This window comes from Acidithiobacillus sulfurivorans (assembly GCF_018853815.1).
Lineage (GTDB): Bacteria > Pseudomonadota > Gammaproteobacteria > Acidithiobacillales > Acidithiobacillaceae > Acidithiobacillus > Acidithiobacillus sulfurivorans.
The window spans coordinates 1-56,985 of sequence record NZ_JAAOMP010000031.1 but is presented as its reverse complement, the minus strand read 5'-3'; the positions used below and the strand labels follow the sequence as shown (position 1 = coordinate 56,985).

The window sequence follows — 56,985 nt, the reverse complement described above, 5'->3', positions numbered from 1 at the left end:
AGTATCGGCGCTCAGCACAAATATCAGGGCATCAGCACTACGCGCTGCCTCTAGGCCCAAATCCGCCTCGCTGCCCAAAGAGTTAAGACCCGGTGTGTCCAATATGACCAATCCGGCCTCTAGTACCGGATGTGGCCATTGCAACAATGCGTAACGCCACCGAGAAATTTTCACCATCCCTTCCCCACAGGAAGCACAGTGCGTTGTTGCAATGTTCGAACCTAATTCTTTGACCTGCGGGCACAGTCCATAACTTCGAGCTTCTTGCACTGAAACACAAAGAGTTTCTGTCAACTGTCCCATATGCTCTGCACAATCGTTCAGGTCATCGGGATTCAATGGAGAAAAAGTCCACAGACCAGAATTTTTCTTTAATTTTTCTATTGAATCATTGAGTGTTCTACTGCGTATTGGTAACAATTGAAGTGAAGGCGGCGCCAAACCATAAGCAATTTCAACCGGACACATAGTGGTCTGCCCTGGACCAGAGGGCATCAGGCGAGCACCAAGATCTGAAAAAAACAGGGCATTAATGAGTTCGGATTTACCTCGCGCAAACTCACCAAAAAATGAAATACGCAGCTGATCACCGACAATTTCACGGGATAGATTCTGCATCCGCAACATGGTACCGCTAGGTAGAATTTCCAAATCGACAGAAAGCTTTGCTATTTGATCCACAGCATTTGCGATACGCACGCGCCACTGATGGTATGCTCGCAGGCGTTCAATCAGCAAAGGTAGGGCCATGATCATTTCTCCATCCAACAACCGGATCATCTGAAATCGTCTTGTACAATTCCGAGGAAGCTGGCCACATTATAATGTAAACAGGCGGCGTCACAACGAAAAAATCAGCGATTAATTTCTTTTAAGCAATACGATGCAAAAAACCGGCAATAATAGCAAACAGAACAATGGGAAGCAGCGTAGCCATTGATGGGCTAATCCCACCAGACACGCTGATATATCCAGACATCTCCGTCAAAAAATGAAAACCCAGCCCGAGCACCAGTCCGGCCATAACCCTGGCGGCAAGCCCTCCACCACGGGGATTGCGGGTGACAAATGGGACCGCCAACAAGATCATGATCAGGCCTACCCACGGATAACTCAAGCGTCGCCAGAACGCCAAGGCAAAACGATTCATTTTAAATGCCCCGGTTTGCAAATTCTGGTAGTTGCGCCAGAGCGTGGGCAGGGTCATGGTGCGCGTCGGATGGGCAAAGCTGCTGAGGGTAGAAGGCGGCATTTCGATGTTCCAGGGCAAGCTTTGTTCATGCTGCATCTGTAACTGTTGCGGCGAAATCGTGGCCAGATCAATATTCTGCAATACCCAATGACCCGCCGCAAAATGAGCGGAAGCTGCGCTGGTCATGGTCTTCAGTCCCACCATCCCCGGACTGAGTGAGATTATGCGCACATTCTGCAGTACCTTGCCTGAATCACCCACTGCACCAATCTGGATGAGCTGATCATCACGCCGCAACCAGAGCCCCTCATTCCCCATATTATGAAAACCGGCACCGGGCTCACTGGCGTTGGCCCACATGGCTTCAGATGCCGGAGCAGTCACAGGAATCACCCATTCTCCAAGGACGAACATCAACACCGTTCCCAGCAAGCCAACCAGCAACAAGGGCTGCTCCAGACGCCACAGAGACCAGCCGGACATCCGCAAGGCAATCACCTCAGAATGGCCACTGAGAATACTCATCCAAACCAAAGTACCGAGCAGCAAGGCCAGAGGAATAACATCATAGGCAACATCGGGCAATTGCAAAGCCGCGTACTGCATGAGTCGCGTCATATTCCAGACGCCGTGCCCCGGTCCCGAAGCTTTGGCAATTAACTGAGCAATAAAAACCAGTGCCAACAACAGCAGCAAAACAAGGCCACTGTAGGCGAGCATGCCACGAAACAGCAGCCGATCAGCGCGTTTCATTGGCACTCTGATTAAACAATACAGGCAGCAAACCCAAATCCCGACTCCGGCGTAAAAAAGTATAAAAAGCGATCAAGGCGATGCCCAGCACTACCCAGAGAAATCCTGGAAATAGCGGCATCTTGCCAGCCATCATGTGCTCTTTTATGTAGATCAAAATGTTATTTATCGCCAGCAGGAAGAGAACGCCCAGCAACATCCCGGCGGCTCTTCCACCACCGCGCGGCTCACTGTAAGCCAGTGGAATAGCCAACAATGCCAGAAGTGGCAAAGCGATAGGCCATATTAGACGCCATTGCAGCTCCGTCACCGCATAACGCCTGTCCAGGCCAGAAAAATGATCCACCAACTGGGCCAAGGAAGCATTACTCCAGCTGATTCCGCCAGCCTGGTTAGTACCATTACTAGCAGAATTGCCAAGCATCACCCGGTAACGCGCAAATGAAAGCACCTTGAAACCATTTTGTCCGGGTTGACCGAGATAGCGCTGCCCATCAATAAGCACCAGACTGAGTGCGCCATCAGCACCCGGTTTGATTTCACCATAAGCTGCGGTTGCCATATCTGATTGTGCACCTTGGGCGATGGAGAGAAAAATTTCATGGTAACGGTGTGTATTTTTTCCGATGGCAGAACCCACATAAATAACCCGTCCCCCCGATAAGGAGGTAAAACTGCCGGGCTGCAGCATCGCTTCTGCAGCGACATTGGCCAACCTTTCGGACTCCGACTGGAGCATGCGTTGAGCTGCGGGAGCCCAGGACAAAGCCAGGCCCAGCTCCAGGCAAAAAACAACTCCAGCCACTACGGTTACTGCAGGCAATAATCCTGTCAAACCGGTACCTGTACTACGAATGGCTACCATTTCATTGGAACGATACAAATTATTAAACACCAAATACACCGCGAAAAAAAACGCAAGGGGCAAAACCGTCACCAAAAGTGTTGGCACGGCCAGTCCTAACAATTGCAGGACAATAGGTAACGGCAACTGCCCCGATGCCACCTGCTTCAGCAGCTGGGTCAATTGACCAATAGCCAAAATAGCGAGAATGACTAGACAGGTCAGCAGAAAAGTGACGGAAATGTTTCGGATAATTTGCAGATGGATACGGGTCATGAACGATTCTCTTGTAATCCATCACTTGATTCACTGCGCCTTTGGGGCTTACTTTGTACGCTTTCGTTCATATTGAATTCCTCAGTCATAGATTATCAGGAGATTTAACGTGGAGATAGCCATTCATGCCCACAAGCCCAGTACCGACAAAATGGATTGTATCGTCGTTGGTGTTTATGAAGACGGAATCCTGAGCCCTGCAGCCACCTTGGTAGACTTAGCCTGTAATGGCGGCCTGCAGAAATTTTTAGCGATGGGAGACTTCAGCGGCCAGTGTGGAGAGACCCAAATTCTCTACCAACTGCCCGGATTGGCCACCCAACGCGTGATGGTGTTGGGCTTGGGCACCCATGGCAAACTCAAAGACAGCAAATTTTGTAAAGCAGTACAAAGTGTCAGCAAGGCCTTGCGACAAGCGCAAATCACTCAAGTCAGCTTTTATCTGCTGGAAACACCCGTTGCCCGCCGCTCACCCGCAGCGTTGAGCAAAATTGTGGTGCAGGCGGTCATGGATGCCGATTATCAGTTTGATCATCATAAGGAACCATCGGAAAAGCCCCGGCGCAGCCTGACCCATCTGCATTTGAATGTGGCCAGTGGCGCGGAAGAAGAAGCCGCTATTAAACAGGCTAGTGCCGAAGCGCTGGCGACCGCGCGGGCGATCGCCTGGGCGAAAGATTTGGCCAATGAACCCGGCAACATCTGTACCCCCAGCTGGCTGGCACAACAGGCCGAAGTCATGGCGCAACGTACTGGAATCAAAAGCACCATCCTCGGTCCAGACGCCATGGAAGCACTGGATATGCGCCTATTACTGGGTGTTGCTCAGGGATCCCGTCAGGAACCGCGCCTGATTATTCTGGAATACTGGGGGGGGAGCGATGAACAGGCTCCCATTGTTTTTGTAGGCAAGGGCCTGACTTTTGACGCAGGTGGCATTTCTCTGAAGCCTGCTGACAAAATGGACGAAATGAAATACGACATGTGCGGAGGTGCTGCAGCCCTTGCTGCCATCCAGGCGGCTGCCGAACTGAAACTACCCTTGAACATCATCACGGTAGTACCCGCGTCTGAAAACCTTCCGGACGGCCTGGCCACCAAACCCGGTGATATTCACAAGAGCATGAAAGGCCTGACGGTAGAGGTCATTAATACGGATGCTGAAGGTCGCCTGATTCTCGCTGATGCCCTCACCTACGTTGAGCGCTTCGAACCCGATGTAGTCATTGACATGGCCACCCTGACCGGAGCATGTGTCATTGCCCTGGGGCACCAAACCGCCGCTGTGTTAGGTAACCACGAAGGGCTGGTTCATGATCTGATCAGCGCTGGCAAGGAAAGCATGGACCGCGCCTGGGAATTACCTCTTTTTGAAGAATACCAGGAACAGCTGAAGAGCCCTTTTGCGGATCTTTCCAACGTCGGTGGTCGTCCTGCCGGAACCATTACTGCAGCCTGCTTTTTGTCTCGTTTCACGGAAAACTACCATTGGGCGCACTTGGATATTGCTGGCGTAGCCTGGAAAAGCGGCGAAAACAAGGGTGCCACGGGACGACCTGTCGCTTTGTTGGTCGAATATCTACTCAACCGATCCCGTCAAACTGCCTGAGGGGACGACGTTGCCAGATGCTTCCTTCTATGACCTGCCAGCTACCCTGTTGACGCCGCAAGAGCAATTGCGTGCCATGTGTCGGGTCATCAACAAGGTCTGGCAAGTTGTTGGGGAAGCAGATATTCTCTGTGCAGATTTGGCAACAGCTCAGAGCGTGGACGACATGCTCTGGACTTTTCAGGCAGATGCTTTTATTCCTCATGGACTAGGGGCAAAGTACTCTGTACGAATACACTACCAGCAGTCATGGCCGGATGCCTGCGTGGTTGCCGTGTTGTGCGCCTTGCAGAATCTCCCTGAGCCACTTCCGGCCTGTGAAAGACTGGTGGATTTTATTCCAGCCGAAAACATCGCTCGAGATCAGGCAAGAGAGAGATATAAAACGTTGAAGAACATCGGATACACTTTGCAGGTACATACCCTGGAAGCCTGACCGGAGATACCACAATGAATAAACAATTTGATCGCAGGGAACCCGTGCTCGAAGAAACACCGGAAGACAACGACGACGCGCCCTTGCTGCTTACCAAGATTGTACGAGAAGGTTTACCCCCGCAGCTTTGGCGCCATGAAGAATCGCCTGCCATGCCGGAACCCGATAGCGAATCCAATAAAACGCAAGCATCCCTTCATGCCGGACCGGCAGATAAATTTTCGATGCAATGGGAAGAAGCAGAGTCCGACTCTCCAGCCGCCGCTGTCACAGAACAAGCTAAAATGTACACACAGAGTGAAGCGCGTTGGCAGCCAGCAGAAACAGCCAATCCGCAGCATGACTTTGAAGACCGCGACCTGGAAGCAGCACTTAAGCGTATGCGCCAAGGACTCATGCAGTTTACCACCTCCAGATCCGAGCCTACATTTGGGGAAAAAAGTGATTCTGATTTCGCAGATCAAGCCGTTATTGGTCTGGTCAGCGAACATCTGAAGCCTGCAGCAAAAAATCCGGAACTCACTGAAACACCAATACTATCTGAAGAGGACATTGTCGAATCGCCAGTGTTTGAAGCCCTGGAACCTGAGCACATTATCAATGAAACTGCAGAGCGTAATCCTGAACCCGCTGAGGAATCTGTCGACGAAGTAATTGTGGATGCTGCCGGGTCTGAGCCGGAGACATTCATTACAGATGCGGCTGCAGATGCGGCAATTCATCCATCCGTCGAAGAACATCAAGAGTTCGTGGAAGAGCATTCAGTACAGGAACCTGAGCCATCACCTGTGCCAGACAAACCTCCTCTTGATCTGGATTTCCTGAAAGATTTTGAGCAATTACTCTTTCAGGAAATAGAAAGACGGGTCATTAACGAGATGGAAGAACAGATGACTCAGTATCTGCAGAAAGTCTGGAAAGAGCAGGTCAGCCTGACCGTAATGCGCACGCTGGCGCTGGAAGGCATTAAATTGCGCGAGAGCCTTGCCCAGGAAATGCGCGCTTCCCTACCTGAAATTCTCCAGCGCGTACTGCATAATGGCCTGGAACAAATCACCCCCACCGAACCTGACTGATGAAGGCTCATGACTGACCATTTAGACCGCCCCTTCGCCCCCGCCGAAATAGAACATACCTGTTACCAACACTGGGAGGAGCTTGGAATATTCCAGCCCCAGCCCGGGCAAAAGCCCTACTGCATCATGTTGCCGCCCCCCAATGTCACCGGCACCCTGCATATGGGGCATGCGTTTCAGGATACCCTCATGGATATTCTCGTCCGGGTTCACCGGATGCGCGGCGAAGAAACACTTTGGCAACCCGGCACCGACCACGCCGGAATTGCCACACAAATGCTGGTGGAACGCCAGATTGTTCAGGAAGGTGGCGACCGTCATCAGATGGGTCGCAGCGCCTTTCTGGAGAAAGTCTGGGAATGGCGTCATGCGTCAGGGGGGCATATTACCCGACAGATGCGCCGTCTGGGTGCCTCCTGTGACTGGACGCGAGAACGTTTCACCCTCGATAGCGGTTTGTCGCAAGCGGTCACCGAAGTATTTGTGCAACTTCACGATGAAGGCCTCATCTATCGTGGCAAACGTCTGGTCAATTGGGATCCGGTACTGCGCACCGCAGTATCCGATCTGGAAGTGCTCAGCGAGGAAGAAGACGGTTTTCTTTGGCACATCCGTTATCCACTGAGCGATGGCAGCGGTTCTCTGGTGGTGGCAACCACCCGTCCGGAAACCCTGCTGGGAGACGCCGCCGTTGCTGTGCATCCCGACGACCCACGTTATGCAGCCCTGATTGGCAAAACTCTGCGTCTGCCAATCATGGGGCGGGAAATTCCGGTCATTGCCGATCATTATGTAGATCCGGAATTTGGATCGGGATGCGTCAAAATCACCCCGGCCCATGATTTTAATGACTATCAGGTGGGTCAGCGTCACCATTTACCCTTGATCAACGTATTTACCCCCGATGCCCGTATTCGTGACAGTCTTGAGGTATTTACCAGCGCAGAATCCGTCCCGGCCGAAGAAATTCCGAGCGCATTAAGAGGACTGGACCGCTATGCTGCGCGCAAGCAGATACTGGCCCAGCTGGAAAGCGAAGGACTTTTAGTCCAGACAGACGCCCACAAGCTGATGGTGCCGCGTGGCGATCGTTCCCAGGCGGTCATTGAACCCTATTTGACGGATCAGTGGTATGTAAAAGTGGCACCACTGGCTGAACCCGCCATCAAGGCCGTAGAAGAAGGCCGGATTCGCTTTGTGCCAGAAAACTGGAACAAAACCTATTTTGACTGGATGAACCGGATTGAAGACTGGTGCATTTCCCGGCAGCTCTGGTGGGGACACCAGATTCCGGCCTGGTATGGCCCTGACGGGCACATATTTGTCGCGCGCCACGAAGAGGAAGCCCACAGTCAGGCCAGCCGCCATTACGGGATGCCCGTGACTCTGGAACGGGATCCCGATGTACTCGACACCTGGTTCAGCTCCGCCCTCTGGCCGTTTACAACCCTTGGCTGGCCGGAAAAAACACCGGATCTCGCACGCTTTTATCCGGGTAGTGTTCTCGTTACCGGATTCGACATCATTTTCTTCTGGGTCGCACGCATGATTATGATGGGTTTACGCTTCATGGATGAAGTGCCCTTCCAGGAAGTGTACATCCATGGCCTGGTCCGTGATGCCGAAGGCCAGAAAATGAGTAAATCCAAGGGTAACGTGCTGGATCCCATTGATTTGATCGATGGTATCAGCCTGGAAGATCTGGTTGCCAAACGCACCAGGGGACTCATGCAACCGCAAATGGCTGCCAAAATCGAAAAATCCACTCGCAAGGAATTTGCCGAGGGTATTCCCGCCTTCGGAACTGACGCCCTGCGCTTTACCTTTACCGCTCTGGCCACCCAGGGTCGGGACATTAAATTTGATTTGAAACGCGTGGAAGGTAACCGGAATTTCTGCAACAAACTCTGGAATGCCTCCCGTTTTGCCATGATGCAGGTTCCCGAAATCAGTTTGCTGCACGGCGAGAAAGAAATGATGGCTCCGGAACGCTGGATTATCGGACGTCTGCAGCACTGTGAAGCAGCGGTAAACGCCGCCATTGATCAGTATCGGTTTGCCGACGCCGCCCACGCACTGTATCAATTTTTCTGGAATGATTACTGCGACTGGTACATTGAACTCTGCAAACCGGTTCTGCGTGAGGACAGTCCGTTTACAGCAGTACAGCAATGCGGTACCCGCAATACCCTGTTGCGGGTACTGGAGGCGGGGTTACGTCTGCTGCATCCAGTGATGCCGTTCATTAGTGAAGAACTTTGGCAGCGCATAGCGCCCATGCTCGACAAAGGCGGTAGCAGTATTGCCGTAGCACCCTACCCCATAGCCGATCTGCACCGCGTTGATCCCGAGGCTGATGCCGATACCGTATGGCTCATCAATGCCATTCGCGCCGTACGCTCCGTCCGTGGTGAGATGGACATTCCACCCAGCAAATTACTGCCAATTTTGCTGCAAGGCGGCGATGCCCGGGATCGTACCCGCGCAGAGCATTACCAACCTTGGCTGTTTGCCCTTGCCCGTTTAAGCAGTCTGGAATGGCTGACAGACAGCGAAGAAGCCCCCCCGGCAGCTCTGCAACTACTGGGAGACCTGAAAGTCCTGGTCCCTCTGGCTGGCGTCATAGATGTCGGCGCAGAGCGGGCTCGTTTGCACAAGGAGCAGCAACGCCTGGAATCCGACCGGGGTAAGACCCTCGGTAAACTGGGCCAGGAAAGTTTTCGTAGCCGTGCTCCCGCCGAAGTCGTCGCCAAAGAAGAAGAGCGTTTGCGGGAAATTGAAGCGGCCCTGCAGCAACTGGAGGAACAGGCAGCACGACTGGAGTTGCTCTGAACATGACGGATTCCGAGTCTCGCCAAGCACGTTACTACCCCCTCGAACTGCTATTTGGCAAGGCCTTTTCGCCTTTCGAGCAGTTTTTGCGGCGGGCGACGGCAGGCGGAATTATTCTCATTGGCGCGACGCTGCTGACCCTGTTCCTCAGCAATTCCCCCTGGCATCAGCCATATCACCTGTTTTGGGAAAATCATTTCGGCATCCATTGGGGTCATTGGATGCTCGACCAGAGTCTGCACCACTGGATCAATGACGGACTGATGGTCGTGTTCTTTTTTGTGGTCGGCCTGGAATTAAAACGTGAATTTCTGGTAGGAGAATTATCTTCACTACGGGACGCAGCCCTGCCCATTATTGCCGCAGGGGGCGGGATGCTGGTTCCCGCACTGATATATCACCAAATCAATCCCAGTGGGCCTGCCGCCGAAGGCTGGGGAATTCCCATGGCAACGGACATTGCCTTTGCCATTGGCATCCTGGTTTTGCTGGCCTGGCGGATCCCGCGTAACCTGATCGTTTTTCTGACCGCTCTGGCCATTGCTGATGATCTTGGCGCGGTACTGGTCATAGCTATTTTTTACACCCCATCCCTGAATGTTTCGGCATTGATCATCGCCGGATTGATACTGCTGGGCTTGATTCTGCTTAATCAGAGTGGCGTTCGCAAAGTCCTGCCTTACCTGATTCTGGGGCTACCTTTCTGGTATTTTGTGATGCTCTCCGGCATTCATGCCACGGTCGCCGGCATTTTGCTGGCCTTCACCATCCCGGCACGGGGACGCGTTCGTCCTGACCAACTGGCGGACACCCTCAGCGCCCGCAGTGAAAACCTGCGCGATACCATCATTCACAGCAAACGTCTTGATCCGCTGGTCAACGGCAAGCTTGCGGGCATCATTCAAAGCATTGAACACAGCAGTGCCGAGGCCATTGCACCGCAACAACATCTGGAACATCGCCTCCAGCCCTGGGTGACCTTTGCCGTGATTCCCATTTTTGCGCTGGCCAATGCCGGCATCAATTTCGCCTACGTCAGCAGCGAAATGCTGCTCAGCCGGGTCACGCTGGGTATTTTTCTGGGACTGGTACTCGGGAAATTTGTCGGCATTTCCCTGTCAAGCTGGCTGGCCATCAAAGTCAAAATGGCCCGTATGCCCAATGGCGTCCGTTGGCCCCATCTTCTGGGGGCCGCCTGGCTGGCTGGAGTCGGCTTTACCATGTCTTTATTTATCAGTGACCTGGCCTTTAAAGATGCATTATTGGTAGAAGAAGCCAAGCTCGGCATTTTACTGGCGTCACTGACTGCCGCCTGCATAGGGCTGGTCTGGCTATTTTGGGTAGGTAGTAAAACCAAGGAGTTAGAATGATTCCTGAAGACCTCATAGAGGTTGTCAAACAAGCGCTTCGCGAAGATATAGGAAGCGGTGATCTGACCGCTGCACTCATTCCCGAAGCGCAGACACTCCAGGCCCGCATCATCAGTCGTGAGCCAGGGATTCTCTGTGGACAACCCTACGCCACGGCCACGTTTGCCGCACTTTCCGACCAGCTGAAGCTACACTGGGAAGTTGCAGAAGGGAGCGCCGTTGCTGCCGATCAGGTGCTGTGCCGCCTGGAAGGTCCGGCCCGAGCACTCCTCAGTGCCGAGCGTTGCGCCCTGAACTTTCTCCAAACCCTCTCGGGCACAGCAACGGTAGTACATCATTTTGTAGAATTACTGAAGGGCAGCAGGACCCGCCTGCTGGATACCCGCAAAACCATACCCGGCTTACGTCAGGCGCAAAAATATGCGGTGCGTGTGGGTGGCGGGCACAACCATCGGCTGGGACTGTTTGATGGAATTCTCATCAAGGAAAATCACATTGCCGCCTGTGGCAGCATTACAGCGGCGCTAAATGCTGCCAAGGCCCTTGCCCCGGCCCTGACCCGCACCGAAATTGAGGTGGAAAACCTGGAACAACTCGAAGAAGCTTTGGCGGCAGGGGCGGACATGATCCTGCTCGATAATTTCGGGCTGGAATCCCTGCGCCAGGCCGTGCAGAGAGTGGCCGGAAAAATCCCTCTGGAAGCTTCGGGGAATATGGGCATCCACAACATAGCCGCTGTCGCCGCTACCGGCGTCGATTTTATCTCCGTCGGTAGCCTTACCCGTAATTTACACAGCCTGGATTTATCCCTGCGCTATTTTTGAGCTCAGGCGCGGGCTTCTGCGTCCAAGCTACGCAGGGTCTCATCGGCACCCGCAGCAGCGGTCAGGTCAGCGACATTTTCCTTGGTGAAAAACCCCTGAAAACCGCCAAAACGCTGCACATATTCAATAATCAGGGAAGAGTGCTCGGAAGCACTGGAAAAAATCTGTTTTAATCCTTCCTGCTCCGAACCGATAACCTGCAACAGAAACTTCTGCCCGCAATTTCGCAGGGCATCCACCACATAATCAATGTTGATCTGATCATGTGTACGTCCGTCCTGCACGCCCACGGCAATATGATGCAGGCGGGGGCCAAAATTACGCACAAAGGCCTCGGTGGGCGAAGGCTGACCAATCAAATGATTGCAAAAATAAGGATGATTGGCGGCGGTAAACACCTTGGCAGGACTATTCAACACGTTTTCATAATGCACGCTTTTAGTAACATTGGTAGAAGAGTTCTGGTCAGGAATATCGTAAGAACCCCAGTAGTAATAACTGGATAGGGTCAGATATTCGAGAATGGCGGCTTCGCGGTTCTGGCTGTATACCCGGGTTGCCAGATGATCGATAGGCAGCAGTAATTGCTCCAGCCCCAGTTTTTCTCGTAACACTTTGGCTTGTTCAAAAGCCACTTGCATATCATCGCGGATGGAAGACAAACCCAGAGAATAAACGCGGATATCATCATCAGGCCGTTCCCAGTAACCGACAATATTGTGGGTATAGGGGGAAGGTTTGACGATGGCCATGTTACCCGGCAACTCCAGATGCCGCACCTGTTCCTGATTAAAAAAACGGACTTCGCGGTTTTTTTGTACCTCCCGAACTTCATGCAGGTTTTTGACCTGAAAGACTTCTCCCATGTAGCGCGAGTTGGGACGCTTGGCGCCCACCGGATACACTTCGTTCAGGCTGCGGAAAATACCATGAAGATTGGGATCTTTCACCTCACGAACCAACACATCGGGAGCATTCATATTAATGCGGAGAACGTGGGTGGAATGCTGATCGGTTTCGAGGGTGACCAGATAATTGTAAGGCGTCATCAAACACAACTCATGCACATAAGCGGCAGAATGTCCCGGCTCTACCGTAATCATCAACGCATCAATACGGCCAATATTTTCCGTAAGCCCCTGGCGATCGCGATCTTCCAACAGGTGCCCTAACCATTCTTCAAAAAAAGCCGAATTCTGCTTGTCACCCTGCCGCTGAAAATCCATTGATGCTTTCATCCACCCCCCCGATTCATCATCACACAGGCTGTTAGTCTAACGTGCTTCAAGCTATTTGCTCAAACCGAATACAGGTTCCGTTGCAGCAATAATTGACAATATACCGTTTGGTCGGTATCTTCCAACGCCATGATGAACATGATTCAACGCAAAACGCGCAATCCCGAACAGACCCGCAACGATCTTCTGGATGCTGCTTACCATGAAATTCTGGAATCCGGCTTTCAGGCCGCGAGTCTGGAACGTATTCTCGCCAATACTTCCGTGAGCAAGGGGGCGCTTTATCATCATTTTGGTACCAAGCGCGATCTTGGGCTCGCGGTTATTGAAGAAGTGATCGGACCGCAACTGGAAGAGCGCTGGTTTACCATGCTTGCTCAGCATGATAATCCCATCAGCGGCCTATACAATCTCATTGCAGAAAAAATTTCCCACGCCGATGAATCCGTCATTCGCTATGGTTGCCCGCTTAACAACCTGATTCAGGAAATGAGCCCTCTGGATGAATCATTTCGGCAGGGGCTGCAAAAAATCATTGAACGTTGGGTAGAAGTCGTCGCAGAGGCACTCAAGGAAGGACAATCCGCAGGCCAGGTCCGTCCGGACTCAAACCCCGAGGATATCGCCCTTTATATTGTGGCTTCCATTGAAGGCTGTGTCGGGCTGGGCAAAAATGCCCAATCCATCAACGCCTACCAACGTTGCCTCCGGCAACTGCAAGTATACATTCAGTCTTTAGCGGTCTGATCACGTAACAATCCCCCCTTCCCTTTTTTCACACGCGAATAAGGAGGTAGAGTGATGTCTGAAATTCATTCGGAATGGCTACAACTGGAAAACGGTCCCCGTGCCTGGTACGCCCGCCCCGGCATCGACGGCCCGTATCCTGGCGTTGTCATATTTATTGAAGCTTTTGGCATCAACAGCCATTTTCAGGAGGTGGCCGAACGATTTGCCAAAGCGGGATACTGTGCCATCGTCCCCGATTTGTATCATGGTAAAACGTACGAATATGCCGATTTTGAAAATGCCATCGGACATCTTAAAACTCTGAAGGACGATCTGGCCATGCAGGAAGCGGGGCTGGCCATTGCCGAACTGCAAAAACGCCCCGAAGTCATGAAGCACGCCATCGGAGCCGTCGGCTTTTGTATGGGTGGCCGCTTTGCGTTCATGGCCAATGCCGTGCATGCCGATAAACTCAGCGCTTCCGTCGCCTTTTATGGCGGTGGTATTGCCCCGGATAAGGACCCGGCCGGACGCCAACCCCTTCTGCATCTGGTCGATCAAATGCGCGCGCCCCTGCTACTTCTTTACGGGGCCGAAGATCACTCCATCACCCCGGAAGAACATGGACGCATTGCCGCAGCCCTCAGCACGGCCAAAAAGCGTTACACCCTGACTCTTTTCCCCGGTGCCCCCCATGGTTTTTTTGCTGACCCGCGTGACAGCTATCGCCCCGAAGCTGCCGCCGAAGGCTGGCGTCTCACCCTGGATCATTTCAGTCAACATCTTGGAGGGCAGGCATGAGTCACAAACTGTTCACGCCCTGGACCATGCGCAGTATCACGTTGCGCAACCGTATTGTCGTCGCACCCATGTGTCAGTACTCCACCCCGGATGGGGTAGCCAGTGATTGGCACATGGTGCACCTTGGCAGCCGTGCGGTAGGTGGCGCCGGACTGGTCATGGCCGAAGCCAGCGCGGTAAGTCCCGAGGGTCGCATTTCTCCGCGCGATCTGGGTATCTGGAATGACCCCCAAGCCGAGGCTCTGGCACCCATCGTCCGCTTCATGAAAAATCAGGGAGCCGTGACTGCCATACAAATTGCCCATGCCGGACGCAAGGCCTCTACTCAGGCCCCCTTTGCCGGTGGCGCGCCCATCGCGCCTGATGCGGAACAGGGTTGGCAACCTTATGGCCCCAGTCCGCTGCCTTTCAGTCCGGCACACACGGTACCTGAGGCAATGACTGCTCAGGATATCGAAAAGGTCCGCAAGGACTTTGTTGCTGCTGCGCAAAGAGCGCTACATGCCGGATTTGAAGTCCTCGAACTGCACATGGCCCATGGCTATCTCCTGCACAGCTTTCTTTCACCCATCAGTAATCATCGCGATGATGCCTATGGTGGCAGCCTCGAAAACCGGATGCGCCTGCCTCTGGAAATCACCGATGCCGTGCGCGCGGTCTGGCCCGACCATCTGCCACTGTGGGTCCGAATTTCGGCCACAGACTGGGTGCCCGGCGGCTGGGATCTGGAACAATCGGTCGCTCTTGCCAACCAGTTGCAGGCAAGAGGTGTGGACGTCATTGACTGCAGCAGCGGCGGGATGACCCCTGATGCCGTTATTCCGGCTGGCCCTGGATTTCAGACGCCCTTCGCGCAACAAATTCGCGAGCAAACCGGATTACCCAGTGTTGCCGTCGGATTGATTACCGAAGCCATGCAGGCCGAACATATTCTGGTTACAGAACAGGCCGACGGCATCGCCCTTGCCCGGGAATTACTCCGCAATCCCTACTGGCCCCTGCACGCTGCCCGCGAACTGGGGGTAGACTTGCCTTGGCCAGAACAATACGATCGAGCCAAATTGCGCTAAACCGTCGCTTATCTCTCCAAAGGAGGGATGAAGTGAGCTGCCGGGATGGGTTGCTATCCCGGTTTTTACATTCTGGAGCCACTGACTGATGTCTTCCCCCAAAAAACCGGTGACAATCTGGCCTTTGGCTGCACTGGCCCTGTTGTCCCTGATCTGGGGATATAACTGGGTCGTCATGAAAGTCGCCATAAGCGACTGCCCGCCCCTGCTTTTTGCCACTCTGCGCGTTTGGCTAAGTGTCATCGTCCTGATTCCCTTGATCATCTGGCTAAAAAGACCGCTGCGGATGCCCTCAGCCCGCTATATCATTCCCTTTGGCCTGCTGCAAACTACCGGTTTTATTGGTCTTGCGCTCTGGGCGCTGGAATATGGCGGGGCTGGGAAAACGGCCATTCTCGTCTACATGATGCCGCTTTGGCTGATTGTGTTTGCCTGGCCTCTGCTCGGCGAGAAATTGTACGGATTACAATGGCCGGCAGTGCTGTTGGCCCTGTTGGGTCTGATCGCCATTCTCAAGCCCTGGAGTTTTAACGGCGAGTGGACTGGCAGCGTGATTGCGCTGATTTCCGGTATTTTGTGGGCCAGTTCCGCCCTCTGGCAAAAGCGTTATGCGCCTCCCAACATGGATTTATTCAACAGCACCTTGTGGCAAACCATTTTCGGAGGACTTGGGCTGATTGTCATGACCTTGTTTATTGACCCGCTGACGGTTCACTGGACGCCCGTATTTGTCGGTGCTCTGCTTTATAACGCGATTCCTGGCACTGCCCTGGCCTATTTTCTTTGGGCCTACGCCTTGCAGAAACTTCCCTCAGGAATCGCTGGCATGGGCACCCTGGCAGCGCCGCTGATTGGCGTCGTTGCCGCATGGCTACAATTGGGAGAAACCCCGGGAGGCTGGGAAGGTGTGGGAATGGTCTGCATTTTTGTCGCACTGGCTTTGGTCAGTTGGCAACACCTGCGCCCCCGTGAGTCGGAAAATGCTATTGTGCCAACGGGTCAGGAATAAATGGAAAATTTTGGGTTTTAAAGTCCATTTTGCGGCTGCTCTTCCTCCAGCATTTTGCGCAATTGCTGACCAGTCGCACGCTTGACCGGTTTTCCATCCACAGGCGAAGCGGGGCTACGCCGATCTTCATCCAGTGCAAAAATGACCAGACGAATCTCCGTGTCTGCGTAGTCAATTTTCAGGCAGGGATAATCTTGCGCTGGGGCATCGCCAAAATGCAGGCGCTGCCAGCTTTCTTCATAAGGTGTTTTCTGGTCCATCAAAAAGAAAATGACCGTCTCAGGGGCATCCGCAAATAAATGCAGGGTAATTGCCGCATGGCACGTAGCCGTACCACTCAACACCGGGCCGGTCAGACGCGGCTGAAACGCCTCCAGCCACTGCATGGCTTTCAGCGCCCGCTCCCGCAGTTCGCGTAAATCCGCCGCATGGGCAGGTCCGTGAAAAAGCTGCAGACGGGCATGTAATTCCGATTCTATCTCACTGTTATTCGGCCAGTGGTGCTGGGCATCCCCCCCCGCACCCAAACGCCGCGCCGCTTTTTCCTTGGCTACCCGAAAATCCACGACGCCCTCCTCCGCCATGATCCGGGCCGACTCCACAGCCAGCAAACGGCGTAAACGATGGGGTTGCTGTGACTTGCTCATGCTCGGTGCTCCGATGATTGTCGTCCGGGACTATTCCGCATAAGATAGCGCGTAAGCGAGAGTGGCGGAATTGGTAGACGCACTGGATTTAGGTTCCAGCGCCGCACGGCGTGGGAGTTCGAGTCTCCCCTTTCGCACCAAACGGGATGCAGAAGCGTGGGCACGGCGGACAAAATCGCCAAACTGCACTTGTCACGAATTCGCGGCGCTGACCTCGCAGAGTATCGAGATCGGCGATTGAAGGCGGGGCTTTCTGATAGCTCCGTACGCCAGGAACTCGCCATCATCTCCAATCTGTACACGGTCGCCATGAAGGAGTGGCGTATGGAAGGGTTGCGCAATCCGGTATTGTCAGTGCGGAAACCATCGCCAGGTAAGGCACGAGATAGACGGTTGTCGCCGATTGAAGAAAAGAAGCTGTTGGGCGAATGTACTCCATCATTGAAGGCCATCATCCTCTTCGCTCTGGAAACCGGCATGCGGCGAGGGGAAATACGAAAGATGCTCTGGAAGGATGTGGACCTAAACAAATGCACTGCCCAGTTATTTGATACAAAAAACGGGGAAGATCGGACTATTCCATTGTCCAGTCGCGCGGTGAATGTCCTGAAATCGTTACCGCGTAACATCAACGGCAAGGTGTTCCCAGGCGCGGATATATCGCACACATTCGCTGCCGCCTGCAAACGCGCTGGGATAGAAGACTTGCGCTTCCACGATCTACGCCACGAGGCCACCAGCCGATTATTTGAGAAGAACCTGAACCCCATGCAGGTGGCGGCCATCACGGGGCACAAGACATTGCAGATGCTAAAACGCTATACTCACTTGAGGGCTGAGGATCTGGCGAAGTTGCTGGGGTGATGGAGTGAAGCTACGCTTTAATAAGGTGGTTCGGGTGTCCATCGCGGACGAACTGAAAAAGGCGTCCACCTATGGCGGTATTGGGTTGGGATTGTTGGGATACTCCATGAAAGCCCCGTCTGTTTTGCTGGCGGCCTTTCTCTGGTGGATCACCTGCCAGACTATCGCAAACCTGTTATTGGCAATGGAAGATGACGAGGGCTAACCAATGAGCATGGCTACGGCGGCATTTATCGGTATGGGGGCAGTGGTTCTCTATGGACTTGTGGCCTTGGGTATTGCTGCTCTGCATGGCCGCAAGGCACCTGGCGAGGACAAGTCCAAACACGCGCATTGACACAGCGGATCGGCTGCTGAACGATCCACAACGCGTCGCCGTCATACAACCCAAAGCCCAACTCCGCACTCACGATGCCAGCGGGATATATGAATGCACTCGGCAGGCTCTAATGCTTCCAATGCCGCAACACTTGCGGGTTATTCGCCAGCAAGCGCACGGTCACAAGGGAGTTATCTGCTGACAAATCATAACATCCGCGCGCGCGTGCGCGAATTGCAGGCTGAATGGCACGCGGAACAGATCGCGGCGATTCAAACGCTGGCGGAAATCGCGTCAGGACAGGCCGACGCCAAGGGTGCCCAGGCGCGTGTATTGGCCTCATGTGCCCTTCTGGACCGTGCGGCGGGCTCCCAACCTATCCAGAAGGTAGAGACGAACCAGCAAACGGCGATCATCGTTCAAATATCCCGCGATGATATGGTCCTATAAAACCTTGACGTAACCTTGGTGTTGCAGGCCCTGCAATGTGCGGGGTTTTTCTTTGGCTGGAGCGGAAAAAGTCGCAGGGTGCAACCACAAAAAAGCTGGTGCTTGGCAAAAATTAGAAAATAGCCTAATACCCCCTTGAGCTTTATCTAACCAAAGGGGTTCACAATGAATAAAATAGCTGTAGCCGTCGCTCTTACGCTGCTTCCGGTCTACGCCTTGGGCGCAACAGGCATGACCGGTTCATTCGGGCAGACGCAAAACCTGATCGGCATTTATGGCCAGGCAGTTGGTACACCCTCCTCTGTTTCCGCTTCAGATTCTAGCGGCTCCGCCTCAGCATCCGGAGGCAATACTGTTGGTGGCGTTGGTGTCTTTGCAAACGGCGTGAACAGTGATCTGTGGTTTGTACATCTGGGGTTCAACTATGCTGCTGGAGCTGCCATCTCTGGAGGATCCGGCACCGTCAACAACAATAACGCCAGCGGCTCTACTTCTGTGAATGGGCACTCTCTGCAGTTTAACGCCAGACTGGGCAAGCTGTTTGCTGTGACGCCAGTAGTGGCTATTGGTCCTTACCTGGCCTATCAATATGCCGACTTCAAGCTGGGGGTTAATGGCTTCGGTAATGCGACCTACGGTAATAATGCTCTGGGCGGCGGCGTCGAGTTTGTCACCAATACCGGAGGCCCTTTTGATGTTGATGCGCATATTGGTTATCTTGCCGGCGTAGATGCTAGCGCCAGTGCAAATACCATTGACGGGAGCAGTTCCGTCTCCAATCCGCCGTCCTCCGGTGTTCTGCAGTTGGGTGCTAAGGGTGTTTATGCCTTCACCCCGCAATTCAGCGCATTTGCTGGGGTTGCGTATGATCGTTATCACGCTTCATATAGCTATCCTCTTGAGGCTGCAAGCGCATCGGCCACAATCAACGAGGTGCGCGGCATGGTTGGATTGGCCTACAACTTCGGATAAGCCCTTGTTGCTGTCCTTGTGCCGTTGAGTGTTCCCTGGAAGGTGCCTGTAATTGTTCTGGGGCACTTACCGTGATGGTGACACACGCGAAACTGTAATCAGATACGATCCGGCAACCGCAACCCCTGCACCAGCTTGGTCAGGGGATTTTCTTTTGCAGGCGTTGTTACCGTAACGCCTGCGGAATTACAAGGAAAAGGCGAAGGAACGGTAAACCAGGAAGCCGGCTGAACCGGAAGCCAGCACCGCAACCACCGGGCAGTCGTAAAAACGCCCACTAAGGCGTCATGCTTGCCCTGTAGCGCATCCTGCGGCATTGGGTGTCCATCCTTCTCTCCTCCCTACCATCACCGCACAAAGCACCTGAGAAAGCCTGAGATTTGCCCACGCGTGAATTTTCGCAGACGTACGCGCGCGCGAGGCGCTACCAATCGGACGCCTTTTTTATAGACGGCACTTTGCCAGGTGTGCTCCCGTAAAAACCTGACAAATCCGGAAATCTTCGCGCGTAAGGCTCTGGATGCCCGTTATGGCAAAAGTGGCCGGGATAGTGGCCGGTAGCCACCCCCCAAAAAAAAGAACGCTCATGTTGACCGGGAGACGCCACCGGAAAGCACGCAAACAGGCCAGAGCCATCATTACACCAGTTTCTCCACAGGATGCAGCACGGGGCAGATACTGCGCCTACCTGCCCATTTGCAAAACACCCCATGAAAGAACCTGCAAGACTGTTACCGCGTAACGACAACCCCTGATCTTCGGATGTAGGGGCTTTTCTTTGGCTGGTGCTGTTGCGGTTTTCCTTACTGAGGTTAGCCCCGCGTTAGCCCGGAAAAATAAAGACACCCAGCAAGTTGCGCTAAGTGCCTGTTTTATTTGGTGCTGGCGAGAGGAATCGAACCCCTGACCCACTGATTACAAATCAGTAGCTCTACCGACTGAGCTACGCCAGCTCTTGGGTGCTCAATTATATCTTGATGCCACTCTCTGTGGCAACGCATCATACCGCCATGAACACGGTAATCCGTTATACTCGCAGTCAGACCATGCTTTATCGGGCCATTTAACGCATTTAATCATAGCGAGGCGGTTCAACATGCATAATCGTCGTACCTTCCTGAAATTTGCCGGGCTGAGTGGGGTAGCGCTGCCGGTTGCGGGTATCGCTTTTTACTCTCGCAACCTGATCTCTCGGGCTTTTGCAGGTTCAGAGCTGTCACCGCTGCCCGGTCAATGTTCTACCTCGTGGATTGGCAACAGCTTTGCCGGAAAGGGTCAGAACGGTTCCGGTCGCTGGGTTCAGGATGAAATTGTCGCCATGACCGTCACAAATGATGGCACCGTGCTGACCGCATCATTGTGGGATGAGGCTGGGCGTTGTACCGGCTTGTATCGGGAAAATGATACCAATGTCCAATGCCTCATGGCCGAGGGTGAAGTCCGTTCACGGGCCTGGGGTTGGGGCACAGCAGGAACCAGTGTAGCTGTAATCGGCCATCTGCTTTTTATCACCAATACGGCCGGTGACTTATTACAATTTTACTGGAACGATCCACACAATATTCAATCCGCCATTAAATACCAGGGACACAGCAAATCCGGGGTGGCGCTCGCCATGGCAGGACGCGCAGAAACCCTGGCCGTGGCACTCAAGAGCGGCGGCATTCAGATCCGCAATCCGCAGGACATGAGCATCCGTAGTACCCTTCCTCTATCCGATATCACCGGCCTCGCCATTGACTCGAAAAACACCTTGTGGGTGATACAAAAAGGGCAAATCCTGCATTATGGTATGGATGGTCAGATATTGCCCGGTCGGATTGGCAATGTGGCCAAAGCTACTGCTATTTCCATCGATAAAAATGATGTTCTGCTGATTTGCGATAATGGTCCCGATCAACAGGTGCTGAGTTATACCCTCTATTCTGATCCACAGCTCAATCAGCGTTATGGGGTTCAGGGCGGGCTGCGGGCGGGCACACCGGGAAAAATGGCTGCCAACAAGTTTTTTGCCCTGCGCGGTGCGGGTCTGGATGCTGCTGGTAATCTTTATGTCGGCATGTGTTTTGGACCCAATCCCAATTCTCCGGTGGTCATTCGTTCTTTGAACCCCCAGCAGCAATTACGTTGGGAGTTATCAAAATATGCCTGGGTGACCGCTTTCTGTTTTGATCCCCGCAGTGATGGCACGATGGTTTATGGTCCTGAATCCATTTTTTCCTACGACCCTGACCAGGAGCCCGGCAAAGGCTGGCAGGCGGAGGCCATCACTCTGGATGCCGTGCGCCACCCTGATGATCCACGCATTATGGGTAAAGATGCCTGCTCTACCGAACTACGCCATCTGCAGGGGAAAAGACTGCTTTACACCATGGGACAAACCGGAGGCGGATACGATTTATACGCCTTTGAACCGGCTCCCAGCCAAATTGCCCATCATGTAGCCAGCCTCAAGGGCGATGGGTTTGCCTGGAACGTGGACGCGGAAGGTGGTATCTGGCGTGGGCAAACACCCGATCAAAACATCTGGCATTATGGCTTTGCTGCCTGGTCTGATGCAGGCATCCCCCATTTTAAATCTCCGGTGAAATATCCGGTGCCCGATTTATTTACCCGAGTGACCCGTGCACATTATGACAGCAGCAGCGATAGTCTCTATATCGGTGGCTACACCGCCAATAAAGGCAAAAAAAGCTGGGGGCTGATAGGCGCAGTCGTCGCGCGCTATGATCACTGGAAAAGCGGAAACGCTCAATTTCGCTGGGCAGTCAACATGCCTGAAGACGGACATGGCTTACCACCAAAAGCATTTGATATTGCCGGTGATTATCTGTTTACCGTGGCCGTATTTCCCACTGCAGGCAAGGATGCGGTAGTGACTATTTTCCGCCTCGACAATGGGGCAAAGGTAGGGAACATTTCACCAGGAGCGGCGGTGGGTAATCAAAGCGGTTGGGTGGACATGATCCACGCCATTCATGCCCTGCGCCGGAAAAACGGGCAGTACCTGATCATGGTCGAAGAAGATGCTCGCGGTAAAAATCTCATTTATCAGTGGGCACCGGTCTGAGACTGCAGATCAGGCGGTGCTTCATGATGACGATGTAATCCTATCCACAACAAGGCACCCGGCAGACTGGTCAGGACCATGGTGAAGCCGAGCAACAAGGAGAGCGCCAAAGCCTGATCATGCCCCATGTGCAAATAACCCAGATAAAAAACCATCAGGCCTTCACGCAGCCCCCAACCGGCAAAGGATATGGGCAAGGCCAGAAACAGACTGATTACCGGCCACACCACCCAGAGCGCCACGGCGTCCGGGGCCTCGCCAAGGGCATGGGCGAGCAACCAGAAGGTCAGAACCGATATGCACTGAATAGCAAAAGACAGAACAATGGTCCCGCTCAATGCCAGACGATGGCACAGCAGTGCGCTCATGCCCAAGCGAATATCATGGAGCTTATCGCCGAGTTTTCCAGAAATTTTTTCGAGAAAATTCAGCAGCGGACTTAAAATAAGAATGATAATAAGGACATAGGCAAAAAGCAGAATCCCGATGGTCCAGCCCATCTGCGGGAGCAGCCCTACCCTTGCTCCACCCAGAGCAAAAGCGACCGCTGCAATGACAATCAAAGCGCCCATCCCCATAAAGCGGTCACCAAAAACCGCTGCAAGCGCCAGCGGCATGGAACCGGTTTGATGACGGGTGTACCAGGCACGAATCACATCGCCAGAAACCGCCCCCGGCAATACCTGATTAAAATAGGCCCCAACCCAATTCAGACGCAACAACCAGAGGATGGGAGCCGTACGCTCCATAGCCAACAGAATAATACGCCAGCGAATAACCGATACCGATAAATTCAGGGCATAGGAGGCCATGGCCGCGACAAACCACCAGGGTCGTATTTCTGCAAAACGTTGACTGAGCGACTGCCAGTTGGTGTTATGCAAAAGCCAGAACAGAACGCCAATGGTAAAGACAATTTGTAGCAGCAGTTGCCATCGGGTGTGGAGTTTTTTTCGGGACATGCCTGACTTTCAAAAGCGATCTATGGGTCGGACTCTATGCGAGACCAGCCAGTGCTGCAAGTTCCCGATGGAACAAAGCCACTTTGTCCAGGCTTTCCTGATACTCAGCAGTAGCCACAGAGTCCGAGACGATGCCCCCGCCGCCCCAGAACTGCAGTTCTCCCTGGCTGGCCGTGATGGTACGGATAGCAATATTCATATCCAATCTTCCACTGCGGTCGATATAACCGATACTGCCACAATAAAGACCCCGCGATGCGGATTCGAGTTCATGGATGATTTCCATGGCACGACGCTTGGGCGCACCCGTAATGGACCCTCCCGGAAAGCAGGCAGCCAATGCGTGAAGGGGGTCCAGTCCATCCTGTAATTGGGCTTCCACGACACTGACCAGATGATGAACCTGGGCGTTGGATTCCAGGCCACAAAGCTGGGCCACCCGCACGGAACCCGTTTCCGCCACTTTACCCAGATCATTGCGCAGTAAATCCACAATCATCACGTTTTCCGCACGATCTTTAGGGCTGCTCAGCAGGTCTTCGGCCAGCTGGGCATCCTGCAATGCGTCTGCCGAGCGGGGACGGGTGCCTTTGATGGGGCGAACCTGCATTTGTCCCTGCCGGACCTGCAGCAATCTCTCTGGAGAAAAGCTCAATGCACTGCCCCAGGGAAAGCGCAAATAAGCCGAAAAAGCTGCCGGATTCATTAATCGCATCTGCTGATACAAATACCAGGGCGAGCCACTATAGGTGGCAGAAAACTTTTGTGCCAAATTGATCTGATAACAATCACCGGCATGAATATAAGCTTCCACCTGACGAAAAGCCTGGTCATATTGGGCAGGAGACCATTGCGCTTGCACGGCTCCGTGCGTCTGGAACACCGGCCATAAGGCAGGCTCCCGGACAGCCGCCAATCGGGCTTCCCATTGTAAACGTACCCTGGCTATTTGATCTTCTGGGGCAAGCAGCCAGGAACAAGACTGCAGATGGTCAACAATGAAGGCCGTATCGTAAACACCAAAAGCCGCTTCTGGCCAGAAAGTCTTCTCAGGCATTGCGAGCCCCTGCTCCGCCAAAGCAAAATCATACGCCAGGTAACCCAGCACCCCGCCGGTAAAGGGCATATCTTCGCCCTGAGGTAACTGCGTTGCAGGCAGATTGGCAAGACTTTCCCGCAAGACCTGCCACAACGAGGATGTCGAAAGCTGTGCGGGCTGATTACCCTCGGCCACCCACAATTGTCCGTGATGCTGCCAGATACGGCGACGCGGTTGTGTCACCATAATGCTGTATCTCCCCTGCCCTGGCGTCTGGGTACTGCTATCCAGCCACTGCGACCAATCCGTTTCGGCAAGATCTGCAAATACTTTCTCAAGACGATCGGGATAGGCCAAAGCACAGCAAACCAAGGGAGACAGCGTCATAATCCTGCCAAAAATCCTGCCAAATAGAGCTTTGTAGCATAAGCGATGAAAGATCCTTTGCCCATGAGCGCTTGACCACCGACCGATCGGTCGGTATTGTCTGAAATCTCCTTCAGGCACAGGAAATGCCCATGCGCGCCAATCGTTCTGCTTCGTCTTTGTCGTTGCTTGCCGCTGCGTTGCTGTTGAGCAGCAGTTCTGCCTGGGCAGAAAACCTGATGGATGCCTATCAGCAGGCCTACCATACCGACCCGGTACTGGCCCAGGCCCGCGCCGAACTGTCCGCGCAAATGCAGGACAAGCCCCTGGCGCGTTCGGCCTTGCTACCACATGTGGGGGTTGGCGCATCGGTAGGCTTTAATACCGCCGACATTACCGGCTTTGGTAATATCGATATTAATCGCGCCTATTTGTCTGACAGCTATAGCGTCAATATCACCCAATCCGTATTCAACGGCCAGGCCTGGACGGCGCTGAAACAGGCGGACTCGCGGATTCAAGCCAGCGCTGCGGGCCTGACCTACTCCGAACAGCAGCTCGCCCTGCAGGTGGCCAAGGCCTATTTTGGGGTGCTGGAAGCCCAGGCCCAGGAACGGGTTGCGCAAAAACAGAAATCACTGCTGGAGAGCATTTACAAGCAAACAGAAGCCACTCTGAAAATCGGCACCGGTGACATTATCGCCGTGCGTGAGGCCCAAGCCCGGGTTGATGCCGCCGAAGCCGATCTCATCAAGGCCAGCAACGGGGTGGCGATAGCCGGGAAACAGTTACAGCGTCTGACCCATCATCCCATTGGCGTGCTGGAACCTTTAGGCCATTATCAGGCCCTGGGGCCGCAGCCCGATGACATGCAGAGCTGGGTGCATAGTGCCGTTCAGGATCAGCCGCTGATGCATCAGGCCCAGGACCAGCTCCATACGGCCCAGCAGGAAGTGCAATACCATCAGCGCGCGCGCTGGCCGGTAGTCAACCTGCAGGGGGTAGCCCAGCATGCCCTGGGGAATCCCTTTCCGGGGCTGATCATGAATCAGGCCGGAGTCAGCCTGAATTTGTCCGTCCCGCTTTATGAAGGCGGCAACATTTCCGCCTCCGTGCAAAAAGCCCAGGCGCAAACGGTAGCCAGTGTGGATCATGTCGCCAATGTGCGCGATGAAGTCACCCTGAACACCCAAACCGCCTTTCTCAATTTGAAAAACAGTGTGGCGCAGCTCAAGGCGGCCAAAGAAACTGTAAATTCTGCCCAATTATCCCTAGAAGGAACGCGCAAGGGCTATGAAGTGGGCACCCGCTCCATCATTGACCTGCTGCACACCGCCACCGACTACGTGCGTGCCGAGCAGGACTACAACGTCGCTTTCTACAACCAGGTGATCGCCCGGGTACAGCTCAAGGCAGCTTCCGGACAAATCAATATGGCGGATTTGCAGGCTATCAATGCGCTGTTGAAAAAAAGCGCTTAGCCTTAAAAACAGCTACGGCAATATCAAACGTGCAGAAGGTCAAGCGCGACAACGCGCAGAGGATGAGCCGATCGTTTTTATGCTTCATCTGAGCTACAATTAAGCCTCTTTCTGAAAGGAGGCTAGATCATGGCTGCAACAGCATTTGTCCGGGCGCGGATTGACGAAACACTGAAAAACGAGGCCGCTGCCGTGTTGGCGGATATGGGTCTGACTGTTTCCGATGTGGTGCGCATCGCGCTGACCAAAATCGCCAAAGAAAAGGCTTTGCCGTTCGAGATGCGCGTACCCAATGCTTTGACGGCGAAAACGCTGGCGAATAGCGAGCGCGGTGAGGATCTTCACCATGCCAAGGATGCTGAAGATCTGTTCAACCAGTTGGGTATCTGATGCGCCAAGCCGACTATTCCGGCCAGTTCAAGCGCGATGTGAAGCAAATGCAGAAACGCAGTAAAGACATGGACAAGCTCAAAGTCTTGCTGGGTTTGCTCATTGACAGCGAGCCATTGCCAGCGTCCTACCTTGACCATCCGCTGAAAGGAGGCTGGCGTGACTTCTGTGATGCGCACATTGAGCCGGATTGGTTGCTGATCTACAAGATTGCGGGCGACGTAGTGCGCTTTGAGCGCACCGGACGGCATTCGGATTTGTTCGATGAGTAGAGCATCATGCCTGCCATCGGTTCCACCAGCTCAGGTACCCGCCAGCACGCCCATCACCGCCTGCTCGTCATACACTTTGCTGTCCACCTTGCAGTACACCGCGCCTTCATCCTTGAACACCGCCACCTCAGCAATACCTGGAAGCGCCAGCAAACGGGTCGCCAGATCACTCTGACGCTCGGCAGATTCAGTCAAGGTGAACACCCGGGTCGCCAGATAACGCGGCCTTTGCATGGTCAGGGCAACCACCAGCCAGATGGCATAAATAACGGCTACCGCCCAGAAAATGTCGCTGTAATTACGTGCGCCCGGAATATACAGCAAACCACCCAGCAAGCCTCCACAAAAAGCACCCAGAAATTCGGACGTGGTATACACACCCGTTGCCGTACCCTTGGCACCGGGATGACAGAATTTGGCGACCAACGAAGGCAGGCTGGCTTCAAGCACATTGAAGCCCATAAAAAACAGGAAAAGCGCTACGGCAATCAGCCAGATATTATGGGCTGACAGCGCCATCAAAATGACCGAAACCAGTAAAATCGCAATGGCGATGATGAATACTTCCTTGAGCTTCCGCTTGGCTTCACCCACGATAATCATCGGCAACATGGCTACAAAAGAGAGCAGCATGACCGGCAAATACAGCATCCATTGATCATTCAGACTGAGCAGCGGATGCCGGGGATCAATCAGCACCAGCGGCAGCACCACGAATATGGCCGTGAGTCCGGTATGCAGGGAAAAAATGCCAAAATCCAGACGCAACAAACTGGGATCGCGCAACACATCACCCAACATGGCCGGGCTCATTTCCGCATCGCGATGAAAGCGGGTGGGAACCGCCGGAATCACCAGATAAAGAACACCAATGGCGGCAAGGGACAAGACTGCAGTCAGCCAGAATATGCCACTCACCCCAATCCAGCCTGCAAGCGGTGCCGAAAGAATCAGCGAAACACTGAAACTGATACCAATGGTAATGCCGATAATCGCCATAGCCTTGGTCCAGCGTTCTTCCCGGACTAGATCGGCGGTCAGGGCAATAATGGCGGCTGCCACTGCGCCAGCGCCTTGCACAATACGGCCAATCAACAACCATTCAATACTGGTCGCCGTAGCAGCAATGGCGCTACCAATGGCAAAAATCAGCAGCCCTATGGCAATGACCGGCTTGCGTCCCCACTGGTCAGAAAGTTTGCCGAAGGGAATCTGAAAAAATGCCTGGGTCAGACCATAAGCCCCCAGGGCAATACCTATTAATACCGGATGATCCATGGCACCCCGTAAACCATGGGCATAAACAGAAAACACCGGGAGAACCAGAAAGAGCCCCAATAATCGCAGGCCAAATATTCCGGCCAGGGAAAATACGGCGCGTCGTTCCTTCTGATTGAGTGCGGCTTCAGGGTTTTTCATGTACGGCTCCTTGCTGACTATTTATCGGACGATTTATCCGGGTGAATTTTTTCCTGGACAACATAATGATTTTCCGGAATATCCAGACCCTTTTTGAAGAGCGGGTAGGTATAAATACTTTGCTCCAGAAACACCCGGCGCAATGCAAAAGCCGTCAGTGAGGTGACCATGGCCGGGAGCAGAATATGATAATTATTCGTTAATTCCACCACCATGACCGGCGCACTGATCAGGGCTCCGGTACTTGCCCCCACCATCCCCGCCATTCCGCACATGGCAAATAGTGGAATACTGCCATGCCAACCCAGCAAGCCCTCTGCCAGATAACCAACGCCTGCACCCATGGCTGCCCCCATAAACAAGGAAGGAGAGAAAATCCCGCCAGAACCGCCCGTACCAATGGTCAGGCTGGTGGCAACGCCCTTCAGAATCAACAGTAAAATCAGAAAGCCGAGCAGGTGTAAGTGACCGGTTAAAATTTCCGAAATAGCAAAATAACTGCCACCAATCAGGTAATAATGGCCGGTAAACCAGAACAGTCCATACAGGAGCAAACCCACCAGCAACATGGCGCTCATGTGTCTCAGGTAAGGATTGGGCAAGTAGACTTTGCTGGTCTGCCCCGTCCAGGTCAGCAACTGTATGAACAAAAAGCTCATTAATCCCGCTACAATGCCCAGCAGCGCAAAAGCCGGAAGCATCAGACTTCCGGAAAGTGCCGGTGTGGGCACATAGGCGAGGATATGGAAATTGCCCAGACCGGTTTCCGTGACCCAGGTGGCGGAAACCGTTGCTACCAGCGTGGATAGCACCGTCCAGGGGCGCCAATCGGGCACAATGACCTCCATGGCAAAAAACCAGCCACCCAGGGGGGCATTAAAAACCGCTGCGATGCCCGCACCGACTCCGCAACCCACCAGATGAATACGGCGACTGTCGGACATGGGCAGCACATGGCCCATTAAGGCGCCCATTGCCGCACCAAACTGCATGGCGGGTCCCTCGCGCCCCGCAGAACCTCCCGAACCCAAAGTCAGCGCTGTCGCCAGTGGCCGCAAAACGGCAATAATGGGGCGGATGCGTCCGCCATCCGTATGCACCGACTCCATAACCTGGCTGACGCCAGCCCCTTCGACTTCGGTGGTAACCCGTTGCACCAGAATGGTAACCAGAAAGGCACCCAATACCGGCACCAGAATCACCCACGACCCCCAAAGCGCCGGTGTGGATGGCAAGTGCTCATTGTAATAAAAACTCCAGCTTCCCTGAAAAAACAGGTTGTGGAGCAGCGCTATCAGGTAATGGAAAAGCAGCGCACCGCCACCAGTAAACAAGCCCACCAAGGCACCAAGAATAATCAAGCCCGGCCCTTCACCCGCCGGGGAAAGCCGACTATGAAGAGTGCGGCGCAGGCTTGTCCAAGTCTGTTTCATCATACGGTATCACGGCTCATTGCGGGCCTCGCTCCGGTCGCAGCAGAACCTGAGGCAGAGAGGCATAACTGAGAATATCTTCCACGGTCACCACGGCCACCACGTCCTCATGATGTTCAGGGGGATCCTTTTTACAGAGCAACGCCGTTTCGCAGGCACAGGCGCGCAGACGGGCGACCAGATCATACAGCTGACTGTCATCACGCACCGCCACCCAGTCGGTACTGGCCAGATCACGCAAGGGCACATGGCGGATTTCCCGACGCAGAATTTCTGCCACCCGATGCGCGGGGATGACTGCCAAAGGCATGGTCCCTTCAATAATCAGCACATGGGGTAGCTCGCGACGATGCAGGAGTATTTTTTGTAAATCTTCTAATGTGCGGTCTCCACGCAAGCGCACCATAGGCGTTTCTATGAGTTGCGCCGCAGGACGCATCAGGTAAAGATTGCTGTGCCGGGCTTCAGGAATAAAATGTCCCCGCCGAATCAGCTTGCGCGTGTATATGCTCTCGCGGGTAAACAGCCTGCGCACACCAAAGGCCAGACCCGATACCACGATCAGCGGGATAATGATGTGGTAGTCATTGGTCATCTCAAAAATCATAACGGCACCAGTGACGGCGGCCCCGGTAGACGCCCCGACCATCCCTGCCATACCCAGTGCTGCTCCTACCGCCATACCCATCTGATAGTCCGGAATCCAGTGACTCACCAGGGCTGCGAAAGCCCCCCCCAGCACGGCGCCCACGAACAGGGAAGGAGAAAAAACCCCGCCGGACCCTCCCGAACCCAAAGTGACTGAAAAAGAAAACACCTTCAATACCAACAACAACAGCAGAAAGCCGGGATTCAGCAGGGTACTTTCCAGAACATTCTGGACCGTGGCATAACCCACGCCTTCCACATAGTAATGTCCGGTGCAGCGTTGGATCAAATACATGGCCAGGCCCACCGCCGCCATTCCCAAAATAGTGCGCAGATAGACGTTTTTGAACCATTTTTCCAGCAAGTCTTCGGTCCAGTAAAGGGTATTGGTGAACAGCAAACCCACGCCCCCTACCAGCAATCCAAAAACCACATAAGCCACATAATCGGCAGCCGTTTCATGCGCTGTACTGGCAATAATGCTGGCAGGAATCACAAAAGAAGGATGATTTCCCAGAAACAGGCGTGACACAAAGGTGGCCGTTCCGGTGGCAATCATGACCGGCACCAGAGTACGGGCACTGACTTCCACCAGCATCAATTCCACCGCAAACAGAATGCCGCCAACCGGCGTATTGAAAGTGGCTGCAATTCCGGCACCAGCACCGGCAGCAATCAAGCCCAGACGTTGCCACTCATGCAAGCGCAACCATTGCGACAGGCTCGATCCAAAGGCTGCGCCCATCTGGATAATAGGCCCTTCCCGGCCCACGGAGCCGCCACTCCCAATGGTAATGGCCGAAGCCAGCGCCTTGATCAAAACCACAGCAGGGCGAATCACCCCGCGCTTATAGTAAATGGCATCCATCACTTCGGGCACGCCGTGACCTTTGGCCTCGGGCGCAAAGTTGCGTACCAGCCAGACCACCATCAGACCCCCGATAATGGGGGCCAAAATAATTCCAGCGCCCCAGATACTGGCATCGGAATGTTGCAGTGCATTAAAAGAGAAAGACCACTGACCAAAGAAAAAGAGGTTATGCATCAGGCCGATGAGACGCCGGAATGCCACCGCTCCCAGTCCGGCAATAATGCCGACAAAAAAGGCCAGCAACAGGTGAAATAAAGGGTTGCGGCGCAGCTTGCCCTGCCACCCGCCTACTTCTCTTTCGATTACATGGGTCAAAACTTCGGGAGCAATTGGGGTATTTTCCGGCATTACCAACTCTTGGAAATGATTTTGTTTTGACGGTACGCTATCCTTGAAACTCAAACAAATCGATTTAGTTGAATATTGATTCGGATTAATTGATGAATATTAGCGCAGAACAATGGCTGACCCTATTACTGCTCGCCGAAACCGGCAGTGTCAGCGAAGTCGCCTCCCGCCTGCATCGCGGACAACCCGCGATCTCTGAACGCCTGCATAAAATATCGGAAGAAGTTGGCGAGCCCCTCTATATCCGGGAGGGAGGCAGCATTCGCCTGACAGATGCCGGTCAAGCCCTGTTGCCCGATATCCGCCAGCTCCGTGACAAAATCAGCGACATAGAACGTCAGGTCAGCCGCCGCCAGTCCCTGCAAAGCGGCGATTTGCGCATTGCCTCGACCAGTCTGATTGCCAACCACCTCCTCCCGGCTTATCTGCAAAAGTTTCAGAGCAATCATCCAGATATCAACTTACATATAAAAAGTGGCGTGGCTTATTGGCAGGATATTCAGCTCTCTGCAATGGATATTCTTTTTTTTGAGGGGGATATGGATATCCCCAACCTCCCCGCTTACTACGAAAAGCTGCCCTGGTGCGCGGATGAAATTATCGCCATCGTCCCCCATGACCATCCTTTGGCCATTCACGCGGAAGTTCCCATTCAGGATTTTCAGGTTTATCCAATCATCTGGCGGGAACCCTCCTCGGGTGTGCGCAAAATCATGGAAGGCGTTTTTAAAGCCAGAGATATTCAGCCACAACGCTACGTGGAAGTAGCTGATGTAGAATCTGTGGGTGCCATGGTTCAAGCCGGACTCGGGGTAGGCTTCATCACCCGGACGGTTTTTGAAAAACGCCTGGATTGGGGACTTCATGGTATCCGCATAGCCACCCCCAGTCCGGTCTGGAGAAGCTATATTGCCGTCCCCAAAAGTCTGCAAAGATCCCGTGTACTTTCCACCTTCATGGATATTCTCGGCATCGACAAGAACGCCCATAGCCGAACCCTACACGACTGATATACTCTGCAAATTCGCGGCTTGATCCACACGGAGCATACGTCAATTCATGCAACGCTTTTTTTTTCTGGCCATTTTGATTTTGCTGGGCTGGTTGACCATTCGCCTGTCTCCCGTGCTTACCCCCTTTTTGCTGGCAGCCATTCTGGCCTATCTGGGTAACCCTCTGGTGACTTATCTCCAGCGTCATCGCATTGGTCGCAGTTGGGGCACCACATTGGTGTTTGTGATTGTCCTGCTGATTTTTGCGGGTAGCATCATGGCCCTGTTACCGGTCATCAAGCATCAATCCCTGCTTTTTGTGGAGTATCTGCAAAAATATGGCGGATTATTGCAAAGCCGCTTGATCCCGCAAATTGCCGCAGCAACGGGTATTCAACTGGATAGCGGGGCTATTTCCCACTACGCCACCAGTAATGCCCAGAAGCTAGCTACCTGGCTGGGACATGGCGTACAAGTGGCCCTGAGCTCCGGGTCAGGGTTATTAACCGGCGCATTAAGCATCATTCTGGTGCCGGTTCTGGGTTTTTATTTGTTACGGGACTGGCCGCGTTTACTGGTCCGGATTGATCAGTGGATTCCGCAAAAGCATGCGCCTTTGGTTCGTCTTTTGAGCCGGGATGCCGACACCATGCTGATGGCCTTTCTGCGTGGCCAACTGCTGGTCATGCTCGCCCTGGGCTGCAGTTATGCCATTGGTCTCAGCATTATCGGCCTTAAAACCGCCATTCTCATTGGTCTGATAGCTGGAATCCTGAGTTTTGTCCCTTATCTGGGCGTCATCAGTGGCGTCCTCATGGCCAGCCTCGCCATGTATGTGCAAACCGGTTCGCTGCTTTCGGTGGCGTGGGTGTTGTTGGTATTTTTCATCGGACAGATTCTCGAAAGCATGGTATTTACCCCTTATCTGGTAGGAGATCGCATCGGCCTGCATCCTGTAGCCGTGATATTTGCCGTGATGGCCGGAGGGGAGTTGTTCGGTTTTATCGGTCTCTTGCTCGCCCTACCCGTCACCGCCGTATTAGTGGCATTATTACGGCATTTTCAAAACTGGTATTTGCAAAGCCCTTACTATCTGGGCAAGGAATAAGCCCCTTGGATAAAGTCATCATTATTGGTGGCGGACTTTCCGGTCTCGCCAGTGCCTATTTTTTGCAGCAACAAGGCGTGCAGTCACGTCTGCTGGAAGCAGCACCCCAAGTGGGGGGCAATCTCCTGAGCATAAAAGAAAATGGTTTTCTGCGAGATGCAGGACCAAATTCGCTGATGATCAAAGGTCAGGTGGTTCCGGCACTGATTGAGTCACTCCAACTGGAACAGGAAATCGTCGAAGCCAACGCTCTGGCTAAAAGGCGCTACATACTCAATCGCAAGCGCCAACTGGTCCCGCTCGGACCGGGGGTACTATTCAGCGGAAAGTTATTATCCCTGCAAGGTCGCCTGCGCCTCCTCAGCGAAGCTTTTCGCGGGCGAGGCAACGCTGCGGCGGAAGAAAGCATCGCCGCCTTTGTACGCCGCCGCCTGGGTCCAGAAGTGCTTACCTGGCTGGTTGACCCTTTTGTTTCTGGGGTATTTGCCGGAGATCCAGAGCGATTGGCAGTAGCCGCTACTTTTCCCCGCCTGGTCAAAATGGAACAGGAACATGGGTCGTTGTTCAGGGCCGCATTTGCTGGCCGTAAAAACACCACCAAGCCACGTCTGGTTTCCTTCCGTAATGGCTTGCAGGCCTTACCCCTGCGCATGGCGGAACGACTGGAGGGGCCCCTCCACTGCAATGCGCCGGTAAATCTACTGCAACAACATGAGGACGGAACTTGGGAAGTATTCAGTCAACAGCAAAGCTGGCGGAGTGAAAAAATCATTCTGGCCCTGCCTGCCCATAAAGCAGCGGCCCTGCTGGCAACGCTTCAGCCGACCTTGGCGGCAGAGCTGAAAGCCATCAGCTATCCAGCAGTCACTACGCTTTCTCTGGGATTCCCGCGCAGCAGCGTTGAGCATCCCCTGGATGGTTTCGGCCTGCTGATTCCCCGTACGATGGGTCTGGAAACCCTGGGCGTCCTGTTCTCCTCCACGCTGTTTCCAGATCGCGCAGCCCCAGATCAGGTACTGATGACGGCATTCATTGGCGGCAGCCAGAATCCTTTGCAGGGTCGCAGTGGCAGCGATCTTCTCCAGACCGTTTTGCACGAAATCCGACCCATTTTGGGCATAGCGGGAGAACCCGGCTTCAGTCGCTGCCAAAACTGGCCAGAAGCCATCCCCCAATATGAATTAGGCCATCTGGCTCGCCTGGAACGCATCACCAAAATGACCCGTCAGATTCCTGGATTGCATTTCCGCGCCAACTGGAGTGACGGTGTCGCCCTGGGTGATTGTATGGAAGCCGCCCGGCAACTCAGCCAGAAGCTCGCAAACTAGAGCTCATGAGGCTGTAGAACTTTATGGATTTTTGTCTTTTCCCAGTTTGGCCAGGAGCATATCCATATCTGTTTCCCCGGAAGAATCTGACGATTTTTTTGCACCCGAATTTCGGGCGTATTTGACGGGGCTTAAGTGCGTGGCCGTGCTGTGCGACTCGACAATACTTCCCGCCTTACGGTGCTGATACTGCGACCATGCCAGTTCGGCTTTCGGGTCAAAATTATGTCGATAACCCTTCACCTCACCAACAATTTCTACCGGCGTGCCGACCTGTACCAGCGCCGCAATTTGTTGCGCATTCCAGTTGGACAAGGCTACGCAGCCCGCCGTCCAGCGACCGGGAAACACCTTGCTTTCAGGATCATCAGCAAACTGCGGGCCCATCCCATGAATGCCAATTTCACCTCCCAACGGGGTATTCTGAGGTGGGGTCTGACCGGCATCAATAGCGTCCACAATCGCCAGATACTGGTTATGGGTAATAATGCCCTCTTGCAATCCCCACTCGGCATTTTCCTTGTTAGGATAGGTGAGTCCCATGAAGGGGCCATACTGAGTTCCGTGGAGAATCCAGCCAATATGATAATGACCCACCGGCGTGACATCATCGCCACGCGTACGACGCGGTGCCGAACCGTTAAAGCCAATGGCCACAGGGTAAGTAGCCAGGAGCGTGTCTCCCCGATAAATCCGCAGCAAATGCGCAGTTGTTGAGACTACTATCCGTACGGGTTGCTGCTGCGCAAGTGCAGAAACTGTCGGCGATACCACCGGAGCCACAGGGGTAATGACCGGCGCCTTGATTTGCGCCGCATAATAGGCCACAGAATGCACGGGCGGCGCAGAAATGTGGGGAGCACATCCGTCCAGACCCCACAGAACAAATAAGCCCAGCAGCCACCACCATTTTCTTAAAGTACCCATGCACCCGCTTCCTTGGTTTTTCATTTTAAGACTTTCATAATATACCCGAGCTAGATCATCAAAGTCCATGATAATCGGCAAGTTTTCATTCAACCCACCTGACTGTAATCCAGACGGTTACCCAGCCAGCGCTGAATCAGGGCCTGCACTGCTCCTGGGTTTTCGTGCAGCAATTGTGCAGCGAGGCCTGGTAACTCGGCCAGCAGCGCTTCATCCCGCATCATGTCTGCCACCCGCATCTGCAGCAATCCGGTTTGACGGGTGCCCAGATACTCGCCCGGGCCGCGCAATTCCAGGTCCTTGCGGGCAATCACAAAGCCATCGCGACTGTCGCGCATGACCTGCAGGCGCGCCCGGGCTTTTTCACCCAAAGGCGGATGATAAAGGAGTATACAACTACTTTGCCGTTGACCTCGCCCTACCCTGCCGCGCAACTGATGGAGTTGCGCGAGGCCCATCCGTTCAGCATGCTCAATCACCATCAGACTGGCATTGGGCACGTCCACACCGACCTCGATGACCGTGGTCGCCACCAGAATTCTGGTTTTCCCGGCCTTGAAATCTGCCATTACCCGGGCCTTTTCGGCTGCAGGCAGGCGTCCATGGACCAGCGCGATGGCCACTTCCGGCAAGGCTGCCTGTAAATCGGCATAACTGGTTTCTGCTGCCTGCAGTGCCAAAATCTCGGATTCTTCAATGAGCGGACAAACCCAGTAAATCTGATCCCCTTCAGCCAGTCTGTGCTGCATGCGGGTCATCAACTCTGCCCGCCGGGTATCGGCAACAACCAGAGTTTCTACGGGACTGCGCCCCGGCGGCAGTGCGTCAATAATCGACAAATCCAGATCCGCATGCACCGTCATCGCCAAAGTTCGGGGGATAGGAGTCGCCGTCATCACCAGAAGATGGGGAATGGTTCCCTTTTCCAGCAACTGCCGGCGCTGATCTACGCCAAAACGATGTTGTTCATCAATAATCACCAGGCCGAGTCCGGCAAATTTTACCTCATCCTGAAAAAGTGCCTGAGTACCTACGACAATCTGGATGCGTTGATTATGTAAATTTTCCAATACCTCGCGCCGGGCTTTCTGGCCAAGCCCCCCCACCAGAAAACCCACCTGAATACCGAGGGGTGTCAACCATTCGACAAAACGGTCATGCAACTGTTCGACAAGGATTTCCGTCGGTGCCATCAGGGCTACCTGATAACTTTGTTCCACGGCCGTTAATGCTGCTGCGGCGGCCACCAGAGTTTTGCCGGAGCCCACATCGCCTTGCAACAAACGCCGCATGGGCCGGGCCTGGGCCATATTCTGGTTAATTTCCGCAATGACCCGCTGTTGTGCGGCAGTTGGTGCAAAAGGTAGCTGTTTCAGAAACGCAGCCCATAGGGTTCCGCTGGCCTTAATTACCGGAGCACCCGTTTCATCGCTGGCCGTACGGGCAGAGCGAATAGCCAGATGATTGGCGAGTAACTCTTCCAATGCCAGACGCTGCCAGGCAGGATGCGCAGGCGTCGGTACTTCTTCTGCACTTTCGTGCAAAAGCCGTAGGCCCTCACCCAGAGGGGGCCACGCCGGACCTAAATATTTCGCGAGATAATCGGGGAGCTGATCAACCAGGGTCAGTGCCTGGGCAACCCAGCGCCGCCACTGTGCCTGAGTAATTCCCTGGGTACTGGGATAAAAAGGGGTGAGGTGGGTAGGCGCCTGAAATTGCGGCTGGTCGGCCATTTGCCACTCAGGATGCACCATTTCCAGACCCTGGTAACCCGCACGGGTTTCCCCGAAACACCATAAGCGCCTGCCCTTCTGCCATTGGGCACGCATCGGCGCCAGCATATGAAAAAGGCGGATATACAGTTGTCCGGTACCGTCACTGAGGGTAACCAGCCACTGATCGCGACGCCCACGCAAGTGTTCCACCTGGGTAATCTCGCCCAGCACCGCGCCTTCCTGTTCGGGCAACAGTGTCCCGATGGGCAGAAGATGGCGCCGGTCCTGATAGCGGCTGGGCAGATGGAAAAGCACATCCTGAACCCTCCAGATATCCATGCGCTGTAAGCGTTGGACCAGTGCCGGGCCGACACCCCGCAGTGCCGAAACCGAACTTTGCAGGTAGAGAGGAGAGGAGGCAGACACCTGCTCAGTCGCTGTGCGGCAGAGCCTCGCGATGGGCCCACTCGTTTAGGATTTCGTTAAGATCTACCGCATGCATCCGCGCCACCCCGGCCAGGGTTTCGCGATCGGCAACAAAGCATTCACCGCAATGAATACCCCGCTCTTCCAGCAACGAAACCAGCACCGGATGTTCCTGCAGCAGAACCCGCATCGGCTGGGCCAGAAGTTCGGCGCGCTCCATATCAGTCCGATTTGCCCAAGGCGACAATACCGTCAATTTCCACCTGGGCACCCCGGGGCAGTGCCGCAACCTGCACCACCGCACGGGCTGGATAGGGTTGAGCAAACTCCGCTTCCAACGCCTGGTTAACCGCTGCAAAATTGCCAAGATCCGTCAGAAAAACCTGCAATTTGATAGCCTGTTGCAAGTCCGTACCGGCAGCCGCACAAACCGCCTTGAGATTGTCGAGCACCCGCCGTATCTGCAGTGAAAAGTCACCTTCCACCATCTGCCCGGTGCCGGGGTCCAGCGGTATTTGTCCCGACAGGTAGAGCAGACCGTTATGGGTCATCGCCTGACTGTATGCGCCAATAGCCTGGGGTGCTGCATCACTGTGTACTGGTGTCGGCATGATTTCTCCTTGGATTAGTTCTTGACCCGCTGTACCCGGGACACCATGGGCAAACTCCGCAAACTACGCATGATTTTCGCCAGATGATCCCGGTCATGGGCTAATATGGTAAAGGTGATTCCGGTATAGAGTCCATCCTGGGGCTCAATATCCACATGATCAATGTTGGAATCTTCATCAGAAATCAGGGTGGCAATGCGGGCCAGAACGCCCCGGGCACTTTCTGCCACCACCCGGATAGTCACCGGGAAATCTCCATGAGCATCGGGGTCCCACTGCACATCCACCCAACGATCACGACGCTTGCGCCATTCCCGAATGTTATGACAATCGTGGGTATGAACCACCACCCCTTTACCGGCGCTGATAAAGCCCAAAATCGGATCACCCGGAATCGGCCGGCAGCAACGCGCCAGAGTCACCGGCAAACCCTCAGTGCCGCGAATCAGCAGCGGTTTTTTCACCGCCACCTCGCGATTCAGACGGCTGGGCAGCAGTTGGCTTACTGCCTGCCCCAGACGCCGCGCAGTTTGCGCCAGACGCCCCCGGTCATCTTCTTCCGGTAACAACTTATGGGCTACGACCAGCGGAAATACTTCGCCCATTCCGATGGCCGCCAGCAACTGGCCTTCTTCCTGAACATTGAAAGTGCCCAGGACGCGCTGCCAATCCGCCGCAGCCAACTGTTGATAATTTCCGCCCAGGCTCTGCAGAGCCTTCTCCAGCAAATTGCGTCCGAGGGTTTCTGCATCTTCGCGTTGAATGGTTTTGAGATAGGCCCTGACACTGCTGCGGGCCTTGGCAGTAACAACCACGTCCAGCCAGCCGGGCTGCGGATGCGCCGAAGTGGCAGTGACAATATCCACCTTGTCACCATTATTCAGAGGGCTGCGCAGGGGCACATACATATCATTGACGCGGGCTGCCACCGCCTGATTACCAATGTCCGTATGAACGGCATAGGCAAAATCAACGGCCGTGGCCCCACGCGGCAGGCTGAGAATTTTTCCTTTGGGCGTAAATACATACACCTCATCAGGAAAAAGATCGAGTTTGACACTCTCGAGGAACTCCTGCGAGTCGCCGCCCTGGGTCTGCAACTCCAGCAGGCGCTGCAGCCAGGCCCGGGCCTGGGTTTCGGCATGGGCATGATTCATCCCGGTTTTGTAAAGCCAGTGGGCAGCCACACCGGCTTCCGCCACCCGATGCATATCTTCAGTGCGAATCTGGACTTCCACGGGGTGTCCGAAAGGCCCCAGCAATACCGTGTGTAGAGACTGGTAGCCGTTGGACTTGGGAATCGCAATATAGTCCTTAAAACGCCCGGGGATTGGCCGATATAAGCTATGAATGATGCCCAATACGCGATAGCAGGTATCCACATCCGCCACAATCACCCGAAAGGCGTGCAAATCCAGAATGGAACTAAAAGCCATCCCCTTTTTTTGCATCTTGCTATAAATGCTGTAAACATGCTTCTCGCGGCCACTGACCTGAGCTTCAAAACCCTCCTGATGCAGACGGTCCAGCAAAGCTTGTTCGATTTTCTGGACGGCTTCCTTGCGATGACCACGAGCCGCCTTGACGGCTTCGTTGAGCGTATGCCAGCGCTTGGGATAAAGATGGGAAAAGGCCAGTTCTTCGAGCTCAATACGAATGGCATGAATACCCAGACGCTGCGCAATCGGGGCATAAATATCAAGCGTTTCACGGGAAATCCGCCGTCTCTTTTCGGGGGTCATGACCCCCATCGTCCGCATGTTGTGCAGACGATCAGCCAGCTTGATCAGCACTACCCGAATATCCCGGGACATGGCCAGAAACATTTTGCGGAAATTTTCGGCCTGGGCTTCTTCCCTGGTTTCGAAACGGACCTGACCCAGCTTGCTGACGCCATCGACCATTTCCGCAACTTCCGGACCAAAACGCTCGGCGAGACTTTCCTTGCTGATGCCACAGTCTTCAATGACATCATGCAGCAAGGCTGCCTGTACGGAAAAAATATCCAGTTGTAATTCTGCCAGAATACAGGCCACCGCTACCGGATGATGAATATAGGGCTCACCACTGCGACGGGTTTGCTCGCCATGCGCTGCCAGTGCCAGTTCATAGGCTTCCCGGACCCGAGTTACTTCTTCTGGAGTCATGTACTGCTGCAATAACGCCCGCAAAGGCGCACAGGGATCGTCCAGTGCCGGCTTTACCGGTGGTAGCCGCAATACTTCACCAACCCCGGATGCCAAAGGCAATACGGGGACAGAAACCGCCTCCACCGATTCAGACGCCGGAGGCATCCTCTGCTCCCGCTAAATCGCGACCCGCTGCGCCCGGAAAATTAGGCATGGGGGGTGGCATCTGCTCATTCAGAATGGACCGGGTTACCAAGCCTGCCGCGATTTCGCGAAGGGCCACTACGGTGTTTTTGTCCCGTCCTGCTTCCACTCCGGCTATAGCTCCAGATGCCAGCTGCCGGGCACGACGCGCCGCCACCAGGGTCAGTTCAAAACGATTGATGACATTTTCCAGACAATCCTCAACAGTTACTCTCGCCATTTCTACTTACCCTTATTCCAGTGTTAATGAATCATACCCAAAAGATCTTTCAGGCGCTGATGCTGGGCATGCTGTTGGCTGCCCAAACGCAGATGTTCCGCATGCACAATGCTGCGCAAATCTGCCAGTGCCGTTTCAAACTGGTCATTCACTACCAGATAATCAAATTCGTCATAATGTAGCAATTCTTCACGCGCTGCCGCCACACGCCGCGCAATGACTTCATCCGAATCCTGGGCGCGACCCCGCAAACGGGTTTCCAGCGTGCCCAGGGAAGGCGGCAGAATAAAAATACTGACGGCCTGCCCTGGTAAACGTTCACGTACCTGACGCGCGCCCTGCCAGTCTATCTCCAGCAACACATCCATACCGGCAAACAGCTGACTTTTGACCCAGGGCTCGCTGGTGCCATAACCATTACCATGCACCCGGGCATATTCCAGAAACTCGCCCCGCTCCGCCATTTCGCTAAATTGCGCCATTTCCACGAAATGGTAGTCTGTCCCATCCACCTCTCCGGGCCGTGCCGGACGCGTGGTGTAGGAAACAGAAGTGCGAAACTGCGACGTCACTTCTACCAGTGCTCGCGACAAGCTGGTTTTCCCCGCCCCGCTAGGCGCCGAAATAATCCACAGGATACCGCGTTCTGCGCTACTCGTCATGATTTTCTACTCCACATTCTGCACCTGCTCGCGCATCTGTTCGATCAACACCTTCAGCTCCACAGAAGCAAAAGTCACCTGACTGTCTGCGGCCTTGGAGGCCAGGGTGTTGGCTTCGCGATTCAGTTCTTGCATTAAAAAATCCAGACGCCGTCCAACCGCTTCGCGGCGGGTCAGTATCCGTCTTAATTCCTGCAGATGCGTATCCAGCCGATCCAGTTCTTCAGCCGTATCCTGACGCTGAAGATAAAACAGAATCTCCTGCTCCCAACGCTGCGGATCCACCTGAATGGCCAGGTCAGCAAGACGGGACTGCAAACGATTCCGCACCGCCTCTTCCAGTTCCGGAAGATGCGCCCGCAAAGCGCGGGTTTGTTCGCCAATAGCCTCCACCCGGCTCAATAGTATCTGCGCCAGAGCTGCCCCCTCACGCTCCCGGGTGGCCTGCAATTCTTCAATGGTACTATCCAGCAAGGACAACACTTCTTCTTCCAGAACAGCACTGTCTGTGCCGGTGCTTTGCACCAGCCCGGGCCAACGCAAGGCGTCCAGTGGATTCAAGGCCGTCTCGCGCAAATTCCAGCACTGCAGCAATTCGCAGTAAATGGTCTGTAATTCTACCGCCAGATCACGATTGAGGCGCAACCCTCCACCTTCAACAGCCTGAAAGCGCAGCCAGACATCAACTCTTCCGCGCTGCAGGGATTTTTGCAAGCGTGCCCGGATCGCCGCTTCATACACGGAAAAACCTTCCGGCAACCGTAAACTGATATCCAGGTAACGGTGATTAACGGTACGCAACTCCCAGACCAGCGTGCCCCAGTCTCCATGCCTTTCACTGCGGGCAAACCCCGTCATACTTCGAATCATGTGTACCACTCCGTTGCGAGATGCCACTGTAATACGCGCTTAACCTAGCATAAGGACAGGAAAGCAGCGAGAAGCGTAATTTTAGTATATGCGCATATGAATATAATTATTGACGCCACCCCTAAGCTGAACTATACCTAATGAGTCTTACCCCAAAAGCACCCCATCCAAATAAGGGTGCATTCATGAAATTGCACAACGGGAGAGTGTTCTATGGCTGCCACACAGGAAATGTTATTTGAATGGGACGAATGGAAAGAGCGGGCTCTTGCCCGGGGCATTGCTGAAGATTTGGCAGAATTAGGTAAAAATCTGATGCGCGACGCCTACATGCAACGCTGGCCCGAAGCCGTACTGAGTGATTGCGGCTGGGACGATGATGGTTTTGGGATGCTGGCCCTGGCACAAGCAAAACCCGCCGAAACACGACGCGATTGGGAACGGTTGTATGCCCAACACCACCGGCGACCGGCTTGCCCACTGGAGCAGCCATTATCAGTGGATGCGAAAGCCCTGGCACCCATCAATCCGTCAACGCGCCCACAGGGAAGTAGCCATACATCACTACTCATGGGACATCCAAAGTAATCGCCAGACGACAACGGGTAGGGAAATAGCTCCTACATAGCGGCCTACAATCTGCCCCTTGTGGTTAATCAGCAAGGAGGTGGGGGTCAGGGTGACGCCACCCAGAATCTGTGCGGCCGCTCCGTTTTTATCCGCATAGAGAGGATAATCCATAGCAAAGCGGGAGCGCGCCGCTGCGATGGCCTGCGGCGTGTTTCCGGCAACAGCTACACCCAGCACCGTAAATCCAATACCCCCAAACCATTGCTGGAGCCAGTTGAGAGCGGGAATTTCGGCAATGCAGGGCGGGCAATCCGTAGACCAGAAATTGATCAGGGTCACCTGGTTTGCTCCGGGATGATACTGTACCCACTGCCCATCCAGCTTTTGCAGGGTCAAAACCGGCAATGTGGCTGGGGTAGCAACATCACTTGCGCCGCGCCACTGTGTCCATACATACACCCCGGCCACCACCAATACCATCAACACAATATCCAGAGCCCAGCGCCGCAGGCGATGCTTTCCCAATACTATCAACCTCATCTGATCAACATGAAATGGACTGGAGCGTAGCGGTAAATCCCGCTATAATTGTCCGACTATATTCGAACCATGGCCCATGATTCAACTTCGCACTTACGTCTACATAGACTCCCTACAACCGCAACTCGCTGCATATATGGCCTCGGTCTCCCAGGGCTTTCTTCCTGTGCCTGGCGATGCGGCCTTGTGGATTGAAGTTTCCCCTGCCATGGCGATTCACCGTCTTACGGACATTGCCCTGAAAGCTACCCGCGTGCACCTTTCCCAACAAGTCATTGAACGCGAATTTGGAGCAATGGTCGTTCATCATCGCGACCAAAGCGATGTGCGGGAGGCTGGTCGAGTGGTTTTGCAGCGTATGGGTGCCAGCCAGCAGGATCGCACCGCCTGCAAAATCACCTGGAAAGAAATCATCCGTGGAATGATGCCGGATCACACCGTACTCATAAACCGCCAGGGTCGTCGTGGCTCCATGATTCTTCCTGAGCAAAGCATGTTCATTCTGGAAACTGATCCGGCCGGTTACGTCATTTATGCCGCCAACCAGGCGGAAAAAGCCGCCAATATTACGCTTGTCGATGTGCGTGCCGTGGGTGCCTACGGACGCCTGACCATTGCCGGAAAGGAAGCGGACGTGGATGAAGCCGCAGCAGCCGCCATCCACGCCGTGGAAAACCCCTCCTGGACTTGATGCAGATGGATCGGCAAACCCTGCAAACCCTGCTCTGCCAGTATCGTAGTCACTATATGGAAGAGCTGGCTTATGCCCGTCGGGGTTGCGCTCTTTTGCAAAGCGATCCGGATTGCTTTTTTCGGGAAGGCAGCGGCCTGCACATTACCGCTTCCACCTGGATTCTCAACCCTGCCGGTACAGCCACGCTGTTTATGCTCCATCGGAAACTGGAACAATGGTTTCAGCCGGGAGGGCATGCGGATGGTGATGAAAATGTCCTCGCCGTAGCCCTCAAGGAGTGCAGCGAAGAAACCGGGGTTGCAGACACGGATATCCACTTGCTGCAATCAAACATATTTGATGTGGATATTCACCGGACTCCCCGGCACGGCACCGAGCCAGCCCATCAGCATCTGGATATTCGATTTCTGGTAGAAATAGATGATCGTATCCCCCTGGATGGAAACAGTGAGTCCCATGCCTTGCGTTGGATCCCCCTGCATGAGGTACACGCCTACAATAAGGGACTTTCCATCCATCGGATGCTGATCAAAAGCATGGAGTGGTTGCGTCAGCACAGAAACCGGGGGTAACGTCGGCCCGAATCAAGTTAGAAAGCCCTTAATTCTCAAAATGGTCGGAGCCTGGAGGCTTTGCAGCGACTTTGGCCCGCGCCGTTTCAGGTTAAAAGAAAGTCCCGACGGCCGCATCCAAGGCGTCACGCATATCCGGATCATCCGTAATCGGGCGCACCAGAGCCATACTGCAGGCGGCAATGGGTGCCACACCCTTCTGCATCAACGCACCGGCATAAATGAGCATACGCGTGGACAAGCCTTCATCCAGACCATGACCCTTGAGGTTGCGCGAACGTTCGGCAATGGAAACCAGCTTTTCCGCCATATCTTCCGAAACACCCGACTCATGAGCCACAATTTCCACTTCAATCGTCCGTTCTGGATAGGAAAAATCCAAAGCCCCAAAACGCTGCTTGGTGGATTGTTTCAGATCTTTCATGGAAGACTGGTATCCGGGATTAAAGGAAATCACCAGCTGAAAATCAGGATGCGCATGAATCAGCTCGCCCTTCTTATCCAGTGGAAGCGTGCGGCGATGATCAGTAAGGGGATGGATCACCACCGTCGTATCCTGACGAGCCTCGACAATTTCATCCAGATAACAAATGGCCCCCATTCGCGCAGCGGTGGTTAAGGGACCGTCCTGCCATTTGGTGCCATCCTTGTCCAGCAGGAACCGCCCTACCAGGTCTGAAGCCGTCATGTCCTCGTTACAAGCCACGCTGATCAGAGGCCGCTTCAGGCGCCACGCCATATATTCAATGAAACGGGACTTTCCGCAGCCGGTCGGGCCCTTGACCATCATCGGCAGACGGGCTGCGTAAGCCGCTTCATACAAGGAAATTTCATCGTGGACTTCCTTGTAATACGGTTCTTTCTCAATCAGGTACTTTTCTTTTGAATCACTGTTCACCGTAACACCTCTTGATATTAATTCTTGAATTTTACCAGCCGACTGACCTGGATGTCCGTAACAAACACAACGCCGGTATGCTTCTCAAAAAATGGCGCAAAGCCTTCCAGAATAGGAGACACCAATTCTTCGGGAACAGCCACAATAATCATGATCAGCACATCATCTTCATTGAACATGACGTGTCCTTCATAAATGCCGTGACTGCCTTTTCCAGACAAATTACCGACAATGGTATAACCTTTCACCCCGGCCCTGTCGAGAAGATCCGTAGCAAAGTCCTTATGGGCGCCCTCCATGATAACTTCCAGCTTTTTCAAGGGGCTCAAATTCAGTGTTTTCATGCGATTTCCTCCAGGAGAGTCTGTCTGTCAGGGGTTTCGGTTCGATCTTGCAAGTGAAAAGCACCGTCTTCCAGGACGTAGGCGCGATAATCATCTTCCGGATCCATGATGATAACCCGGACCCAACCACCACCCAGCAGCGCCTTAATTTTAACCAGGTTACCCACTGATCTCTGGGCAAAAGCTAGTGGGGCCTCAACCAGCACAATCAAGCGCACCGGCTCATGGTAAGGTTTGCCATCCTTAAGAACGGTCTGGGTAGGCAGCCCCGTACGCAAATCACTCTGGTTGCCGGTCATCACTGCAAAACGCCCCGCCACGTTGTGGTACACCTTACTGCCACTACCATAGTGTTCAGTATCCACAACGGAAAAATAATGTTCCAGATTAATCCATTCACCCACCACCATGGGACTGGAAAGAATGGTTTCCAGAAGACGGCCCTTGGGATCCAGGCGGTAATCGTAAGAATGGAGAAAGGCCCGGCTTTCCAGATTCAGGCCCTGGGTCAATTCCCGCCGGCCAACAATAGCATAGGCATTGCGGGTCAAACCCCACTCCGGGCGGACCTGAGACCAGTCGTGGGTCAGGCGCTGGGCCATGGCCGCCGCTGCATAGGGATCCTCGGCCAGCTTTGCATCTCCTCCGAGCTGGGGCATGCGTTCCGCCGCAGAACGACGGGTAGCTGCTGACAAACCATTCTGCAAGCGCTCCAGATAGAGCAGGTGTCTTGCTGGCAACAAGTCGACATCATGCAGATCCACCACGTCTGAAGTGGTATTATGCACGGCTGGCATAAACCAGGTATCGTCAGGAATGATAATCCCCTTGTCGCGCAAACGCCGACGCACCTCGGGTTTGTTGGCCATCGCCGCAAATACCCGGGCATTGGGAAGCCCCTTGCCGCCTCCACAGGCCCCACAATCCAGAGCAGATTCATAGGGATTGTTTTCAGTTGTGCTTTCATGCCCGACCAACAGCACAAAGCGCGAAAAATTATGATTCATACCAATCAGCAGCAGGGCCTGAGAAATGTAGCGGACCTGTTCATCCAGACTGAAACCAATACGGCCCAGTCGCTCCATCTGCAAACTGGTTTCATGCCGTTCGACCCGGTATATGTCACGCAATTTCTGGATGAATTCAGATTCCTGATGGGCAGACAAATTGCGGCGTCGGGCCAGCGCACTGGGTCCAGGGATATGTTCCAAAGCAATTTCGCGCAGCTCTTTGACATCGTCGTCCGTCACCTGATCTCGCGGAACATTCCATTCCTTGATCAACGCACGGACGATCATCGCCCGTTGCACAGCCCGCAAAATGGAATCCGCCTGATCCGGACTGAGCTTATCCAGGAGCAGTCGCGTTACCGGCTTTTCAGCATGCAGTTTGTGATGGAGATGATGATAGGTCAGCGGTGCGACGGTCTTGCCAATCAAGCCCAGACTGAAAATGAGCCCCACGGCTTCTACTGCCACAAATGGGGACAACACCGAACTTTTCAGTTCATGAAGCACATGCTCCAGAGCGCCATAAAGCGGCTCTTCTTCCAATTCCAGTTTGGCGGGGATTTCCAGCACCAGATTTTTGGGGGTCTGAATCGCCGGACAAAGATGCACTTCAGTGCCGCGACCATACTCCAGAAAGCTGATCGGTACCCCAAAAAACCCCCCAATTCCAAAAGTCTGATAATCACCAATCGCTTCCAGATGTCGGCGCATGGGTTCCGAACGTACGTCAATACAGAGCAACGCCTGGGCAAAAGGCCGTTTCTCCTCCGCCATTGCAGGCGCCTGGGGAATATGAATCCGGTTGACCAGATCCTTAATGTAGTGAGACTCCATGGAACGCAACCAGGTAAAGCCTTCCTGCTTTTCCCAGGCCCGGATAATCTCCAAAAACCTGTCGAGCTGATCAGGCGTCATCGCCAACAGTTCCGCTTCTGCTTCTGCACCCATGACTTTAGCCAGTCGCTGCAGATTCTTAACCTGACGTTCCGCTTCCCAGCGGGATTTGGCAGTAATGTACTGCTGCGCCATCTTGTCAAAACCAGAGCGTTTGCGCCGAGCCAGTACATCTTCTACCGGTTGTGCCCAGGCGGGTAAGATGGAACCCGTGTACAACTCCAGACGCAAATAGGCAGAAAAAGGATCCGCATGCACAAAATCCTGAATTTCTTCGGCATTGGCCGGACAAGCGTGGTGCCTGACCGCCTCTTGAAGCAACGCCATACCCAGAACCATGCGTACGGCCAGAAAATCGGTCAGATCCGCCGGATACTGCTCTGCCCAGTAATAATGTTTGGCTGTACTCCGATAGCGGATAAAGCCCGCCCAACCATGCAAACGCGTCAACTGCCGGGTAATATATTTTTGCCAGGAAGCCTCGGGAACTTTCAGATTCCGGAGAATATGCGCCACTACGCCTTCAGGCGTCGCTTCCGATTCCAGAAGATTGCGCAAATGCAATCCACGCAGGAAAAAGCGCACATTATGCTGAGCCACTTCTTTCCACGCAGCAAAAAACCCCTGCTTGCGTCCCGGCGACTGCCAGGCTGACTGGCCTTCATCAAAAAAGTCCAGGCAGCTTTTTACCAGCAGATCATCCAGGGTACTGCCGATGTCCGTCCCGAACAGACGATCGACATTGGCGTAAACTGGCCCGTCCAGGGCTATTTTATGGCTGAGAATGTCTTGCAGGCGGTGTTTCTGGGTTTCGCTATCTTGATCCGGCGCTTGTCCATGGAGAACCGCATGCAGCATTTGACCATCCAGCCAATCCGTCGCGGGAACCATCTGTTCGTTCTGGCAACGCGTCAGCAGGGACCAGAGCCAATGCTCCATGGAAATTCCGGGCAGATCCTCTGCGTGTTTTTCGAGAAAAACACGCAGGTATTTGCGCAGGGCCTTTTCGTCGACTTTTCCGGCTTGCCAATATTCCTGATATTCGCTGCGGGAAAGATAACCGCGTCCGTGAAATAATCGGCCAGCCTCTTCCACCGCCTCTTCAAAATGGAGATGTTCCAGACCAAACAAAGGGTTATGGTGGATGAAGGTGCGCATTGGCCAAAACCGGGGGATGGGCTCGCTGGCCACATAAATCATCGTCCGTACTTTCAGACGATCCCCCAAAGTCAGTTGATGATCCATATGCCCCCCCAGAAGATTCCGACCAAAGCAAATACCCCCAAAGTCAGCCCACCCAACCAGGTGCCAGCCACACTCAAATCATGCACCGCTTCGCCATGGTATATACCGAAAAGTAAATCCTGCAAAAGCCGCCCTACGGTCCACCCCCAAAGGAGCAGGACCAGCAATAGCAAAGGCATCCAGATGATTGGCAAGCTTTCCATAGCCTGTAATAAGGCGAAAAAATTGGGAAAGATGGGTGTGGCGGTAGCGGCAAGCGCGGTCAGCGAGATCAGTACGGAAAGACGTGGCAAAACCCGGGCAAAACCACCGCTCAAGCCCAGATAGGAAGCTCCGGTTTGCTTCGTCAAAACGCCCGCCCATATCAGCATCAGGGCGGCAGGGATGGACCATGCGAGCACAAAAAGTTGCATATCCCAGTGTTGCGGCAGCAATCCAACCAGAAGCCAGGTCAGGGACAAGCCGGAAGTAGCCATAAAACGCGCCCAAATCTGCACATCCCGGGTTCCTGCAGCGCGGTAGGCGTACAAAATTGCCGTGAATAATGCCAACGCCCGCAAAGCTATGGGCATTTCCTGTCCAAGCACATACCAGGCCCCGGATTTCAGAAGCAACAGCAGACCCAGTTGTGGTAAGACAATAACCGCCAGCGCGCGCGCCCAGGCACCCGGCGCACTGACCAGCAAGCGGTTAAAAATCCAGCTGAACGGGAACCAGGGGAGCAGGGATCCTGCGACAATCCAGAGGATGATATCCATCTCAGCACCACCGTAACAAAACATTGAGACGCCGCGCCCCACTCAACAAAACCTGAGTCATGCGTGCATACAAATCATTGACATACAGCTCTCTGGACAACAAGGCATACAAGGCCAGATAAACACCACGCCAGCGTCCCTGGTCTGCGCGATCCCACCAGCCGCTGGAATCCGCAAAAAAGGTCAAAGCCCAGGCACCGACAAAAAGCAGCGCCAGAATGATGACCAACACATCAAAATAGACACTGTTGATGCTGGCGGCACTATAGAGCTGATAACCTTCTCCGTGCGGATATAAAAAGTGTCCGAAGTAATGGCTGATCAGGGTATAACCGATGACTACCAGAACAAATGATCCAAGAATACCGCCCATCAAACGCCACGGATTGGTATGGGTCATTTTGTGGGTCGCAAACAAGGCCTGGGCCCCGGTCACCCAGCCGAAAAAGAGCAGAATAATGACCCCCTGCTCGTGCAGAAGTCGCGATGAAACAAACAAATGGGAGACACTGAGTACCACTACCGGAACAATAATGGTCAACGCTGCCGCTGCCAGCCAGGGCAGACGTGAAGGCTTGGCCGGGCGCCGTTCCACAATCGAGGTGTACACCGAGTCCGGAGGAACACCATCATGTTCACGAGCTTCGCCAATAATATTTCCTGCCCCCAAAAACAGGGATGCCTTGAAAAATCCATGGGCAATCAAATGGAAAACAGCCAGAGCGAAAGCTCCGACTCCACATTCCATGACCATAAAACCCATCTGCCCCATAGTCGAATAGCCGAGCGAGCGTTTTACATCATTCTGAATCAACATCATGGCTGAGCCTACAACCGCAGTAATGAGGCCCACTATAAAAACAAAATGCAAAACAATACTCGCGTGTTCGAATACCGGAAAAAACCGGTTAAACAAAAAGCCACCCGCGTTGACGATACCCGCATGCATCAGCGCTGATACGGGGGTCGGACCATCCATGGTGTAGGGTAACCAGCCATGGAGCAAAAACTGGGCAGAACGCGCAAAAGCGGCAAAAGCCAGGAGAAAACCCACCAGCTCCGGAATCGACAAGCCCCAGAAAGCGTCCAGATGCGGATACATTTGCAACCGGGAAAAAATCACTGGAAGGGAAATGGAGTGGTAGCTTCTGATCAGTACAAAAGCGGCCAACCAGAGTGGCACATCTCCAGCCCGGTAAGTAATTTGCGTCCAGAACGCATAACGACCGGCTGCGGGACGATTAGTATCGTGGCCCAGCAGAAAATAAAGCACCACTCCCACCAGAAACCAGGCGACCAGCAAGGTAATCAGATCAGCCGCAGAAACCATAAATAAAATGGTCGCGGTCATCAAGTCAAGAAGTGCGAAAAAGCGGGTATAATTGGCCTCTTCGACCATGTAGCGCACTGAGTACATATGTACCAGCAGGCTGATTCCGCAAACAAAACTCCACATAATGAGCGTTAAAGGATCGAGCCAGACACTCCCCCAGAGGGTGCCGATAATCTCTACCCGTGAAAAGCCTCCCAGGGCATAGCTGGTGAGCTCAATGAGGGCCAATATAAAAGTCAGCAAGGTAATGATCACGCTGATTCGCGCCGCCGCCTTGCGGGCAGAATGCATGAAAATAAAAATAACAGCTGCCGATAAAATTGGCAGGAATGGAATTACGATTGCCAAATCACCCATTCGAATCTCCCTGTGTAATGCTCCAAGCTGAATTCATTTGGTCATGGATATATAAAGTTGGGGTAATTTTTCTGGAAGCTTGTCCACATGATCCAGTACCAGATAATTACGTTGCCCAAAAATTCTGGAAACATATTCATCCGCATAAGGGTCCAGAGACAGACAAAAAGTTCGGATACCTTTGCGGCTCAATTCTTCTACGGCTTTTTTGGTATCAAAACGCAAATATTGTGGATCGCGCACATCATTATCTGCGGGTTCACCATCCGTGAGGAGCAAAATCAATTTTTTCTGGCTGGCACGTTGATCCAGCAGATGTCCGGCATGGCGCAGTGCCGCACCCATACGCGTCGAAAGCTGTCCGGTCATTCCCGCCAGGCGACCTTTCACCTTGTCATCATAGGGCGCATCAAAGTCCTTGAACTTGTAGAACTCCACGTCGTGACGTCCATTGGAATCAAAGCCGCAGAGCATATAGGGGTCGCCAATACGTTCCAGAGCCTCAGCCAACAAAGCCGTCGCTTCCCTGGCCAAATGCAGCACACTGACATCGCCCTCAGAACGCGTACGCAGCAAGTCATTGGTCGATTCGGAAAGATCAACCAGCAACATGACGGAAAGATCACGAATATTCAGACGAGTGCGAATACCAATACGAGGATCCGGCTGTTGCCCCATGCGGATATCAGTCATCGCCAGAATGGCCGCATTAATATCAATTTCATCCCCATCTTCAACTTTGCGCGTCCGTACCACGCCCTGGGGCTGTACTGCTTCAATCAGCTTGCGCAGCCTTTGCACCAGAGGCTTTTGTTGCTCCAGCATCACATTGATTTCAGAAGGATCTCCCATTTTGGGATGTTTTTCATACACGGTGACCCACAAAGGACGTTCCAGCTGGGTCTGATAGTCCCACTCGGAATAATTTACCGGTTGCGACACCGGCGTCTTGCCCTCTTTGTCGTTAAACGTCAGACCATCGTCGTCATAAAATTCTGTCGCAAGTACCCAGACTTCCTGAGCATCATCTCCCGCTGTTTCTACATCGACCGCGTTGATCATTTCCATGATGTTGACGTATTTGCGCACCTGAGCCTGACCACCGGATAGAGGGTCACCACTCCAGTCTGTACCAGGAGCCGTCCAGAGATAACGATTGTCGTCGCGATAGAGACTTTCAGACTGATCTTTCTGAACTGAGTACTTCCAGGAAGAATTTTCACAATCTTCGGCCAGTTTTTCAGCAGCCACCATCAGCACATCATAAACGTCCTCTTCTGCTGCCAGCACCCGGACGAATGCTTCTCGCGCCTTTGCCACAAAGGGATGTGGATCAGCATAGTCAGCATCGAGCAGGGCCATGCTGATGCGATCCATAATGGCTACGGTTTCAGGCTCTGCTGCCTGTTCCGCGCAGGCTGGCAGACGGCCCAAATGTTGCCATAGAGGGAAAAGACCCGGGAATTTCTGGATGGCAAGATGCTCAACCCTGGCATCTTCCAGAATACCAATCCACAAACGTTGCAAGGGCTTTGCCAGCTCAAAACGAGGGTCATGTTTGGAAAAAACCACATGCGCAGCAGCATGGGCTGCGGCAGCACGATACAATTCGAGCGCCGACGTTTTTTCACCCTGGGCATTTTCCACATCATCATAGGCGTCGGGAACATGAATAAAGTAATTTTCTATGTAGGGCTGATAACCTTCTCTGGTTTCATAATCACCAGAAGTCGGGCGCAGAAAAAAATCTCGACCCCATAAAGCCCGCAAGTACATGATCAGGCGGCGCTGCACATCAATAAAGAGGACTCCACGACGTTCCTGCTGAAGCACCGCCAGCGATTGCGGAGTCTCCAAACCGAAAAATTCCACCTGTGCGGCAAAATCATTGCGATAGGCAGAAATACCCCAACTGGCCCAGCGCCGCAAACCACCCAGGGTCATTTTTTCGAGGAGCACTTCTATTTTGCCCAACATCGGACGGACACCACGCGGTGCCTGGGCAAGCAACTGATCGAGCAGCAGCAAATAGCCGCGAAATAATCCTAGTTCACCCAAACGACGGGCAACAACCGGAGCACTGGTGAAAAATAAGACCAGCACTTCGGCGCTGGTTTTGGAAAACATACGAATAGCCATAGAGAGCATTTCGAAAACAGCCTGCTCGCCAATTTCACGGGCTACCTGCGGGGCGCTTTCTATAAAGGCAAGAACCAGATCGGAGCCGCGACCCAACGCCTTGAGACTACTGGCACCCTGTAAATAGGATTCCAGACCGCGACGGCCGAAAACCCGGGCAGCCTCATGCCAATTAGACTCCAGCACTTCTGAAGCGTGTGGGCCCAGATCTTCCAATATCTCCGGATAATCCGCCAATTGAATTGACATACCTAGCTCACCCCATTTTTATTGCAAGCCATCCTAAGCCCATGAAATACGCACAGGCTGGCCAAAATTTATCAGGAAGAATGCGGTGTTAGTCTGGCCAAATACGCTGAGGGTTGATTTCGCGTCCACCACCCGCATTTAGATCACTCACGGCTGGCGTTGTTTCAGGCGTGCTTTTCTGAGCCGGTTTACTGCTCGTTGCCGGTTTATTGCCCGTAGTTGTTTTTTCGGTACCCGCTGCAGAAGTGCTGTTCGTACCGGCAGCCGGAGTGCGCCGTCTGGGACTCTGGATACTCGCGTTGAGTTTGTTCTCCAAATTGCTCATTTCAAGATCTCCTCAATAATTCCTTCGAATTCCTGTACGGCAGCCGTTGCCCGCTTACCCATCTGATACACACTTTTTCCTTCAATAGCTGCATTCCGGTATATGGCCCGGCGGGCGACCTGCACGGGTAATACATTCAGGCCCATTGCCTGAACTGCAGATTCTGCAGCACGAGACAAGGCACTGTGGCTTTCCACCTGATTCAACACAAATGCCGCATTTCGGGCTGATTTACCCGCATGCAGGGCTGAAATCACTTCCACACTGCGTTGACTCGCCCATAAATCCAGTGGAGAAGGCAGCACTGGTAATAATATCCAGTCCGCCATCGCGAGCACTTCCTGGGTTTCAGCGCTCTCCAGAGAAGGCGGACAATCAATCACCCAGTAGGCAAAATCATCGGATTGCCCCGCGCTTTGTTCAGACCAGTTTTGTACAGACAAAGCATGACCATCAGCTTCAGCAGCCCAATCTGCCCAATATCCCAGGCTACCCTGAGGATCAGCATCCAGCAGCAAGGTGGCTCCGCGCTTGGACAAGCCCATCGCCAGGTTCCAGGCCAGAGTAGTTTTGCCACAACCACCTTTGGCATTAAAAAGAGCAATCCGCTTGGCTGTGGTCATGATCAGCGTTACTCCCGTGCCTGCTCTGCGCAGTGCTCAGCCGCTGCGGCGAATTCTGCCCGCTCAGGCTCCACGGCATCCCCTTCAAATTGAATCGCGACGACCACGTAGGTCTTCGCAAAATTCAGGTTTGGATAATAGCCGAGTTTTTCAGAAACCCCCGTCAGCAAATCCAGAAATTGACGGGTTTGTGCATAGTCGGCAAACTCAAATCGTTTGCTCCACCCCAAAGGACGACGCTGAATTTCCCATCCCTCGGGAGCTTGCAGATCCTGGAGTTCCTGGTTCACAAACACCCTCCAAACTTAGTGAAAACGCTTCAACATTTCGGCAAGCGACCGCATGTGACCTTCTTCATCGGCGCGCAGATGGGCAAACACCTCGGCAGAAGGAATATCCCGCATACGCTCGGAAAAATTCTGTGCTTCGCTATACAATTGCACAGCTGAAAACTCCAGATCCTGATCGTGAGTCAACATTTCCCGCAAATCCCTACCCGGGCGCGGTGGACGTAATTGCGCACCCGTCGGCGCTATTCCCATCAACAAAAGCTGCTGACTGAGAATACCAGCATGATCCAGCTCTTCCCGCGATTCATTACGAAAATATTCCGCCCAATCTGCCATTCCCCAAAGCGTACAAAGACTCGACTGGGTACGGTACTGCTGCACTGCTGTGTACTCATGAGCCAGTGCACGCGTAAAAAAACCAATGATGCGGGGATGATGATTACGCATCCCATTCATGGATTTCAGCTCAGGTTACCGGTAACATCACCATCCCGGCCACTACCATCAGCGCTGGGAGACTGAGGTAAAATGTGTTCCACCTCGGTGTGCACCCGGGCAATAATGTGGGCAGCAACAAGGCCGTCACCAACTCTTTCGCAGGCATCCGCGCCCGCACGAACCGCAGCATTCACCGCACCCGTTTCACCACGCACCAACACGGTGACATAACCGCCACCAATAAACTGACGGCCAACCAAACGGACTTCTGCCGCTTTGGTCATCGCATCTGCTGCTTCAATAGCTGGCACCAGACCGCGTGTTTCAATCATACCCAGAGCAATACCCGTAAGTGCTGCCATCTGTGTCTCCTTTATGTTGATTACATCTGCCAGGAAGGGCGTAGGAACTACGCCCGATCACTCGCGTTCATTTAAGCGGCAATCAAACCGGTTCAGGCTGACGGCGCTTTCGGCAGAATGTGTTCCACCTCGGAATGGACACGGGCAATAATGTGGGCGGCTACCAGACCGTCACCGACCCGTTCGCAGGCATCAGCACCCGCACGAACTGCAGCATTCACTGCACCTGTTTCGCCACGCACCAACACCGTCACATAACCACCACCAACAAACTGGCGACCAATCAAACGGACTTCAGCAGCCTTGGTCATCGCATCTGCTGCTTCAATAGCTGGCACCAAACCACGGGTTTCAATCATACCCAACGCAATACCTGTTACTTCTGCCATTTCTTCAACTCCTCAATAGACAATCTAAAAATCAGAACCGCTGGATACCACTGCTTTAAGCAGTGGCAGCCTTCGGCAGAATGTGCTCGACTTCAGAGTGCACACGCGCAATGATGTGTGCAGCCACTAGGCCATCACCGACCCGTTCGCAGG

The 56,985-nt window shown here is 53.7% G+C and carries 57 protein-coding genes and 2 tRNA genes (1 of these 59 only partly in view); 26 read left to right on the top strand and 33 right to left on the bottom strand.

All coding sequences use genetic code 11. The features are described 5' to 3' along the window. The 3 genes from HAP95_RS02985 to lptF form a co-directional block, all read right to left on the bottom strand. A protein-coding gene (locus tag HAP95_RS02985) for a dynamin family protein (protein WP_215882882.1) crosses the window boundary here: on the bottom strand, positions 1-750 show its 5' end (the start). The gene continues 1,221 nt to the left of window position 1, outside the view; 750 of the gene's 1,971 nt are visible here — the first part of the coding sequence; the start codon lies at positions 748-750; its stop codon lies beyond the left edge, outside the window. Between the two features lie 121 nt (positions 751-871). Further along, positions 872-1,945, bottom strand: a complete 1,074-nt coding sequence (lptG, locus tag HAP95_RS02980; protein WP_215882881.1) for an LPS export ABC transporter permease LptG — start codon at positions 1,943-1,945, stop codon at positions 872-874. Then, positions 1,932-3,065, bottom strand: coding sequence for an LPS export ABC transporter permease LptF (gene lptF, locus HAP95_RS02975; RefSeq protein WP_215882880.1), 1,134 nt, complete (start codon positions 3,063-3,065; stop codon positions 1,932-1,934). Before lptF ends, lptG begins: the two co-directional genes overlap by 14 nt. Positions 3,066-3,216: 151 nt before the next feature. Here lptF and HAP95_RS02970 point away from each other — a divergent pair, with 151 nt between their 5' ends. From HAP95_RS02970 to nadC, 6 genes are read left to right on the top strand one after another with little or no spacing between them, the layout of a single operon-like run. Then, entirely contained in the window at positions 3,217-4,674 is a 1,458-nt protein-coding gene (locus tag HAP95_RS02970) for a leucyl aminopeptidase (RefSeq protein WP_226832491.1), read from the top strand. 10 nt (positions 4,675-4,684) lie between these two features. Continuing rightward, positions 4,685-5,110: a DNA polymerase III subunit chi gene (locus tag HAP95_RS02965; RefSeq protein ID WP_215882878.1), complete on the top strand. Its 426-nt coding sequence runs from the start codon at positions 4,685-4,687 to the stop codon at positions 5,108-5,110. 14 nt (positions 5,111-5,124) lie between these two features. Next, a complete protein-coding gene (locus HAP95_RS17030; RefSeq protein ID WP_226832475.1) occupies positions 5,125-6,186 on the top strand; it encodes a hypothetical protein in 1,062 nt (353 codons plus the stop codon). A gap of 9 nt (positions 6,187-6,195) precedes the next feature. After that, positions 6,196-9,018 carry a valine--tRNA ligase gene (locus tag HAP95_RS02955; RefSeq protein WP_215882877.1) on the top strand — a complete coding sequence of 941 codons (2,823 nt, stop codon included), beginning with the start codon at positions 6,196-6,198 and terminating at the stop codon, positions 9,016-9,018. A 2-nt stretch (positions 9,019-9,020) separates the two neighbouring features. Next, entirely contained in the window at positions 9,021-10,388 is a 1,368-nt protein-coding gene (gene nhaA, locus HAP95_RS02950) for a Na+/H+ antiporter NhaA (RefSeq protein WP_215882876.1), read from the top strand. After that, entirely contained in the window at positions 10,385-11,212 is an 828-nt protein-coding gene (nadC, locus tag HAP95_RS02945; protein ID WP_215882875.1) for a carboxylating nicotinate-nucleotide diphosphorylase, read from the top strand. The genes nhaA and nadC overlap by 4 nt, the downstream gene beginning before the upstream one ends. Before the next feature lie 2 nt (positions 11,213-11,214). On the opposite strand, the gene HAP95_RS02940 is transcribed toward nadC, so the two are convergent. After that, positions 11,215-12,450, bottom strand: coding sequence for a hypothetical protein (locus HAP95_RS02940; protein ID WP_215882874.1), 1,236 nt, complete (start codon positions 12,448-12,450; stop codon positions 11,215-11,217). Positions 12,451-12,588: 138 nt separating this feature from the next. On the opposite strand from HAP95_RS02940, the gene HAP95_RS02935 reads away from it, so the two are divergent. The 4 genes from HAP95_RS02935 to HAP95_RS02920 all read left to right on the top strand — a co-directional run bounded on the left by HAP95_RS02935 (position 12,589) and on the right by HAP95_RS02920 (position 16,059). Then, the gene (locus tag HAP95_RS02935; protein ID WP_215882873.1) at positions 12,589-13,197 is read left to right on the top strand and encodes a TetR/AcrR family transcriptional regulator; all 609 of its coding nucleotides are present in this window, start codon (positions 12,589-12,591) and stop codon (positions 13,195-13,197) included. A gap of 54 nt (positions 13,198-13,251) precedes the next feature. Then, entirely contained in the window at positions 13,252-13,980 is a 729-nt protein-coding gene (locus tag HAP95_RS02930; RefSeq protein ID WP_215882872.1) for a dienelactone hydrolase family protein, read from the top strand. Next, entirely contained in the window at positions 13,977-15,050 is a 1,074-nt protein-coding gene (locus HAP95_RS02925) for an NADH:flavin oxidoreductase/NADH oxidase (RefSeq protein ID WP_215882871.1), read from the top strand. Before HAP95_RS02930 ends, HAP95_RS02925 begins: the two co-directional genes overlap by 4 nt. Positions 15,051-15,138: 88 nt before the next feature. Continuing rightward, a complete protein-coding gene (locus HAP95_RS02920) occupies positions 15,139-16,059 on the top strand; it encodes a DMT family transporter (protein WP_215882870.1) in 921 nt (306 codons plus the stop codon). Between the two features lie 17 nt (positions 16,060-16,076). Here HAP95_RS02920 and HAP95_RS02915 read toward each other — a convergent pair whose 3' ends face one another. Continuing rightward, positions 16,077-16,706, bottom strand: a complete 630-nt coding sequence (locus tag HAP95_RS02915; protein ID WP_215882869.1) for a nucleotidyltransferase — start codon at positions 16,704-16,706, stop codon at positions 16,077-16,079. A 55-nt stretch (positions 16,707-16,761) separates the two neighbouring features. Here HAP95_RS02915 and HAP95_RS02910 point away from each other — a divergent pair. The 6 genes from HAP95_RS02910 to HAP95_RS02890 all read left to right on the top strand — a co-directional run bounded on the left by HAP95_RS02910 (position 16,762) and on the right by HAP95_RS02890 (position 19,311). Then, a tRNA-Leu gene (locus HAP95_RS02910) sits at positions 16,762-16,846 on the top strand. 16 nt (positions 16,847-16,862) lie between these two features. After that, positions 16,863-17,570 (top strand): site-specific integrase, encoded by a 708-nt coding sequence (locus HAP95_RS02905; protein ID WP_368356539.1) that lies wholly within the window; start codon positions 16,863-16,865, stop codon positions 17,568-17,570. Between the two features lie 4 nt (positions 17,571-17,574). Further along, positions 17,575-17,775 (top strand): hypothetical protein, encoded by a 201-nt coding sequence (locus HAP95_RS02900; protein ID WP_215882868.1) that lies wholly within the window; start codon positions 17,575-17,577, stop codon positions 17,773-17,775. 3 nt (positions 17,776-17,778) lie between these two features. Beyond that, positions 17,779-17,907 (top strand): hypothetical protein, encoded by a 129-nt coding sequence (locus tag HAP95_RS17240; protein WP_264318807.1) that lies wholly within the window; start codon positions 17,779-17,781, stop codon positions 17,905-17,907. Between the two features lie 93 nt (positions 17,908-18,000). Next, a complete protein-coding gene (locus tag HAP95_RS02895; RefSeq protein WP_215882867.1) occupies positions 18,001-18,339 on the top strand; it encodes a terminase small subunit in 339 nt (112 codons plus the stop codon). A 165-nt stretch (positions 18,340-18,504) separates the two neighbouring features. Next, positions 18,505-19,311: a hypothetical protein gene (locus HAP95_RS02890; protein WP_215882866.1), complete on the top strand. Its 807-nt coding sequence runs from the start codon at positions 18,505-18,507 to the stop codon at positions 19,309-19,311. A 98-nt stretch (positions 19,312-19,409) separates the two neighbouring features. On the opposite strand, the gene HAP95_RS02885 is transcribed toward HAP95_RS02890, so the two are convergent. Next, complete coding sequence (locus HAP95_RS02885) at positions 19,410-19,628, bottom strand: hypothetical protein (protein WP_215882865.1); 219 nt, start codon at positions 19,626-19,628, stop codon at positions 19,410-19,412. 560 nt (positions 19,629-20,188) lie between these two features. After that, positions 20,189-20,264: transfer RNA gene (locus HAP95_RS02880), tRNA-Thr, on the bottom strand. 143 nt (positions 20,265-20,407) lie between these two features. On the opposite strand from HAP95_RS02880, the gene HAP95_RS02875 reads away from it, so the two are divergent. Then, the gene (locus HAP95_RS02875; protein ID WP_215882864.1) at positions 20,408-22,381 is read left to right on the top strand and encodes an NHL repeat-containing protein; all 1,974 of its coding nucleotides are present in this window, start codon (positions 20,408-20,410) and stop codon (positions 22,379-22,381) included. Here HAP95_RS02875 and HAP95_RS02870 read toward each other — a convergent pair. Both HAP95_RS02870 and pabB read right to left on the bottom strand, forming a co-directional pair. Further along, positions 22,363-23,343, bottom strand: coding sequence for a lysylphosphatidylglycerol synthase transmembrane domain-containing protein (locus tag HAP95_RS02870; RefSeq protein ID WP_215882863.1), 981 nt, complete (start codon positions 23,341-23,343; stop codon positions 22,363-22,365). The two genes, HAP95_RS02875 and HAP95_RS02870, sit on opposite strands and share 19 nt — an antisense overlap. 34 nt (positions 23,344-23,377) lie before the next feature. Beyond that, positions 23,378-24,769, bottom strand: coding sequence for an aminodeoxychorismate synthase component I (pabB, locus tag HAP95_RS02865; protein ID WP_215882862.1), 1,392 nt, complete (start codon positions 24,767-24,769; stop codon positions 23,378-23,380). 131 nt (positions 24,770-24,900) lie between these two features. Here pabB and HAP95_RS02860 point away from each other — a divergent pair, with 131 nt between their 5' ends. The 3 genes from HAP95_RS02860 (at position 24,901) to HAP95_RS02850 (ending at position 26,891) form a co-directional block, all read left to right on the top strand. Then, positions 24,901-26,229, top strand: coding sequence for a TolC family outer membrane protein (locus HAP95_RS02860; protein WP_215882861.1), 1,329 nt, complete (start codon positions 24,901-24,903; stop codon positions 26,227-26,229). 129 nt (positions 26,230-26,358) lie between these two features. Beyond that, positions 26,359-26,619, top strand: coding sequence for a type II toxin-antitoxin system RelB/DinJ family antitoxin (locus HAP95_RS02855; protein WP_215882860.1), 261 nt, complete (start codon positions 26,359-26,361; stop codon positions 26,617-26,619). Next, entirely contained in the window at positions 26,619-26,891 is a 273-nt protein-coding gene (locus HAP95_RS02850; RefSeq protein WP_215882859.1) for a type II toxin-antitoxin system YafQ family toxin, read from the top strand. The genes HAP95_RS02855 and HAP95_RS02850 overlap by 1 nt, the downstream gene beginning before the upstream one ends. A gap of 30 nt (positions 26,892-26,921) precedes the next feature. On the opposite strand, the gene HAP95_RS02845 is transcribed toward HAP95_RS02850, so the two are convergent. The 3 genes from HAP95_RS02845 to HAP95_RS02835 are packed head-to-tail and all read right to left on the bottom strand — an operon-like array spanning position 26,922 to position 31,610. Beyond that, complete coding sequence (locus HAP95_RS02845) at positions 26,922-28,310, bottom strand: MFS transporter (RefSeq protein WP_215882858.1); 1,389 nt, start codon at positions 28,308-28,310, stop codon at positions 26,922-26,924. A gap of 17 nt (positions 28,311-28,327) precedes the next feature. Then, positions 28,328-29,746, bottom strand: coding sequence for a chloride channel protein (locus HAP95_RS02840; protein WP_226832473.1), 1,419 nt, complete (start codon positions 29,744-29,746; stop codon positions 28,328-28,330). A gap of 13 nt (positions 29,747-29,759) precedes the next feature. Then, the gene (locus HAP95_RS02835) at positions 29,760-31,610 is read right to left on the bottom strand and encodes a chloride channel protein (RefSeq protein WP_215882857.1); all 1,851 of its coding nucleotides are present in this window, start codon (positions 31,608-31,610) and stop codon (positions 29,760-29,762) included. Positions 31,611-31,702: 92 nt separating this feature from the next. Between HAP95_RS02835 and HAP95_RS02830 the strand changes: the two genes are divergently transcribed. From HAP95_RS02830 to hemG, 3 genes are read left to right on the top strand one after another with little or no spacing between them, the layout of a single operon-like run. Then, positions 31,703-32,620 carry a LysR family transcriptional regulator gene (locus tag HAP95_RS02830; RefSeq protein WP_215882856.1) on the top strand — a complete coding sequence of 306 codons (918 nt, stop codon included), beginning with the start codon at positions 31,703-31,705 and terminating at the stop codon, positions 32,618-32,620. A gap of 49 nt (positions 32,621-32,669) precedes the next feature. Then, entirely contained in the window at positions 32,670-33,710 is a 1,041-nt protein-coding gene (locus tag HAP95_RS02825) for an AI-2E family transporter (protein WP_215882855.1), read from the top strand. Positions 33,711-33,715: 5 nt separating this feature from the next. Further along, positions 33,716-35,038: a protoporphyrinogen oxidase gene (hemG, locus tag HAP95_RS02820; protein ID WP_215882854.1), complete on the top strand. Its 1,323-nt coding sequence runs from the start codon at positions 33,716-33,718 to the stop codon at positions 35,036-35,038. Between the two features lie 21 nt (positions 35,039-35,059). Here the strand turns inward: hemG and HAP95_RS02815 are convergent, their stop codons facing one another. The 8 genes from HAP95_RS02815 to HAP95_RS02780 all read right to left on the bottom strand — a co-directional run bounded on the left by HAP95_RS02815 (position 35,060) and on the right by HAP95_RS02780 (position 42,802). Beyond that, positions 35,060-35,965, bottom strand: coding sequence for a L,D-transpeptidase family protein (locus tag HAP95_RS02815; protein WP_215882853.1), 906 nt, complete (start codon positions 35,963-35,965; stop codon positions 35,060-35,062). A gap of 89 nt (positions 35,966-36,054) precedes the next feature. Then, entirely contained in the window at positions 36,055-38,106 is a 2,052-nt protein-coding gene (recG, locus tag HAP95_RS02810) for an ATP-dependent DNA helicase RecG (RefSeq protein ID WP_215882852.1), read from the bottom strand. 4 nt (positions 38,107-38,110) lie between these two features. Beyond that, complete coding sequence (locus HAP95_RS02805; protein WP_226832470.1) at positions 38,111-38,353, bottom strand: DUF1858 domain-containing protein; 243 nt, start codon at positions 38,351-38,353, stop codon at positions 38,111-38,113. Continuing rightward, complete coding sequence (locus HAP95_RS02800) at positions 38,328-38,717, bottom strand: Rid family detoxifying hydrolase (RefSeq protein WP_226832468.1); 390 nt, start codon at positions 38,715-38,717, stop codon at positions 38,328-38,330. Before HAP95_RS02800 ends, HAP95_RS02805 begins: the two co-directional genes overlap by 26 nt. Positions 38,718-38,731: 14 nt before the next feature. Then, positions 38,732-41,011, bottom strand: coding sequence for a RelA/SpoT family protein (locus tag HAP95_RS02795; protein ID WP_215882851.1), 2,280 nt, complete (start codon positions 41,009-41,011; stop codon positions 38,732-38,734). Beyond that, the gene (gene rpoZ / locus HAP95_RS17235) at positions 40,995-41,270 is read right to left on the bottom strand and encodes a DNA-directed RNA polymerase subunit omega (protein ID WP_215882850.1); all 276 of its coding nucleotides are present in this window, start codon (positions 41,268-41,270) and stop codon (positions 40,995-40,997) included. Before rpoZ ends, HAP95_RS02795 begins: the two co-directional genes overlap by 17 nt. Before the next feature lie 23 nt (positions 41,271-41,293). Beyond that, positions 41,294-41,932, bottom strand: coding sequence for a guanylate kinase (gene gmk / locus HAP95_RS02785; RefSeq protein ID WP_215882849.1), 639 nt, complete (start codon positions 41,930-41,932; stop codon positions 41,294-41,296). Between the two features lie 6 nt (positions 41,933-41,938). After that, positions 41,939-42,802 (bottom strand): YicC/YloC family endoribonuclease, encoded by an 864-nt coding sequence (locus HAP95_RS02780; RefSeq protein ID WP_215882848.1) that lies wholly within the window; start codon positions 42,800-42,802, stop codon positions 41,939-41,941. Between the two features lie 213 nt (positions 42,803-43,015). On the opposite strand from HAP95_RS02780, the gene HAP95_RS02775 reads away from it, so the two are divergent. Next, a complete protein-coding gene (locus HAP95_RS02775; RefSeq protein WP_215882847.1) occupies positions 43,016-43,390 on the top strand; it encodes a hypothetical protein in 375 nt (124 codons plus the stop codon). On the opposite strand, the gene HAP95_RS02770 is transcribed toward HAP95_RS02775, so the two are convergent. Continuing rightward, a complete protein-coding gene (locus HAP95_RS02770; protein WP_226832466.1) occupies positions 43,367-43,912 on the bottom strand; it encodes a TlpA family protein disulfide reductase in 546 nt (181 codons plus the stop codon). The two genes, HAP95_RS02775 and HAP95_RS02770, sit on opposite strands and share 24 nt — an antisense overlap. A gap of 76 nt (positions 43,913-43,988) precedes the next feature. On the opposite strand from HAP95_RS02770, the gene HAP95_RS02765 reads away from it, so the two are divergent. Both HAP95_RS02765 and HAP95_RS02760 read left to right on the top strand, forming a co-directional pair. Further along, positions 43,989-44,603: a BMC domain-containing protein gene (locus tag HAP95_RS02765; RefSeq protein WP_024893627.1), complete on the top strand. Its 615-nt coding sequence runs from the start codon at positions 43,989-43,991 to the stop codon at positions 44,601-44,603. A gap of 5 nt (positions 44,604-44,608) precedes the next feature. After that, positions 44,609-45,178 (top strand): NUDIX hydrolase, encoded by a 570-nt coding sequence (locus HAP95_RS02760; protein WP_226832464.1) that lies wholly within the window; start codon positions 44,609-44,611, stop codon positions 45,176-45,178. 91 nt (positions 45,179-45,269) lie between these two features. On the opposite strand, the gene HAP95_RS02755 is transcribed toward HAP95_RS02760, so the two are convergent. The 12 genes from HAP95_RS02755 to csoS1 (HAP95_RS02700) form a co-directional block, all read right to left on the bottom strand. Beyond that, positions 45,270-46,076: a CbbQ/NirQ/NorQ/GpvN family protein gene (locus HAP95_RS02755; protein ID WP_215882845.1), complete on the bottom strand. Its 807-nt coding sequence runs from the start codon at positions 46,074-46,076 to the stop codon at positions 45,270-45,272. 17 nt (positions 46,077-46,093) lie between these two features. Then, positions 46,094-46,420: a P-II family nitrogen regulator gene (locus HAP95_RS02750; protein ID WP_215843868.1), complete on the bottom strand. Its 327-nt coding sequence runs from the start codon at positions 46,418-46,420 to the stop codon at positions 46,094-46,096. Next, the gene (locus HAP95_RS02745; RefSeq protein WP_215882844.1) at positions 46,417-49,569 is read right to left on the bottom strand and encodes a DUF2309 domain-containing protein; all 3,153 of its coding nucleotides are present in this window, start codon (positions 49,567-49,569) and stop codon (positions 46,417-46,419) included. Before HAP95_RS02745 ends, HAP95_RS02750 begins: the two co-directional genes overlap by 4 nt. Beyond that, entirely contained in the window at positions 49,554-50,327 is a 774-nt protein-coding gene (locus HAP95_RS02740; protein WP_215882843.1) for a hypothetical protein, read from the bottom strand. Before HAP95_RS02740 ends, HAP95_RS02745 begins: the two co-directional genes overlap by 16 nt. 1 nt (position 50,328) lies before the next feature. Then, positions 50,329-52,017 (bottom strand): NADH-quinone oxidoreductase subunit 5 family protein, encoded by a 1,689-nt coding sequence (locus tag HAP95_RS02735; RefSeq protein ID WP_215882842.1) that lies wholly within the window; start codon positions 52,015-52,017, stop codon positions 50,329-50,331. Positions 52,018-52,050: 33 nt separating this feature from the next. After that, positions 52,051-54,405 (bottom strand): nitric oxide reductase activation protein NorD, encoded by a 2,355-nt coding sequence (locus tag HAP95_RS02730; protein ID WP_215882841.1) that lies wholly within the window; start codon positions 54,403-54,405, stop codon positions 52,051-52,053. Positions 54,406-54,493: 88 nt separating this feature from the next. Further along, a complete protein-coding gene (locus tag HAP95_RS02725) occupies positions 54,494-54,730 on the bottom strand; it encodes a hypothetical protein (RefSeq protein ID WP_215882840.1) in 237 nt (78 codons plus the stop codon). Then, on the bottom strand, positions 54,727-55,353 hold the full coding sequence (locus tag HAP95_RS02720) for an AAA family ATPase (RefSeq protein WP_215882839.1): 627 nt from the start codon (positions 55,351-55,353) through the stop codon (positions 54,727-54,729). Before HAP95_RS02720 ends, HAP95_RS02725 begins: the two co-directional genes overlap by 4 nt. Positions 55,354-55,361: 8 nt before the next feature. Then, complete coding sequence (locus HAP95_RS02715) at positions 55,362-55,643, bottom strand: hypothetical protein (RefSeq protein WP_368356538.1); 282 nt, start codon at positions 55,641-55,643, stop codon at positions 55,362-55,364. A gap of 15 nt (positions 55,644-55,658) precedes the next feature. Further along, positions 55,659-56,099, bottom strand: coding sequence for a ferritin-like domain-containing protein (locus HAP95_RS02710; RefSeq protein WP_215882837.1), 441 nt, complete (start codon positions 56,097-56,099; stop codon positions 55,659-55,661). Positions 56,100-56,104: 5 nt separating this feature from the next. Beyond that, positions 56,105-56,443, bottom strand: coding sequence for an alpha-carboxysome major shell protein CsoS1 (gene csoS1, locus HAP95_RS02705; RefSeq protein ID WP_215882836.1), 339 nt, complete (start codon positions 56,441-56,443; stop codon positions 56,105-56,107). A gap of 92 nt (positions 56,444-56,535) precedes the next feature. Continuing rightward, entirely contained in the window at positions 56,536-56,832 is a 297-nt protein-coding gene (csoS1, locus tag HAP95_RS02700; RefSeq protein ID WP_010637881.1) for an alpha-carboxysome major shell protein CsoS1, read from the bottom strand. Positions 56,833-56,985 lie beyond the last annotated feature (153 nt).

Excerpts from the sequence above, each read along its gene's own strand:
- lptG (WP_215882881.1), bottom strand. The coding sequence starts at position 1,945 with ATGAAACGCGCTGATCGGCTGCTGTTTCGTGGCATGCTCGCCTACAGT.
- lptF (WP_215882880.1), bottom strand. The coding sequence starts at position 3,065 with ATGACCCGTATCCATCTGCAAATTATCCGAAACATTTCCGTCACTTTT.
- HAP95_RS02970 (WP_226832491.1), top strand. The coding sequence starts at position 3,217 with ATGGATTGTATCGTCGTTGGTGTTTATGAAGACGGAATCCTGAGCCCT.
- HAP95_RS17030 (WP_226832475.1), top strand. The coding sequence starts at position 5,125 with ATGAATAAACAATTTGATCGCAGGGAACCCGTGCTCGAAGAAACACCG.
- HAP95_RS02955 (WP_215882877.1), top strand. The coding sequence starts at position 6,196 with ATGACTGACCATTTAGACCGCCCCTTCGCCCCCGCCGAAATAGAACAT.
- nhaA (WP_215882876.1), top strand. The coding sequence starts at position 9,021 with ATGACGGATTCCGAGTCTCGCCAAGCACGTTACTACCCCCTCGAACTG.
- nadC (WP_215882875.1), top strand. The coding sequence starts at position 10,385 with ATGATTCCTGAAGACCTCATAGAGGTTGTCAAACAAGCGCTTCGCGAA.
- HAP95_RS02940 (WP_215882874.1), bottom strand. The coding sequence starts at position 12,450 with ATGAAAGCATCAATGGATTTTCAGCGGCAGGGTGACAAGCAGAATTCG.
- HAP95_RS02935 (WP_215882873.1), top strand. The coding sequence starts at position 12,589 with ATGATTCAACGCAAAACGCGCAATCCCGAACAGACCCGCAACGATCTT.
- HAP95_RS02930 (WP_215882872.1), top strand. The coding sequence starts at position 13,252 with ATGTCTGAAATTCATTCGGAATGGCTACAACTGGAAAACGGTCCCCGT.
- HAP95_RS02925 (WP_215882871.1), top strand. The coding sequence starts at position 13,977 with ATGAGTCACAAACTGTTCACGCCCTGGACCATGCGCAGTATCACGTTG.
- HAP95_RS02920 (WP_215882870.1), top strand. The coding sequence starts at position 15,139 with ATGTCTTCCCCCAAAAAACCGGTGACAATCTGGCCTTTGGCTGCACTG.
- HAP95_RS02915 (WP_215882869.1), bottom strand. The coding sequence starts at position 16,706 with ATGAGCAAGTCACAGCAACCCCATCGTTTACGCCGTTTGCTGGCTGTG.
- HAP95_RS17240 (WP_264318807.1), top strand. The coding sequence starts at position 17,779 with ATGAGCATGGCTACGGCGGCATTTATCGGTATGGGGGCAGTGGTTCTC.
- HAP95_RS02895 (WP_215882867.1), top strand. The coding sequence starts at position 18,001 with ATGCACTCGGCAGGCTCTAATGCTTCCAATGCCGCAACACTTGCGGGT.
- HAP95_RS02890 (WP_215882866.1), top strand. The coding sequence starts at position 18,505 with ATGAATAAAATAGCTGTAGCCGTCGCTCTTACGCTGCTTCCGGTCTAC.
- HAP95_RS02885 (WP_215882865.1), bottom strand. The coding sequence starts at position 19,628 with ATGCCGCAGGATGCGCTACAGGGCAAGCATGACGCCTTAGTGGGCGTT.
- HAP95_RS02875 (WP_215882864.1), top strand. The coding sequence starts at position 20,408 with ATGCATAATCGTCGTACCTTCCTGAAATTTGCCGGGCTGAGTGGGGTA.
- HAP95_RS02870 (WP_215882863.1), bottom strand. The coding sequence starts at position 23,343 with ATGTCCCGAAAAAAACTCCACACCCGATGGCAACTGCTGCTACAAATT.
- pabB (WP_215882862.1), bottom strand. The coding sequence starts at position 24,769 with ATGACGCTGTCTCCCTTGGTTTGCTGTGCTTTGGCCTATCCCGATCGT.
- HAP95_RS02860 (WP_215882861.1), top strand. The coding sequence starts at position 24,901 with ATGCGCGCCAATCGTTCTGCTTCGTCTTTGTCGTTGCTTGCCGCTGCG.
- HAP95_RS02855 (WP_215882860.1), top strand. The coding sequence starts at position 26,359 with ATGGCTGCAACAGCATTTGTCCGGGCGCGGATTGACGAAACACTGAAA.
- HAP95_RS02850 (WP_215882859.1), top strand. The coding sequence starts at position 26,619 with ATGCGCCAAGCCGACTATTCCGGCCAGTTCAAGCGCGATGTGAAGCAA.
- HAP95_RS02845 (WP_215882858.1), bottom strand. The coding sequence starts at position 28,310 with ATGAAAAACCCTGAAGCCGCACTCAATCAGAAGGAACGACGCGCCGTA.
- HAP95_RS02840 (WP_226832473.1), bottom strand. The coding sequence starts at position 29,746 with ATGATGAAACAGACTTGGACAAGCCTGCGCCGCACTCTTCATAGTCGG.
- HAP95_RS02835 (WP_215882857.1), bottom strand. The coding sequence starts at position 31,610 with ATGCCGGAAAATACCCCAATTGCTCCCGAAGTTTTGACCCATGTAATC.
- HAP95_RS02830 (WP_215882856.1), top strand. The coding sequence starts at position 31,703 with ATGAATATTAGCGCAGAACAATGGCTGACCCTATTACTGCTCGCCGAA.
- HAP95_RS02825 (WP_215882855.1), top strand. The coding sequence starts at position 32,670 with ATGCAACGCTTTTTTTTTCTGGCCATTTTGATTTTGCTGGGCTGGTTG.
- HAP95_RS02815 (WP_215882853.1), bottom strand. The coding sequence starts at position 35,965 with ATGGGTACTTTAAGAAAATGGTGGTGGCTGCTGGGCTTATTTGTTCTG.
- HAP95_RS02800 (WP_226832468.1), bottom strand. The coding sequence starts at position 38,717 with ATGCCGACACCAGTACACAGTGATGCAGCACCCCAGGCTATTGGCGCA.
- HAP95_RS02795 (WP_215882851.1), bottom strand. The coding sequence starts at position 41,011 with ATGCCTCCGGCGTCTGAATCGGTGGAGGCGGTTTCTGTCCCCGTATTG.
- rpoZ (WP_215882850.1), bottom strand. The coding sequence starts at position 41,270 with ATGGCGAGAGTAACTGTTGAGGATTGTCTGGAAAATGTCATCAATCGT.
- gmk (WP_215882849.1), bottom strand. The coding sequence starts at position 41,932 with ATGACGAGTAGCGCAGAACGCGGTATCCTGTGGATTATTTCGGCGCCT.
- HAP95_RS02780 (WP_215882848.1), bottom strand. The coding sequence starts at position 42,802 with ATGATTCGAAGTATGACGGGGTTTGCCCGCAGTGAAAGGCATGGAGAC.
- HAP95_RS02775 (WP_215882847.1), top strand. The coding sequence starts at position 43,016 with ATGGCTGCCACACAGGAAATGTTATTTGAATGGGACGAATGGAAAGAG.
- HAP95_RS02770 (WP_226832466.1), bottom strand. The coding sequence starts at position 43,912 with ATGAGGTTGATAGTATTGGGAAAGCATCGCCTGCGGCGCTGGGCTCTG.
- HAP95_RS02765 (WP_024893627.1), top strand. The coding sequence starts at position 43,989 with ATGATTCAACTTCGCACTTACGTCTACATAGACTCCCTACAACCGCAA.
- HAP95_RS02760 (WP_226832464.1), top strand. The coding sequence starts at position 44,609 with ATGGATCGGCAAACCCTGCAAACCCTGCTCTGCCAGTATCGTAGTCAC.
- HAP95_RS02750 (WP_215843868.1), bottom strand. The coding sequence starts at position 46,420 with ATGAAAACACTGAATTTGAGCCCCTTGAAAAAGCTGGAAGTTATCATG.
- HAP95_RS02745 (WP_215882844.1), bottom strand. The coding sequence starts at position 49,569 with ATGGATCATCAACTGACTTTGGGGGATCGTCTGAAAGTACGGACGATG.
- HAP95_RS02740 (WP_215882843.1), bottom strand. The coding sequence starts at position 50,327 with ATGGATATCATCCTCTGGATTGTCGCAGGATCCCTGCTCCCCTGGTTC.
- HAP95_RS02735 (WP_215882842.1), bottom strand. The coding sequence starts at position 52,017 with ATGGGTGATTTGGCAATCGTAATTCCATTCCTGCCAATTTTATCGGCA.
- HAP95_RS02730 (WP_215882841.1), bottom strand. The coding sequence starts at position 54,405 with ATGTCAATTCAATTGGCGGATTATCCGGAGATATTGGAAGATCTGGGC.
- HAP95_RS02725 (WP_215882840.1), bottom strand. The coding sequence starts at position 54,730 with ATGAGCAATTTGGAGAACAAACTCAACGCGAGTATCCAGAGTCCCAGA.
- HAP95_RS02720 (WP_215882839.1), bottom strand. The coding sequence starts at position 55,353 with ATGACCACAGCCAAGCGGATTGCTCTTTTTAATGCCAAAGGTGGTTGT.
- HAP95_RS02710 (WP_215882837.1), bottom strand. The coding sequence starts at position 56,099 with ATGAATGGGATGCGTAATCATCATCCCCGCATCATTGGTTTTTTTACG.
- csoS1 (WP_215882836.1), bottom strand. The coding sequence starts at position 56,443 with ATGGCAGCACTTACGGGTATTGCTCTGGGTATGATTGAAACACGCGGT.
- csoS1 (WP_010637881.1), bottom strand. The coding sequence starts at position 56,832 with ATGGCAGAAGTAACAGGTATTGCGTTGGGTATGATTGAAACCCGTGGT.